Here is a 56,590-nt window from a genome sequence, read left to right as displayed (position 1 = left end):
GCCGCAGAGCCAGGTCTCCACCGCCGTCGCGCGGCTCAGGAAGACCGGATCGGTGGTGACCGCCCCCGACCCGGACGACCGCCGCCGCTCGCTGGTCCGCAAGGCCGACGAGGTCTCCGAACGCGTGGCCGAGGTGCGGGCCACCACCATCGACGCCGCCCTGGCGGCGGCACTGGGAGGAAGGGAGCACATCACGGAGGTGGCGGACGCCCTCGACACCCTGTCCCGCCACCTCGCACCGGGAAACCTCGCGTCCCGCCGCCATCCCTGACCAACCCCGACCGCGGCGTCTGAACCACCCCTGCGTGTTGTCTGTCGGCCGCTCCCAGCGTGGTGTCTGTCGGCCGGCCTTCGCCGTGGTGTCTGCCTTGTTTGGGGGAGTTCGTGAGGGCGCGCCTTATTGTCTGGGGGTGAGTGATTTTGGATACGAGCCGTGGTCGGCGGAGTTCGTGGCGAACCCGTATCCGGTGTTCGCGACGCTGCGGGACGAACGGCCGGCGTTCTTCCATGAGCCGACCGGGCAGTGGGTCGTCAGCCGGTACGAGGACGTCGACGCGCTGCTGCGGGACAGGCGGCTCGGCCGTTCCTACCTGCACGTGGCCGGGCACGAGGAGTTCGGGCAGGAGCCGGAGGCGGAGTTCCTCAAGCCGTTCTGGGACCTGGTCCGCGCGGGGATGCTCGACGTCGAGCCGCCCACGCACACGCGGCTGCGGCGGCTGGTGTCCAAGGCGTTCACGGCGCGGATGGTCGAGGGGCTGCGGCCGACGGTCCGGAGGCTGGCGGAGGAGGCGGCCGGGGCGCTCGCCGCCGAGGGCGGCGGTGACCTGATCGCCGAGGTCGCCGAGCCGCTGCCGGTCACGGTGATCGCGGAGATGCTCGGCGTGCCCGCGGCGGATCGCCCCCTGTTGCGCCCCTGGTCAGCGGACATCTGCGGCATGTACGAGCTGAACCCGCCCGAGGAGGCGCAGCGGACGGCGGTCCGCGCGGCAGTGGAGTTCTCCGACTACCTGCGGGAACTGGCCCGGTCGCGCCGCAAGGAGCCGTGCGACGACCTGATCAGCGCGCTCGCCCAGGTGGTGGACGAGGGGGACCGGCTGACCGAGGACGAGTTGATTGGCACCTGTGTCCTGCTGCTCAACGCGGGGCACGAGGCGACGGTCAACGCGACGGGCAACGGGTGGTGGACGCTGTTCCGCAACCCCGGCGAGCTGGAGCGGCTCAGGCGGGACGGCTCGCTCGTGCCCACGGCGGTCGAGGAACTCATGCGGTACGACACGCCGGCGCCGATGTTCGAGCGGTGGGTGCTGGAGGACATCACCGTCGCGGGCGTGGACATTCCGCGCGGTGCCGAGGTGGCGTTGCAGTTCGCGTCCGCCAACCGGGACCCCGAGGTGTTCGCCGATCCCGACCGGCTCGACCTCGCGCGCGATCCGAACCCGCACATCACGTTCGGCCTCGGCATCCATTACTGCCTCGGCGCCCCGCTCGCCCGGATCGAACTGGCCGAGTCCCTGGCTGCGCTGCTCCGGCTGGCCCCGGACCTGCGGTTGGTCTCCGAGCCGGAGTGGAAGCCCGGCTTCGTCCTGCGCGGCCTGCAGGCCCTCCACGTGGAGTGCTGAAACACCGCCCGAGCCCCCGCCGGGCAGCCCGTCGGGTGTCGGTGGGAACGCGTTAGGAGGTGGCAAACGCGGGCGGGAGGGGGATGCCCACCGCCTGCGCGAGCCACCCGAAACCGCCCAGGCCGGACGGGTCGGTGAGTTCGGCCTCCTCGCCGGCGCGGCACAGGGCGGCGAGGTAGCCGCGGGGGTCGCTGTGGGCCAGGGCCAGGGGCGGGCGGGCGCCGGAGAGGCCCAGCGCGAGGAGGGCGGCGCGCTGGGTCGTGAGGAGCGTGGCCGTGGCGCCGGCCCGCTCGCCCGCGGCGGTGCAGGCGTCGAGGGCGACATGCGCCGTCACGTCGCAGGAGCCGTCCGGGACGGCGGGGACGGTCGCGCCGTCGCGGTACCCGGTCAGCGTGCCGTACGGCGGACGGGTGTCGCGGGCATGCGAGTAGTCCACGGCGACCGCCAGCCCCCGGTCGAGGCGTCCGACGACCGAGGCCCAGGCGGCGCAGCGCGGATGCCCGATCTCGGCGCGGTCGCCCGGCTCGTGGAGCGGCCACCAGCGGTCCAGCCAGTCGCGGTCCTCGGCGGACGGCTCCGCCCCCGGGCGTTCGCTGCCGCTGGACGGGTCGACCAGGACGGTGCGGACGCCGTCCGCGGTGTGCTCGACGACGTCGAGGGGGATGTTGTCGAGCCATTCGTTGGCGACGGCGAGGCCGGTGATGCGGTCGGGAAGGTCGGCGCGCCAGGTGATGGCCGCCGGAATGTCGGAGGGCCGTGGTGCTATCTCCACGGCGGTGGGGACCAGCCGGGAGGTGATGCCGGGGGGAAGGCAGGCGAGGATGTTGCTCAGCAGACGGCCCGAGCCGGCGCCGATGTCGACGAGGTCGAGCCGCGAGGGGCGGCCGAGCGCGGCGTCGACGTCGAGCAGGAGCCGGGCGATCGCGGTGGCGAAGCGCGGTGAGGCGTGCACCGAGGTGCGGAAATGCTCGGCGGGGCGCTCGCCCCGCCGGTAGAAACCGCTCTCCCCGTACAGCGCCCGCTCCATCGCGGTGCGCCATGTCAGCCACTCGGAAACCAACGCCGCCACGTCCGTGACGTTACCGTGGGACGGCCCCCGGACCATCCCTGTGGCGGACACCGGTCCGACTTCCGGCTGATCCCGGCCTGACCAGCGGGTACATACGCTGGCGGCATGGTCGGGAGGTTCTGGGAGTGGCTGCGCGGCAAGAAGGCGCTGGTCGACGCCTTTTTCGCGGTCCCCGTGCTGCTCGTGTCGCTCCCCGCGCTGCTCGGCGGGCACCAGGCGATGGCGGAGCCGGCCTATCTCGCGCTGACGGCCGGGCTCGTCGCGCCGCTGGTCCTGCGGCGGACGTTCCCGCGGACGGTCTTCGCGGTGGTGGCGCTGATCTCGGGCGTCCAGTGCGCCGCCGGTGCCCTGCCGGTGGCGGCGAACGTGGCCGTCCTGATGGGCCTGTACACGGTCGCGGCCGGGTGCGCGTTCCGCTGGGCCCTCGCGGCGGTGGTGGTGGGCGAGCTCGGCGCGGTGATGGCGACGCTGCGGTACCCGTCCGGCCGTGACGATCAGCGGTCGACGCTGCTGATGCTGTCGGCGGTGGTGGCGGGCGTGTGGATCCTCGGCCTGCACATGCGGACGCGCCGCGCCTACCTCAGCTCCGTCGAGGAGCGGGCGGCGCGGCTCGAGCGGGAACGCGACGCCGAGGTGAAGATGGCGATGGCGGCGGAGCGGGCGCGCATCGCCCGCGAGCTGCACGACGTGGTGGCGCACAACGTCAGCGTGATCGTGGTGCAGGCGGACGGCGCGTCCTTCGCGATCGACACGGACGTGGGGCGGGCCCGGCAGGCGCTGGAGACGATCTCGCTGACCGGGCGCACGGCGCTGTCGGAGATGCGGCGGCTGCTCGGGGTGCTGAGGGAGGACGACGACGCGAAGGCCTACGCGCCGCAGCCCGGCGTGGCGCAGCTGGACGACCTGGTCGAGCAGGTGCGCTCGTCGGGGCTGCCGGTGACGTTCGAGGTCGCCGGTTCGCCGCCGGACATGTCGGAGGGACGCCAGCTGACGGTGTTCCGGATCGTGCAGGAGGCGCTGACGAACACGCTCAAGCACGGCGGGCCGCGGGTGGCCGCGACCGTCCAGCTGCGATACGCCTGCGATGCGGTGGAGGTCCTGGTGCACGACGACGGGCGGGGCGCGGCGGCGGCCGACGACGGGCGCGGCCATGGTCTCGTGGGGATGCGGGAGCGCGCCGCGGTGTACGGCGGCGACGTCCGCGCCGCGCCGTGTCCCGGCGGCGGCTTCGAGGTGGTCGCGCGCATCCCGACCACCGAGGCCATGTGACCCCGCCCGCCCGCACGCCCCGGCGTCCGCTCGATCGGCGTTCGGATGCGGCCGCGCGGGGGTCTGTGCGGGGTGTGGGTTCGGGGGTGGGGGTTTGGGTGGGAGCGTAGGGCGTGAGCGTGGGGACGAGGTGGGGTCCGTCCCACTGCGTGCCCGTTATGAGGAGGCGTGATGGAGATGGACGAGCCGGAGCCCGGCCCGATCCGGGTCGTGCTGGTGGACGATCAGGAGCTGGTGCGGGCCGGCTTCACGATGGTGCTGGACGCCCAGCCCGACATCGAGGTGGTGGGCGAGGCCGGGGACGGCCAGCAGGCCCTCGACCTGCTGCGGACGACGGTGGCGGACGTGGTGCTGATGGACGTCCGGATGCCCCGGATGGACGGCATCGAGGCGACGAGGCGGATGGCGTCCGGCGAATGGGGCGGTGCCGGGCGCGGCGGCGGCGAGGACGCGCCCAAGGTGATCATCCTGACCACCTTCGACCTGGACGAGTACGCGTTCGCGGCGATCAAGGCGGGCGCGGGCGGGTTCCTGCTGAAGGACGCGGGCCCGGCGCAGCTGATCGAGGCGATCAAGGCGGTGCACTCGGGGGACGCGGTGGTGGCGCCGAGCACCACCAAGCGGCTGCTCGACCGGTTCGCGCTGCACCTGCCGGACTCGGAGGAGAAGGCGACCGGTGCGCTGGAGAGCCTGACCGAGCGGGAGGGCGAGGTGCTGCGGCTCGTCGCGCGGGGGATGTCGAACGCGGAGATCGCCGGCCGGCTGTTCGTCTCGGAGGCGACGGTGAAGACGCACATGGGCCGGATCCTGATGAAGCTGGGGCTCCGCGACCGGGTGCAGGCGGTCGTCTTCGCCTACGAGACGGGTCTGGTCAAAAGCGGTCAAACCGGTGACGCCGGGTGAGTTCATGATCACCTCATGGTGACGAATTGCCGCCCTGCTGAGCCGCACTAGCCTCTGATCTGAAAGTGACCGGGTAGTTACCGTACGCGACGCCCTCAAGAGGGCGGCTTCGGAAATATTCGCTTCGGGCCGGTCGGCCCGGTACGGGAGGACTCGTGTTCAAGAAGCTCGTCGCCACCGGCATCCTCGGTTTCGCGGTGGTCGGTTCGGCCCTGGGAGCGGCGCCCGCGTACGCGGGCGGCTGGGACCACGGCCATGGCAAGGACCATGGCAAGGAGCATGGCCACGGTGGCCAGTTCAACGGCAACCAGACCAGCGGCAACGGCTCCATCGTCGGCGGAAACCAGATCAACCTTCCGATCTCGGCTCCGATCGACGTGTGCGGCAACGGCATCGCGGTGATCCTCGCCCACGCGACCGGGAGCTGCAAGGGCGGCGCGTCCGTCGACAACGGCTGATCGGCCGCGCCCGGTCCGGCGACGGACCGGCACGAAGCGCCGGAGGACCCCCAGGGGCCTCCGGCGCGTTCGGTGCCCGGCCACGAGACAGGTCCGGCTAACGCGACAAAACGGTTACACTTTGTAACGCCATGATTACTCGTTGGTGACTATTTGCCCTCATGCTGGGCCGCTCTGTTGGCTTACCCGAGAGTAGCTGGGTAACTACCGTACGCGACGCCCTCTAGAGGGCGGCTTCGGAAATATTCGCTTCGGGCCCTCGGCCCGGTACGGGAGGACTCTCGTGTTCAAGAAGCTCGCCGCCACCGGCATCCTCGGTTTCGCGGTCGCCGGTTCGGTTCTGGCCGCGGCCCCCGCGTACGCCGGGGGGCACGGCCACGGCCACGGCCATGGCCAGTTCAACGGCAATCAGACCAGCGGCAACGGCTCCATCCTGGGCGGCAACCAGGTCAACGCGCCGATCTCGATCCCGATCGACGTCTGCGGCAACGCCGTCGCCGTCATCGGCATCGCGGGCGCGGGCTGCAAGGGCGGCGCGTCCGTCCACAACGGCTGATCGGCCGCGCCGGGCGCACGGCGGCCCGGCACTGAGGCGCCGGAGGTCCCACAGGGGGCTTCCGGCGCCTTCACGTCTGCGATCCGGATGCGTACGCCTCAGGTCGTACGCCGCGCGCCGGGGCAGCCGGAAAGCTGACACGGAGCGGAGCCGCTCGGCCGATGGCAGCGGCGCCGCGGGTTCCTAGCGTTGATCACGGTCGTATCCGCCCACGAAGGAGCCGCCGTGACCAGCACGTTCACCCGTCCGCCCGGGGGTCGGCCCCGATGTTGAGGACGACGCTGGCGGGCCTGCGGGCCCACAAGCTGCGCCTGCTGCTGACGGCGGTGGCCATCACCCTCGGCGTGGGCTTCATCTCCGGCACGTTCGTGCTGACCGACACGATGAACCAGGGTGTCGCGCGGACGTTCGCCAGGTCGGCCGACAAGGTCGACGTCGCCGTCCAGCCCGCTCCGGGCAAGGACACCGGCCCCCGGGACGACCCCGGCGTCCCGCTCGACGTGCTGGACCGTGTCAAGGCGGTTCCCGGCGTGACGGACGCGCAAGGCACGGTGCGCGGGGACGCGGCGCTCGTCGGCAAGGACGGCAAGACCGTGGGCGACCTGCCGAACGTCGGCATCTCGGTGCCGTCCGGGAACCTGCTGCGCTTCGACGTCACCAAAGGCCGGGTCCCGTCCGGCGGGTCCGAGGCCGTGCTCGGCAAGGACCTCGCGGACCGCTCCGGGTACGGGGTCGGCGACGCGGTGACGGTCCTGGACCACGCGAACCGCCCGCACCGCTTCACCGTCGTCGGCCTGGTCGACTTCGGCATCGACGAGGAGGCGGGGTCCCGGGGCGGCGTCGGCTTCGACACCGCCACCGCGCTGGCGATGACGGGCGCGAAGAAGTACCAGGAGATCGACGTCCTGGGCGCGGGCAAGGGCGCCGTCGCGGCGGCGGTCGGCGACGGGTACGAGGTCCTCACGGGCGAGCAGCTGGCGAAGAGGCTGGCCGACGCGGCCGGCGCGGACACCGAGATCATCCAGGCCGGCCTGCTGATCTTCGGCCTGGTCGCGATGCTGGTCTCGGCGCTGGTCATCTACAACACGTTCTCGATCCTGATCGCGCAGCGGATGCGGGAGATGGCGCTGCTGCGCTGCGTCGGCGCGACCCGCCGGCAGGTGTTCGGCGGGGTGGTCACCGAGGCGTTCGCGGTCGGGCTCATCGGGTCGGCGCTCGGCATCCTCGTCGGCGCGGGGCTCGGCGCCGGCGCGGTCGCGGTGATGGCCCGGTTCACCGACAAGGTGCGGATGGACGGGCTGGCGCTGTCCGCGCCGACGATCGCGATCGGCCTCGCGGTCGGCGTGGTGGTGACGGTCGTGTCCGCGCTGCTGCCGGCGCGGGCGGCGACGCGGGTCGCGCCGGTCGCGGCGCTGCGCACGGAGCTGGAGCCGGCCGGGGGACGGTTCCGGCTCGGCCGCGTCCGCACAGTGATGGCGGTGCTGCTCGGCGGGGCCGGGCTCGCGCTCGGCGTGCTGGGCTCGGTGAGCATGGCGAAGGGGCAGGCCGCGATGTACACGGTCGCGCTCGCGGGCGCCGTGTTCTTCCTCGCGGTGGTGACGGCGATGCCGGTCCTGGTGCGCCCGCTCGGACGCGTCGCCGGGATCGTCCCGGCGCGGCTCGGCGGGGTGCCGGGACGGCTCGCCGTGGAGAACGCGCGCCGGTCCCCGCGCCGCACCGCGACCACGACGATCGCGCTGACCGTCGGGATCGGGCTGATGAGCCTGTTCGCGGTCGTCGCGGCCAGCGGCAAGGCGACGTCGGCGCAGAAGCTGGCGGAGCAGTATCCGGCCGAGTTCCAGGTGCAGGCGCGGACCGGCGACGGCGGCGGCCGGGCCCCGCACGCGCTGACCGAGGTGCTGAAGAAGCGGCCCGAGTTCTCCAACGTGTTCGAGGTGCTGGCCAAGGACGGCTACGTCGACGGCAAGAAGACCGGCGTCGCGAGCCTGACCGGGACGGCGCTCGGGACCGTCCTGAAGCCGAAGCTCGTCGACGGGTCCGCCTCCGCCCTGACGTCGGCCGGGCTGAAGCCGGGGACCGCGATCGTGGAGAAGCGCATCGCGGAGAAGCACGGCCTGTCCGCCGGGCGGACGGTGCAGGTGCGGACGGCGCACGGCACGGTGCCAGTGAAGATCACCGCGGTGTACAGCACGTCGGCGACCTCGCTCGGCGCCCTGCTGGTGCCGGAGGCGGACTTCACCCGCTACTTCGGCGCTCCCGACGACTCCGCGATCTACATCAAGGACCGGGACGGCGTGCCGCCCGACACGGCGCGCCGCGCCGTCGAGGCGGCCGCGTGGCCCTACCCGGCCGCGAAGGTCTACTCGTCCGCCGAGTTCGAGAAGAGCGTGAGCAACGCCATCGACATGATGCTGATGATCTTCGGCGGGCTGCTCGGCCTGGCGATCGTCATCGCGCTGTTCGGCATCGCCAACACCCTCACGCTGTCGGTGGTGGAGCGGACCCGCGAGTCGGCGCTGCTGCGCGCCCTCGGCCTGACCCGCCGGCAGCTGCGCCGGATGCTGTCGGTCGAGGCGCTGGTCATGGCGGTGATCGGCGCGTTCACCGGGGTCGTGCTCGGGGTGGCGTTCGGCTGGGCGGCGACCAACGCGATGGAGGACGGCGCGGTCTTCTCGCTGCCCTATTTGCAGGTGATCGGGTTCGTGCTGCTGGCGGGTGCCGCCGGCACCCTTGCCGCGGTGCTGCCGGCGCGCCGGGCGGCCGGGGCCTCCATCGTGGAGTCGCTCGCGCACGACTGACCGGGAAGACCCGGGAGGTATACGGAATGTGACGAGCGCCCGGATTCGGAGAGTCACCGAATCCGGGCGCGTCGTCTGTGAGACCGTGCCTCGCCCACCGCGGGGACGGCGTTCGCGGTGCGGCGGGGCGCCGCGGGGAACGCCCTAGGGGCGGCCGGGCAGGGTCCGGTCCCGGGCCGCCGGGCGGTACCGCGCCGGCGTCACGCGGTCACCAGCGCCGGTGCCCGACCCAGGCGCCGGTGCCGCTGTGGTTGTGCCCGTTGTACACGTGGTTGCCGTTGCAGCCCGTCCCGGTCTGGCTGCCGACGGACACGGACCCGCAGGTCACGCCGTATCCTCCGACGATCATGACGTTGGTGGTGTTCCCGACGGCGGTGTTGTGGTTGTAGGTGTCGGCGTTGGCCGGAGTGGCGGCGAAGGCCGTCCCCGCGAGGGTCGCGACGACCGCACCGGTCTTGAGGGCTGTCCTGATCAAAGTCTGCTCCATCTCGTCGGGGGCGGAGCGCCCTGGTCATTGCTGCCATTCTCCTTGCGTGACGACGTCGTCACAGACATGGTTACGCCCCGCTTCCGCGTCCCCGCAAGAGTTCACGATCCGTCACCTGGGAAGTGTGACCGTCCCGCCGACACGGCCGTTACGACAGGTAGCCGGAGCGTCACCGATGTGTGATGGTGTTCGCGGTGCCCGTGCTGCCCCGGGCGCCCCCGACCCACCGGAGGACGCGCCCGTGGCCCGCGGGTACGCTGGGGCGCGCACGTCCGGTACCTACCTGAGGACTGGAACGAACAGATGGACCCATTCACGGCTGACTCCGCCGCGCCCGGAGACGGGCCGGAGGCCGGGGAGCCGCGGCCCGAGGACCGGCCCGCACGGCTGTCGGTCGGCGTCGTCGGCGCCGGCCGCGTCGGCACCGCGCTCGGCGCGGCGCTCGCGCGCGCCGGCCACCGCGTGGTCGCCGCCACCGCGGTCTCCGACGGCTCGCGCGAACGGGTGGCGGAACGGCTGCCCGGCGCCGACGTCGCCACCCCGCAGGAGGTCGTCGCCGCCGCCGACCTGGTGCTGCTGACCGTCCCCGACGACGCGCTGCCCGAACTGGCCGCGGGCCTGGTCTCCGCCGGCGTCCCCGTCACCGGCAAGCTGGTCATGCACACCAGCGGCCGCTACGGGTACGCCGTCCTCGACCCGCTGACCCGCGCCGGGGCGCTGCCGCTGGCGCTGCACCCGGTCATGACCTTCACCGGGCGGCCCGACGACGTGAACCGGCTCACCGGCATCTCGTTCGGCGTCACGGCGCCCGAACCGCTGCGCCCGGTCGCCGAGGCGCTCGCCGTGGAGATGGGCGGCGAACCGGTGTGGATCACCGAGGAGCGCCGCCCGCTGTACCACGCGGCCCTCGCCGGCGGCGCGAACCACCTGGTCACGCTGGTCGTCGAGGCGATGGACCTGCTGCGCACCGCGGGCGTCGGCGAGCCCGGCCGGATGCTCGGGCCGCTGCTCGGCGCCTCCCTCGACAACGCGCTGCGGCTCGGCATCGACGGCCTGACCGGCCCGGTCGCGCGCGGCGACGCCGGGACGGTCGCCGACCACGTCGCCGAGCTCGGCAGGGTCTCGCCGGAGGGCCGCCGCGCCTACGTCGCGCTGGCCCGCCTGACCGCCGACCGCGCGCTCGGCGCCGGGCTGCTCAAACCGGAGGACGCCGAGCGCCTCCTCGAAGCGCTGGCCGACTGACGGCCGCCCGCCACCGCATGCCGAACACCGGACTCACCAGCGCCGGCGACCGCCGGACGACCGACCAGGAGGATCAGTGAGCGAGCCGGAGGACGCGTCGTGACGCCCGTCGTCGCCGCCACGCGCGAGGAACTGGCCGCCGCCCGTGCCGGGACGGAGGGCGCGCTGGCGCTCGTCCCGACCATGGGGGCGCTGCACGAGGGGCACCGGTCCCTGATCCGCGAGGCGCGCAGGCGTGCGGACGCGGTCGCGGTCAGCATCTTCGTCAACCCGCTGCAGTTCGGGCCGAACGAGGACTTCGACCGCTACCCCCGGACGTTCGGCGCCGACCTGGAGGCGTGCGCGGCGGAGGGCGTGGACATCGTGTTCGCGCCGGCCCGCGAGGTCATGTATCCGGGCGAGCCCGAGGTCACGGTCAAATCCGGGCCGATGGGCGAGCGGGTGGAGGGCGCCTCGCGGCCCGGCCACTTCGACGGAATGCTCACGGTCGTCCTGAAGTTGTTGAACCTGGTGCGGCCGGACGTGGCCGTCTTCGGGCAGAAGGACGCGCAGCAGCTCGCGATGATCCGCCGGATGGTCGCCGACCTGAACGTGCCGGTCGAGATCGTCGGCGCGCCGACCGTCCGCGAGCAGGACGGGCTGGCCCTGTCGAGCCGGAACCGGTACCTGTCCGGGGACGAGCGGCGCACGGCGCTCGCCCTGTCCCGGGCGCTGTACGCGGGCGTGGACGCGGCGGACGAGGGCCCGGACGCGGTGATCGGCGCCGCGGCGGCCGTGCTGGACAAGGCGGCCACCGCCGAGCCGCCGCTCGACCTCGACTACCTCGTGCTCGTCGATCCGTCCACGTTCACGAAGGTCATGACCGGATACACCGGTCCCGCCGTGCTCGCCGTCGCCGGCCGCGTCGGCGCCACCCATCTGATCGACAACCTGCCCCTCCAGCTCGTCACCCCGAAGGAGCGCTGATGTTCCGGACGATGTTCAAGTCGAAGATCCACCGCGCCACCGTCACCCAGGCGGACCTGCACTACGTGGGCTCGCTGACCCTGGACCAGGACCTGATGGACGCCGCGGACCTGCTGCCCGGCGAGCAGGTGCACATCGTCGACATCGACAACGGCGCCCGCCTGGAGACCTACCTGATCGCGGGCGAGCGCGGCTCCGGCGTGATCGGCATCAACGGCGCGGCGGCCCGGCTGGTGCAGCCCGGCGACCTGGTGATCATCATCGCGTACGCGCAGATGACCGACGCCGAGGCGCGCGAGTTCGAGCCGCGCGTGGTGCACGTCGACCGGTCCAACGCGATCGTCTCGCTGGGCTCCGACCCGGCCGAGCCGGTCCCCGGCGGCGACGGCGTCCGCGGCGACCTGGTGGCGCGCTGACCCGCGTGCACTGACGGCGGGCCAGGGCGGCCGCGCATCCCCCGGGCGGGGTGCGCGGTCGTCCTGCTATGTGGGGTTTTACCCCGAAAACGGGGGTCGAGCATTCGGAGTCCCCGGGGATAATGTCACAATGACGAGAACCGAACCCCGAGGAGGGCTCATGATCCCTTCCGTTCTCGACGCCCCCGCCCCCGGCTGGACCGCCGACGCCGACGTGGTCGTCATCGGCTCCGGCATCGCCGGCCTGGTCGCGGCGCTGCGCTGCCGCCCGCACGGGCGCGTCCTGCTGGTCACCAAGGCCCTGCTCGACGCCGGATCCACCCGCTGGGCGCAGGGCGGCATCGCCTCCGCGCTGGCCCCCGACGACAGCCCCGATGACCACCTCGCCGACACCCTCACCGCCGGCGTCGGGCTCTGCGACGAGGCCGCCGTCCGCACGCTCGTCACCGAGGGCCCGGACGCCGTCCGCGGGCTGATCGAGCTGGGCGCCGCCTTCGACCGCACCGGCGACGGCGCGATCGCGCTGACCCGCGAGGGCGGCCACCACCGCCGCCGCATCGCGCACGCGGGCGGCGACGCGACCGGCGCGGAGATCAGCCGCGCCCTGCTCGCCGAGCTGAAGGACTCCGGCGTCGAGGTCATCGAGCACGCGCTGGTCCTCGACCTGCTGAAGGACGCCACCGGACGCGCCGCCGGGATCACCCTGCACGTGATGGGCGAGGGGCAGCCGAACGGCGTCGGCGCCGTCCGCGCCCGCGCCGTCGTGCTCGCCACCGGCGGCCTCGGCCAGGTGTTCTCGGCCACCACCAACCCCGAGGTGTCGACCGGCGACGGCGTCGCGCTCGCGCTGCGCGCCGGCGCCGCCGTCACCGACCTGGAGTTCGTCCAGTTCCACCCGACCCCGCTCTGGCTCGGCGAGGACGCGCGCGGGCAGCAGCCGCTGATCTCCGAGGCCGTCCGCGGGGAGGGCGCCCACCTGGTCGACCACTCCGGCGAGCGGTTCATGGTCGGCCGCCACGAGCTGGCCGAGCTCGCCCCGCGCGACGTCGTCGCCAAGGGGATCATGAACCGGATGCGGGAGACCGGCGAGCCCTGCATGCTGCTGGACGGCCGGCACTTCGGCGCCGCGATGTGGGAGAAGCGGTTCCCGACCATCCTGGCCGCCTGCCGGCACCACGGCATCGACCCGGTGACCGAGCCGATCCCGGTCGTCCCCGCCGCCCACTACTCCAGCGGCGGCGTCCGCACCGACCTGTACGGGCGCACGTCCGTCCCCGGCCTGTACGCGTGCGGGGAGGTCGCCTGCACCGGCGTGCACGGAGCGAACCGGCTGGCGTCCAACTCCCTGCTGGAGGGCCTGGTCTTCGCCGGCCGCATCGCCACCGCCCTCACCGGCGACCTCGCGGCGGCGCCCGGCCCGTCCGAGCACACCGCCGCGACGCCGGGGCCGTCAGCCGTCGCGACGCCCGAGCCGGTCGTGGACCGTGCCATGCCGGGCGGTGGGCTGCTCGATCCGGCCGTGCGGGGGGACGTCCAGCGGATCATGACGTCGTTCGCCGGGGTGCTGCGCGGTGCCGAGGGGCTCGACACGGCGGCACGGGAGCTCGCCGCCCTTCCCCGCCGAGGCGGCGCGGAGCCCGGAGTGGAGGCGTGGGAGGCCACGAACCTGCACACCGTCGCGTCCGCGATCGTCGCCGCCGCGCGGCTGCGCCAGGAGACGCGCGGCAGCCACTGGCGGCAGGACTTCCCGGAACGGTCCGACGGGCGGTGGCGCGGCCATCTGGTCACGCGGCTGGCGGGGAACGACCTGACGACGGCATACGAACCTCTCGAAGGGAACGACCAGTGACATCCGAACTCTCGCAGAAGCTCAAGGACGCGGGGCTCGATCCACAGGCTGTGGAAAACCTCGTCCGCACGGCGCTGGAGGAGGACGGCCCGGTCGACGTGACCAGCGAGCCGATCTTCGCACCGGAGGCGGTCTCGGCCGGGGACTTCCGGGCCCGCGAGGCGGGCGTCGTCGCCGGGATCCCGGTGGCCGCGGTCGTGTTCGAGCTGCTGGACGTGGGCTACGAGGCGAAGGCCGCGGACGGCGACCGTGTCGTGCCCGGCCAGGTCCTGATCTCGGTCGAGGGGCCGACGAGGGCGGTGCTCCGCGCCGAGCGGACGGCGCTGAACCTGCTCACCCACCTGTCCGGAATCGCGACCGCCGCACGCCGCTGGACGGACGCGATGGAGGGGACCAAGGCGAGGGTCCGCGACACCCGCAAGACGCTGCCGGGCCTGCGCGCGCTGCAGAAGTACGCCGTGCACTGCGGCGGCGGCGTCAACCACCGGATGGGCCTGCACGACTCCGCGCTCATCAAGGACAACCACGTCGCGGCGGCCGGAAGCGTCACCAAGGCCTACGAGGCGATCCGGGCGGTGTACCCGTCGCTGCACGTCCAGGTGGAGTGCGACACCCTTGACCAGGTGGAAGAGGCGCTCGCGGTGGGCGCGACGAGCATCCTGCTGGACAACATGACCGCCGCGGAGATGGCCGAGGCGGTCCGTGTGGTGGCGGGCCGGGCGGAGCTGGAGGCCAGTGGTGGGCTTACCCTGGAGCGGGCCCGAGACGTCGCCGTGACCGGGGTGGACTACCTTGCCGTCGGTGCGCTGACGCACTCGGCGCGCGTGTTCGACATCGGCCTTGACTTCTCCTGACCAGCGGGGACCGGATGCTGCTCACCATCGACGTCGGTAACACCCACACCGTCCTCGGCCTGTTCGAGGGCGAAGAGGTGATCGAGCACTGGAGGATCAACACCGATCCGCGGCGTACCGCCGACGAGATCGCGGTGGTCCTGCAGGGGCTGGTCCAGCAGAGCCCGCTGCTGGCCGAGACCGACATCAGCGGCATCGCGCTGTGCTCCACGGTCCCGTCCGTCCTGCACGAGATGCGGGAGATGTGCCGCCGCTACTACGGCGACGTGTCGGCGGTGATCGTGGAGCCGGGCGTCAAGACCGGGGTGCCCATCCGGATGGACAACCCCAAGGAGGTCGGGGCCGACCGCATCGTGAACGCGCTGGCCGCCGTGCACACCCACGGCGGCCCGGCGATCGTGGTCGACTTCGGCACCGCGACGACCTTCGACGCCGTCTCCGCCAAGGGCGAGTACGTGGGCGGCGCCATCGCCCCCGGCATCGAGATCTCGATCGACGCGCTGTCGTCGCGCGGCGCGCAGCTGCACAAGATCGAGCTGGTCCGGCCGCGCAGCGTGATCGCCAAGAACACGGTCGAGGCGCTGCAGTCCGGGATCATCTTCGGCTTCGCCGGGCAGGTGGACGGCATCGTCGAGCGGATGACGGAGGAACTGGTCGACGACCTCGACGAGGTGACCGTCATCGCGACCGGCGGCCTCGCGCCGCTGGTGCTGGAGGAGTCCCGCAGCATCGACGTGTTCGAGCCGTGGCTCACCCTGATCGGGCTCCGGCTCATCTACGAGCGGAACACTCCCTGACGTCCGGGACCGTCCCGCCGGTGGCGGGCTCCCGGCGCTCCGGGCGTTCCCGACCGGAGGCGCGCGTCTGGCGGGAGACGTAGGCCAGGCATGCGGCCGCCAGTACGGCCATGGCGGTGAGGACCGCGCCGAGCGGCACCGCCTTGGCCAGGACGGTCAGCAGCAGCGGCGCGAACATCCCCACATAGACCAGGGCATAGGCGACGGCGGTGAGGCCCGCCAGTTCGTCCGGCGCGGCGATCCGCGCGACCTCGCCGAGGCCGTAGGTCAGCACGAACCCGTACCCGGCGCCGAGCACGACCGCCGCCACCGCGTTGAGGACGGGCAGGCCCGTGGCGATGGTCAGCGCCGCGAGCAGCAGCCCGCAGGCGATCGAGCCGAGCCCGGCGCGGGCGACGAGCCGCGGGTGCCGCGCCTCCAGCCGCCGGGCGACGGGCTGAGCCGCCATCCCCGACGCGAGCGTGAGCCCGGTGATCGCGCCCGCGTAGGCGATCGGCAGGTGATGGACCGGGACGAACGCCGGCAGCAGCGCGAACGCGCTGACGGGCGCGGTGAACGTCCAGACGGCGACCGGCGCGATCGTCCGGCGGAACGCGGGGTTCCGCACCCCCGACAGCCCGGACCGCCCGCGTCCGGCCTCACGCGTGACGGGTGCGCGCGGGACGCGGGTCTCCGGGACGCGGAACGCCGGCGGGACGGTCAGCAGCATGATGAGCAGGTGCGGCAGGTAGGCGGTGACCAGCGGATGCGGCGCCCACTGCGCGACGAGCGCCGACACCAGCGGCCCCGCCCCGAAGCCCGCCGAGACGGCGAGCGCGGTCATCCGGGTCCCCGAGACGGGCGTCAGCTCCTTCACCCACGCGGTGCCCGCGGCGAGGACGGCCCCGGTGACGACCCCGGCCAGCAACCGGCCCGCGTACAGCAGCCACGGGGCCGCGACGCCCGCCATCAGCACCACCGTGACCAGCGCGGACAGGCACGCGAACGGCAGCGCGATCCGGCGCCGGCCGTACCGGTCGGACGCCGGGCCGCCGAGCACGAGCCCGGGCACGAGGCCCAGCGCGTACACGCCGAACATGGCCTGCGCGGCGCCGTCACCGAGATGCAGCCGATCGGTGTAGAGGCCGAGCAACGAGGCGAACTGGTTGGCGCCCCAGCCGACCCCGAACATGATCGAGGCGATCGGGAACCAACCGGCGCCGGGGGAGGGGGCGGGTGACGCGGTTGCCATGATCCCTGTCTAGAAGGCCACAGGTCGCCGGGTTCCGCCGCTTCGTGATTCGTGAACCGCCCGGCGATGTGACGCCGGTCGCCCGTGTGACGCCGGTCGCGAACGGGCCTTTCGGCCGCCTCGTCGGAGAGAACCGGGCAGGCCGCCGGTTACCGTGACGAGCATGGAACTGCGTGAGCTCGCCTCCTTCCTCGCGGTCGTCGAGGAGGGGCAGTTCGCGCGGGCGGCGGCCCGGCTGTTCCTGTCGCCGCCAGCGGTCACCGCGCACGTCCAGCGGCTCGAACGCGAGCTGGGCGTCCGCCTGTTGGAACGGTCCCCGCTGCGGCTCACCGAGGCGGGGGAGCGGTTCGTCCCGCACGCCCGCGCGGCGCTCGCGGCCGTGGACGCCGCCGCCGGCGCGGTCGCCGACCTGCGCGGCGAGGACGACCCTCCGCTCCGCGTCGGCGTGATGGGGCACGGCTCCGCCGAACTGACCCCGGCGATCGTCCGGGCGTACCGGCGGTCCCGGCCGGGCACTCGGCTGACGATCATGCCGCTGGACTTCACCGAGCACGTGTCCGCGCTGGTCGAGCGGAAGGTGGACGTCGCGTTCGTGCGGCCGGCGCCCGACGACGACCGCGTCGAGGCCGACGTGCTGACCACCGAGCCGCGGATCGTCGGCGTCCCGGCGGACGGCCCGTTCGCGCAGGCCGGCGCTCTGCGCCTCACCGACGTCCTCGACCTGCCGATCGTCGCCGTCCCCGACGTCACGCCGAGCGTGTTCACCGACTACCTCTACTTCACCCCGGCGGTGAACGGCGAGCGCGGGCGGCGCGGTCCTGACGTGGCGCGCAACCCGCAGGACGTCATGCTCAGCATCGCGGCGGGCCGCGGCGTCGGGTCGGCCCTGCGGTCGTTCGCCCGCTTCTACCCCTGGCCGGGCGTCCGGTACGTCCCGATCCTGGATGCGCCGTGGGACAGCAGCGTCCTGGCGACGCGCCGCGGCGACGGCGACCCCCGCGTCCGCGCGTTCCGGGCCGTCGCCGCCGCCCTGGCCCGCGACCTCGGCCCCCTCGTCGCGGCCGGCCCCGGCGATCACCCCGAACTCGTTCGCGGGGCCCTCGGCGGGCTGGATAGCCTTGAGGCGTGAGTGACGAGACCCTCGATGACCTTCCGGAGCAGATGCGCGTCCGCCGGGAGAAGCTCGACCGCCTGCGCGAGGCCGGCGTCGACCCCTACCCGGTGACCTTCCCCCGCACGGCGACGATCGCCGAGATCCGGGAGAAACACCCGGATCTGGAGCCGGGCACCGAGACCGGGGAGAAGGTCGGCGTCACCGGTCGCGTCATGCTGGTCCGCAACGGCGGCAAGCTGTGCTTCGCCACCATCCGGGACGGCTCCGGCGACCTCCAGATCATGCTGTCGCTCGCGAAGGTCGGGCAGGAGCAGCTCGACTTCTGGAAGCGCGAGGTCGACCTCGGCGACCACGTCGGCGTCGAGGGCGAGGTGATCACCTCCAAGCGCGGCGAGCTGTCGATCATGGCGGACCGGTTCGCGATCACCTCCAAGTGCCTGCGGCCGCTGCCGGACAAGCACGCCGGCCTCACCGACCCCGAGGCCCGGGTGCGGCAGCGCTACGTCGACCTGATCGTCAACGACGAGGCCCGGAAGATGGCGCGGATCCGCAGCGCCACCGTGCGGGCCGTCCGCGACTTCTGGCACGAGGAGGGGTACCTCGAGGTCGAGACCCCGATGCTGCAGCCGATCCATGGCGGGGCGGCGGCGCGTCCGTTCAAGACGCACATCAACGCCTATGACATGGAGCTGTACCTGCGGATCGCGATCGAGCTGTACCTCAAGCGGCTCGTCGTCGGCGGCATCGAGAAGGTCTTCGAGATCAACCGCAACTTCCGCAACGAGGGCGCCGACTCCACCCACAACCCCGAGTTCACGATGCTCGAGGCGTACGGGACGTACCTCGACTACAACGACATGGCCGACCTGACCCAGCGGATGTACCAGAAGGCGGTCGTCGCCGCCCTCGGCACGTCCGTGGTCGTCCACGACGGCGTCGAGATCGACCTCGGCCTGCCCGAATGGCCGCGGATCACGCTGTACGGGTCGGTGTCGGAGGCGCTCGGCGAGGAGATCACCCCGCACACGCCGATCGAGACCGTCCGCAAGCTCGCCGACGCCCGCGGCATCACCTGGGACCCGAAGTGGGGCCAGGGCAAGCTCGTCCAGGAGATCTTCGAGGAGCTGATCGAGCACACCCTCGTCCAGCCGACGTTCGTCATGGACTACCCGGTGGAGACCTCGCCGCTGACCCGCCAGCACCGCGCGGAACCGCTGCTCACCGAGAAGTGGGACCTGATCGGCTTCGGCACCGAGCTCGGTACCGCCTACTCCGAGCTGGTCGACCCCGTCGAGCAGCGCCGCCGGCTCACCGAGCAGTCGCTGCTGGCGGCGGGCGGCGACCCCGAGGCGATGCAGCTGGACGAGGACTTCCTGCGCGCGCTGGAGTACGCGATGCCGCCGACCGGCGGGATGGGCGCTGGCATCGACCGGATGATCATGGCGTTCACCGGCAGGGGCATCCGCGACACGATCCTGTTCCCGCTGGTCAAGCCCGAATAGTCACCGGCAGGTCGCGCAGCCCGCGCAGGACGAGGTTGTCGCGGTACACCAGGTCGCCGTCCCCGGCCGCGAGGGCCACGTCGCGCTCGAAGAGCTTCTTCAGCGCGATCTGGCCCTCCAGCCGGGCCAGTGGCGCGCCGAGGCAGAAGTGGACGCCGTGCCCGAACGACAGGTGGCGCGGCGCGTCCCGTCCCTCGGCGTAGCGGAGCAGGGCGAGCCGGTCGGGGTCGGTGAACACCGACGGGTCCCGGTTGGCGGCGCCCGTCAGCAGCAGGACGAGCCGTCCCCGCTCGATCACGGTGCCGCCCAGCTCGGCGTCCTCCAGCGCGGCCCGCAGCGTCAGCTGGACGGGCGGGTCGTAGCGGAGCAGCTCCTCCACGGCCGCCGCGACGTTTTCCGGGTGCTCCCGGAACACCGCGAGCTGCTCCGGATGCCGCAGCAGCGCCAGCGCGCCGTTCCCGATCAGGTTGACGGTCGTCTCATGGCCCGCGACGAGCAGCAGCACGCACGTCGCGAGCAGTTCCTCTTCCGACAGGACGTCGCCGCCGTCCGAGACGCCGACCAGCGCGCTCAGCAGGTCGTCGCGCGGCTCCGCGCGGCGCTCGGCGGCCAGCTCGCGGAAGTAGGCGGCGAACTCCGCGCGCGCCTCGTCGCGCAGCGCGATCTCCGCCTCCGGCAGCAGGAAGTCGGGGTCCAGGCCGCGGGCGAGGGCGTCCGACCAGCCCTTGAACAGGTCCCGGTCGCGCGGCGGGACGCCCAGCATCTCGCTGATCACGATGACGGGCAGCGGGTACGCCAGCGCCGAGATCAGGTCGACCTCGCCGGACACCCCGTCCAGCAGCTCGTCCACCAGCGCCTCGACGCGCGGCCGCAGCCGCTCGACCAGCCGCGGCGTGAACGCCTTGCTGACCAGCCGGCGCAGCCGCGTGTGGTCCGGAGGGTCCATCGTCAGGAAGGAGCGGTTCCGCTGCGGCGCCTCCCGCCACAGGCCGCCGCCCTCGGGCCGGTGCCCGAACCGCGGGTCGCGCAGCGCCTGCTCGCACAGTTCGTAGGACGTGCTCACCCACAGGCCCACGGCCGTCTGCCGCAGACTGCCGCCCGCCGCGAGGCCCCGGTAGTGCGCGTAGGGGTCGGCATGGAACGCCGGATCGGACGGGTCGAATCCCAGGATCGCCGCCGCGTCCGCGTCCTGCCCCGATGCCCCCGCCACCTGTTCCCGCGTGTCCGTCATAGGGCAAGTCACCCGAAATTAAGACGCGATGTCAATAGTGACGAGGGTCAGGCCGATTCGCGGACGACCAGTTCCGGAGCGAGGACGACCTGGCGATGCTGGTGCGACTTGCCCTCCCGGATCTCGGCCATGGCCAGCTCCGCGGCCTCCCAGCCGAGCGCCCGGCGCGGCTGCTTGACCGTGGTCAGCGGCACCGCGGCGCTGGCAGCCAGCTCGATGTCGTCGTAGCCGACCACCGCGATGTCGGCCGGGACGCGCGCGCCGAGCCGGGTCAGCTCGTTGATCAGCCCGATGGCCAGCAGGTCGTTCGCGCAGAACACCCCGTCCGGGGTCGGTGACATGTCCAGGACGCGCCGCGCCGCGCGCCGGCCCTCGGTCGGGCTCAGCGCGTCCTGGATCAGCACGGGCGGCTTCCCCAGACCGGCCTCGACGAGCGTGCGGGCCGCGCCGTCGCGGCGCTCGACGCAAGGCTGCGGTTCGGGCGCGCCGGTGACGAACGCGATCCGCTCGCGTCCGATGCCGAGCAGATGCGCGGCGGCCAGCTCCCCTCCCGCGACGTGGTCGACATGCACCGCGCACGCGTCGGAGACGTCCCGGTCCATCAGCACGACGCTCAACCCGGCGGCCCGCAGCCGCCGGATCCCGGCCGGACCCAGCCCGACCGGGACGATCAGGGCGCCCGCGGCGTGCTGCTCGTCCAGCAGTTCCAGCGAACGGGCCTCTTTGGCGGCGGAATGGTCGCTGGACAGCCAGAGGGCGTCGTGGCCCGCCGCGTTGAGCGCCTCCTCGGCGCCGCGCACCACGTCCGCCGCGTAGGGATTGGCGAGGTCCTCGACGACGACGCCGAACAGGCGGCGCGGCTCGTCGCCGAACTCGCCCGCGGTGCGATCGGGGCCCGTCCGGAGCCGGCGAGCCGACTCGTTCCGGACGAAACCGAGCTCCTCGATCGCCGCGCGGACACGGTCACGGGTAGCTTCGGCCACGAGATCTGGCCGGTTTAGGACATTCGAAACGGTCCCAACTGAGACCCCGGCACGCCTCGCGACCTCGCGGATACTGGTCTGTGGCAAGTCGCTCCTCGTCCGCCCCGGTGGTGTTTCCCCAGGTAGTTGGGCTTTCCTGTGTCAATCCCCGAAAACCCGGTCACGCATTGCGACCATCCGGGCACAGATAGCACTTAACCAGCGCTTGACGGGCCGGATCCGGCCGCCTAGCGTTCCGAGCCGAAGCGTAGCTTGAAACGATTCACGATCTTCGTCCGCGGCGAGATCCGGTGAGTCCAGGGAGGAAGGACGGGTTCGGAACGGCGAGCCAGACCCGCCCCTGCCAACGTGGCCAACGACTGAATCGTCACCCGGAGTTCCCCCGCAAGCCCCCGCAATCGGCCTAACGGCCACCTCCGGCCAAGCTTCGCGAGACAGCAAAGGAACCGAACCGATGATCTAGTCCGGAAGGCTCCGGACCCGGCAACCCAACGCATGCAGATCGAGGCCCAACCCGTGCCTGTGCAGCGGACGGCTGCATCCCCGCGGTCATCAACCACGGACGAGGGAGGACGGAGTGGAAACAGCCACACTCGATTTCGGGCTGAGCGACGAGGAGATCAGGTTGCTCTCCCAGATCGCCAGCGGTGTCACCGCTGATGTGGCGGCTCGCAAGCTGGAACTGAGCGCGCGGACCCTGCGCCGCCGGCTGCGCAACATCTGCGACCGGCTGGAGGTCAACACCCCTATCGAGGCCGTGGTGTGGGCGGCCCGAAGGCAGCTCATCTAGCGCGACCCGACGACGCCCGTCAGGGGACGGCGGGCGTCACCCGGAAACCAGCCCGACCGGAAGCAAGTCCAGCGATGCGAACTCGTCCGACCCCGCAGCGGCGGCGCCGAACCCCTGACAGGTAGGTCCCTGGCAGAAAGCGCCGCCGCGGGACGAGTTCGATTTCACTGCATTGCCCTTGGCGGTCGGGCGCTGGGGCGCCCTCCCTTCAACGGGCAAAGCGGCGATCGCTGCATCGCTCCGACTCGCCCTGGGGGCTCGCTTCGCGATCGGATTCTCGCTTCGCTCGAATCCGGCTTCGCACGCGATCGCATCGTTGCGGTCCGCTCCGGCTGAGGTTAAGACGCGTTTCCACGGCGGTCCGGCGTGGTTCAGGTTCGGGCGGTTTGTTCTTTGTGGGGGGTCAGGCGACTCGGACTACGCCGGCTATGGGGCGGCCGGACAGGGAGGCGATGCGGACGACGTCGCCGGTGTGGGGGGCGTGGATCATCTTGCCGCCGCCGACGTACATCCCCATGTGGTGCAGGTCGGAGTAGAAGAAGATGAGGTCGCCCGGCCTCATCTGGCTCTCCGAGACGTGGGTCCCGGCGTTCCACTGGCTGCCGGTGTAGTGCGGCAGGTTGATGCCGACCTGCTTGTAGGCCCACATCGTCAGGCCCGAGCAGTCGAACGTGGTCGGGCCGGCCGCGCCCCAGACGTACGGCCTGCCGAGCTTGCTCATCGCGTACCGCAGCGCCTGCGCGGCCTTCCCGTCGCCGATGACGGGCAGCTTCGCCAGCAGGCTCGGGTCCTTCTTGACGGCCTTGCCGCGGACCTTCTCGTAGGCGGAGGTGACCTTCTTCTTCTGCTCGGTGAGCTGCGTCTTCAGCTGCGTCACCTGCTGGGTGCGCTCCTCCGCGGACTTGCGCGCGCGCTGGGCGGACTGCATCGCCTGCATGAGGCCGAGGACCTGGGTGCTGTCCTGGGTGGCGAAGTAGTTGAGCGTCGCGGCCTGGTCCAGGACGGCCTGCGGGTCCTGGGCGGAGATGAACGAGACCGTGGGGTCGGTGCCGCCCTGCATGTAGCTGGTGGCGGCCAGCTCGCCGACCTTCTCGCGCAGGCCCTCCAGGGACTTCTGCTGGCGCGTGGCGTTGGTAGCGGCGACCTTGGCCGCCCGCTGCGACTGCTGCAGCTTCACCTTCAGGCCGTTGTACTGCTCGGTGAGCTGCTCCAGCTGGTCCGCGAGCTTGAACGCCTGGTCCTTCAGCTCCTTGGCCGACGGGTCGGGGTCGGCGTGCGCCGCGGGGAACGAATGGGGGGCCACCACGTGGGGTGTGATGGAAAGGGCGGTGAGCGCGCCGGCGATCGTGAGCGCCCGGACGCGGAAACGAGCCGTCCGCACCAAATCTCCTCTCCTTGTCCGCCTACCGAGTTAGCTGACGGGTTCGGGCCGGAGCAGCCCGTCCGCTGAGCGCGCGCGGATTTCGGTCCACGCGGCTGCGGATTCACCCCAGACGGAATCGGTTCGGGGCGGTCCCCGAACGCTCCGAAAGTGGGTCCCCGGCTCCTCGGGGCGCCGGCTGCGGCCCGTGGACTCGGCGGTTCGGCCTCCGTTTCGCGGAAGGCCGACGTCAGAGCGGGACACTAACGGAACCGCCAGGGGATGCCAACCAGAACATGCGAATTCGCAGGTCGTGGCGGACGGTGCGTGGGGTTAACGCCGGATTTGACGGCCCTTGGCGGGCCGGCGAGGGCCTTGGGGCCGGTGCGGTGCGCTCAGCGCGGCCGCCGGTGGCCGGGACCGGGCGGGGCGTTCGGTAACCTCGCCTGTTTGTGGAAGTCGTGATCAGGCGTGCCCGTACCGCCGACGTTCAGGGGATCCGCAGGCTGGTCGATCTGTACGCCGGGTCGGGGCGACGCCTGCTCAAGAAGTCCGCGGTGAAGCTGTACGAGGACGTCCAGGAGTACTGGGTCGCCGAGGACGTCGAGGGAACGGGCCCGGGGGAGGCCGGCCCCATCGTGGCGTGCGGGGCGCTCCACGTGATGTGGGAGGACCTGGCGGAGGTCCGCTCGGTCGCCGTCGACAAGGGGTACGGCGGACGCGGGATCGGGCACCGCATCGTCGCGCGGCTCCTGGAGACCGCGCGGGAACTCGGCGTTCGGCGGGTGTTCTGTCTTACCTTCGAAGTGGAGTTCTTCGCGCGCCATGGTTTCCAGCAGATCCTCGGTACTCCGGTGGCGCCGGAGGTGTACGAGGAACTCCTCCGCTCCTACGACGAAGGCGTTGCAGAGTTCTTGGACCTCGACAGGGTCAAGCCCAATACGTTGGGAAACACCCGGATGTTGCTTCGCCTGGAGGACTGACCCAGATGAGTGATTCCCCCAACCGCGGGCGGCCTTACCAACCGCCGCAGGGGCAGGGTTCGTACGGACCGCCGCCCCCGTACCAGGGTTCCCAGCAATGGCAGCAGCCCGAGCGGCAGGGGCAGGCTCAGCCGCCCGCGCAGCAGTGGCAGCAACAGCAGCAGCCTCCGTCCCACCAGCAGTGGCAGAACCCGCAGCAGGACCAGTGGCAGCAGCCGTCGTACGAGTCCTATGAGCAGCCGGCCTACGACCAGTACGGCGGGTCCTCCGGCGGGGACATGCCGCTGGCGCCCATCATGCGGCGCGCGGGCGCCCGGCTCATCGACAACGCGCTCGTGGCGGTCTTCGGGTTCGCGCTCGTCCTTCCCATCACGATCGGCGCGTTCGGGTTGGGCAAACCCGGTAGCAAGACCGAGGACGAGGGCGGCGTCTGGAACTGGCCCATCATCTTCACGCTGTTCGCGGTCCTGTCGGTACTGCCGTTCATTTACGAGGCGGTACAGCTGTCCATGTGGGGCCGAACGCTCGGCAAGCGCTTCTTGGGTATCGGTGTCGTCCAGGCCCGTCCCGCCGGGAATCCGCTGACGACGACGCAGGCCGTATGGCGGGCCGCCATCACCCACGTCGCCTACCAGATCGGCGTTTTCTTCTTCCTCGTGCTGGCCGTGATGGTGTGGCAGTACTTCGCCTACGGGATGGTGCTGGTCTGGGCGGGCGCCCTGATGGCCTACCTCTGGGCGATCTGGGACCAGCCGCTGCACCAGGCGCTGCACGACCGCTTCGCCGACACCCTCGTCATCGACGAGCGCGTCGGGTACGGCGAATACACCGAGTACGCGGAGTAGGGCCGCGATGGCGGCATCGCAAACGCCGGCACAGGGGTCGGAGGAGCCGTCAGGGGCGGAGAACGGCCTCCACGATGACGAGCCCGTGGCGCAGGAGGACGGGGACGGCCCGGCGCTCGCCGAGCCGGGGCAGCGCCTCCTGGCGCGCATCGTCGACACCCTGATCGTCGGCCTGCCCGTCATTATCGTGGTGAAGGAGTTCGTCTCCGGCCACGACTTCGACGTGGTCGCCCCGCCCGCCGTGGCCGGGTGCATGCTGCTGTACGAGGCCGTCCAACTCGCCGTCTGGGGGCGGACGCTCGGCAAGCGATTCGCCGGAATCCAGGTCGTCTCCGCTCCTCCCGCCTTGTCCGGCCGTGAGGACGCCGCCACGGGCGTGGGGGAGGCCGAGGCCGGCCCGTCCGCTTCGGGCCTGCCACAAGCGCCCTATGGCCGTCCGAGCGCGCCGCGAGCCGTCCTGAGGGCCGCGGTGTACGCGGTGCCGATCGCGCTCCGGCCCGTTCACATTCTCGGTCTTCTGGCGGGCCTGTTCTGGGTGGCGAACGCCGGGTTCATATACGAGGGGACGCGCCGCCAGGCCCTCCATGACAGGCTCGCCGGCACCCTGGTCGTAAAACGCCGCACGCCTTGATTCACCGGCGTTCCGCGGCTCTCTCCGACATACCGGCGCTGTGCCCCGGATACGCGCGGTGACGGTCCCGACCTGATCGCCCCGGCCGCTTGTACGCCGGGCGGGCGGGAGTTTGGCGGGGATCCCCGTGTCGTTTCGGACACCGGGCTTGCGCGGGCCAATGCCAGCTCGTTCCGGACACGTTCAGGTTACGGGCGGGATTCCCGGACGATGTGTCTCGTCCCGGAAGGCGCCTCCGGTTTGGGATCTGCTTCCGGCGGGCCGGGGACTCGACCTTCAATGCAACCCGGCCACTTACTCCGGAGGGGACGCCGTCTCGCGCGGACCGGGGCAGGTGGTCGCTTTGTACCGCTTATCCACAGATTTCGGGATCGACTAGTGCCGATGGCGTTACGCTCCGGCGTCCGGCCTGGAGTTCCGGCGCGCCTGACGGCAACAGATTTCGTCTCGGCCCCGCCGTTCGTAATCCCTCCACATCCCCCGGTGACGGCCCCTGCGCGCCTGGTGGCACGGCCCCTGCGCCGGTCCGCGCGCCGGTCCGCCCGCACATTCCGGGCGCCTGCACCGGTTAGTGCCGTTACGCCAGGGTTAATCGTCGGCAAGGGGTACCGGTGTGCCGGCCCTGTTATGGTCCGGGTGGGCACTTTTCCGGCTGCGGTCCTCCCGACGGAAAGCCCGGCCGCCCCCATACCTGGTCCAATGCGCGTTCGACGCCCCAGGTCAGCGCCGTGCGCCGTGACGCCGGTCACGCCGAAATCCACAGGCCGGACCGTCCGCCGGAATTGAACGCGGTGCATCCGGGCATGCCCGCCACCGCCCGCCGCGCACCGGTCGTCTCGCCGATAGCCGCCGCCAACGGATGTTCATCCCGGACTTGAATTGTCATCGGCAGACTTCCCGGTATATCTTTGTCAACCGAATGCAGTTTGCTCCAGCCGAAAGGTCTGTCCCCATGGCACAGAAGGTTCAGGTGCTTCTCGTCGACGACCTCGACGGTGGCGAGGCGGACGAGACCGTAGCGTTCTCGATCGACGGCGCCTCCTACGAGATCGACCTCAGTGGCGCCAACGCTAAGAAGCTGCGGGATTCCCTCCTGCCGTTCGTGGAGAAGTCGCGCAAGGCGGGCACGGTCAACAAGCGGCGCCGCCAGCGTGGCGCGTCCAGCCGCGAGCGCAGTGCCGAGATCCGTGCCTGGGCCAAGAACAATGGCATCAAGGTCAATGAGCGCGGCCGGATCCCCGCGACGGTGATCGAGCAGTACGAGGCGGCGAACTGACCGCCCCACCCCGCCCCGGCGGCCCGTCTCCCTCCATGAGACGGGCCGTTCGCTTGTGGCGTAGCGTCCGGGTGGTTTGGCCTCCGCCGCCGCGCGGTAGACCGGGACATCGCCCCCATTCGACGATCCTCGGACGCGACCCCGGACGACCTGCGGAAAGCCCCCGTTCGCTTGGGGCGTAGCGGGAACATGACGCACCGATGCGGTAGTTGGATGAGACTGAACAGCGCTTAGCTGGGGAACGTCTTCTGGTGGGAGTGCACCGGGCGGCCTCCTCGGGGCGGGCTAGCATGCGGAAGGACAGTTCCGGACGTTCCGGACTCTGCCCAACCGCTCTGTGAGGAGCGACGAGATGTTCGAGAGGTTCACCGACCGCGCGCGGCGGGTTGTCGTCCTGGCTCAGGAAGAGGCCAGGATGCTCAACCACAACTACATCGGCACCGAGCACATCCTCCTGGGTCTGATCCACGAGGGTGAGGGCGTCGCTGCCAAGGCCCTGGAGAGCCTGGGGATCAGCCTTGAGGCGGTCCGCCAGCAGGTCGAGGAGATCATCGGCCAGGGCCAGCAGGCGCCGTCGGGCCACATCCCGTTCACTCCGCGCGCCAAGAAGGTGCTCGAGCTGTCACTGCGCGAGGCGCTGCAGCTCGGCCACAACTACATCGGCACGGAGCACATCCTGCTCGGCCTGATCCGCGAGGGCGAGGGCGTGGCCGCCCAGGTGCTGGTCAAGCTCGGCGCCGACCTCAACCGGGTCCGCCAGCAGGTCATCCAGTTGCTGCACGGCTACCAGGGCAAGGAGCCGGCCGCCTCCGGCGGCCCCTCGGAGTCCGCGCCGTCCACCTCCCTCGTGCTCGACCAGTTCGGCCGCAACCTGACGCAGGCCGCGCGGGAGGGCAAGCTGGACCCGGTCATCGGCCGGGACAAGGAGATCGAGCGGGTCATGCAGGTGCTGTCCCGCCGCACCAAGAACAACCCCGTCCTCGTGGGCGAGCCCGGCGTCGGTAAAACGGCCGTCGTCGAGGGGCTGGCGCAGAAGATCGTCAAGGGCGAGGTCCCGGAGACGCTGAAGGACAAGCAGCTCTACACCCTCGACCTGGGCGCGCTGGTCGCCGGCTCCCGGTACCGCGGCGACTTCGAAGAGCGCCTGAAGAAGGTGCTCAAGGAGATCCGCACCCGCGGCGACATCATCCTGTTCATCGACGAGCTGCACACGCTCGTCGGCGCGGGCGCCGCCGAGGGCGCGATCGACGCCGCCAGCATCCTCAAGCCGATGCTGGCCCGCGGCGAGCTGCAGACCATCGGCGCCACCACGCTGGACGAGTACCGCAAGCACCTGGAGAAGGACGCCGCGCTCGAGCGCCGCTTCCAGCCGATCCAGGTCGCCGAGCCGTCCCTGTCGCACACGATCGAGATCCTCAAGGGCCTGCGGGACCGCTACGAGGCGCACCACCGCGTGTCGATCACCGACAGCGCGCTGGTCGCGGCCGCGCAGCTCGCCGACCGCTACATCAGCGACCGGTTCCTGCCCGACAAGGCGATCGACCTCATCGACGAGGCCGGCTCGCGGATGCGCATCCGCCGGATGACCGCTCCGCCGGACCTGCGCGAGTACGACGAGAAGATCGCCGACGTCCGGCGCGACAAGGAGTCCGCGATCGACGCGCAGGACTTCGAGAAGGCCGCGGCGCTGCGCGACTCCGAGAAGCAGCTGCTCGGCCAGAAGGCGCAGCGGGAGAAGGAGTGGAAGGCCGGCGACATGGACGTCGTCGCCGAGGTCACCGACGAGCTGATCGCCGAGGTCCTCGCCACCGCCACCGGCATCCCGGTCTTCAAGCTGACCGAGGAGGAGACCACCCGGCTGCTGCGGATGGAGGACGAGCTCCACAAGCGCGTCATCGGCCAGGAGGACGCCATCAAGGCGCTCTCGCAGTCGATCCGCCGCACCCGCGCCGGCCTGAAGGACCCGAAGCGTCCCGGCGGCTCGTTCATCTTCGCCGGCCCGTCCGGCGTCGGTAAGACCGAGCTGTCGAAGACCCTCGCGGAGTTCCTGTTCGGCGACGAGGACGCGCTGATCCAGCTCGACATGTCCGAGTTCATGGAGAAGCACACCGTCTCGCGGCTGTTCGGCTCCCCGCCCGGTTACGTCGGGTACGAGGAGGGCGGCCAGCTGACCGAGAAGGTGCGCCGCAAGCCGTTCTCGGTCGTGCTGTTCGACGAGATCGAGAAGGCCCACCAGGACATCTTCAACTCGCTGCTGCAGATCCTGGAGGACGGCCGGCTCACCGACGCGCAGGGCCGCGTCGTGGACTTCAAGAACACCGTCATCATCATGACGACGAACCTGGGGTCCAAGGACATCTCCAAGGGCGTCTCGATGGGCTTCGCCCAGCAGAACGACGAGCAGGGCTCCTACGACCGGATGAAGGCCAAGGTCTCGGAGGAGCTCAAGCAGCACTTCCGTCCCGAGTTCCTCAACCGCGTCGACGACACGGTGGTCTTCCACCAGCTCACCCCGAAGGAGATCATCCAGATCGTCGATCTGATGATCGCCCGCGTGGACGAGCGGCTGAAGGACCGCGACATGGGCATCGAGCTGCGGCAGGACGCCAAGGACCTGCTGGCGATCCGGGGCTACGACCCGGTGCTGGGCGCGCGGCCGCTGCGTCGCACGATCCAGCGGGAGATCGAGGACAACCTGTCCGAGAAGATCCTCTACAACGAGCTCAAGCCCGGCCAGATCGTGATCGTCGGGACCGAGAACTTCACACCCGGGGACGCGGACCGGCGCGACGCCGCCGACGTCCTGGACGCCAAGTTCACCTTCCGGGGTGTGCCGAAGCCGTCCGCCACGGTCCCCGACGCCCCGCCCATCGAGGGCGCGGTCAACTTCAACAAGGACTGATCACCTCAGCCCTCGGCAGGGCCCGCACCGACCCGTTCGGTGCGGGCCCTTCCGCATGCCCGGGCCCGCCTGTCCGGGGCCCGCATGCCCGGCGGCTGCGCGGGGATCATCCCGCCGTACGCGAACCCCCTACCGGCTGGGAGCAGATGTGACCCGTCCGCCGCGCATGGCCCTGTCCGCGCCCGTCCTGGACGCACCGGACCCGCAGGAGCTGGCCGCCTTCTACCGACGCCTCCTGGGCTGGACGGTGGTGCAGAACGCGCCCGGCTGGGTGAAACTGCGCCCGTCCGGCGGCGGGACGGGGCTCTCCTTCCAGGCGGAGCCGCTTCACGTCACGCCCACATGGCCCGCGGCGGAAGGCACGCAGCAGATCCAGGCCCATCTGGACATCGAGGTGGACGACCTGGACGCGGCGTCCCGGCACGCCGAGGACTGCGGCGCCGTCCTCGCCGCCTTCCAGCCGGCCGACGACGTGCGGGTGTTCCTCGACCCGGTCGGCCATCCGTTCTGCCTGTTCATCCGTGAGCCGGAGGCCCCGACCGAACTCTGAGCCGGGGGTTTTCCACAGAACGCCGTTCCACTTCCGGCTGCGGAGACGCCCCTCGACGATGAGAAGCATCGGCGAAAGGGGCGCACATGGGAATCGTCTTTCGGTGTGCCTGCGGCCTTCTCGCGGCGCTTCTCGGCGCCCGGGGATGTCGGAGGCGGCTTCTAGGATTCGAACATGCGATCGAATGGAGTGGGTTCGGCGGCGCAGTTCGGGCGGCCGCATGGCCGCTCGCTGGACGCGGCGTTCCAGCGCGACGCCCGCGCCCCGGCACCGCCGCGACTGCCGATCTTCAGGTCCCGGCTCCAGGGGGAGCTGCTCGCGCGGCTGCTGCTCGGGCCGCGGCGCGAGGCGTCGATGCTCGACCTCGCGGTGATGCTCCGCACCGACCTCGGCTCGGTGATGCGCGAGGTGGAGCGGCTGTCGCGGGCGGGCGTCCTCGTGCTGCGCCGCACGCTCGCCGGCCGCCTCGTCTCCCGCGACGAGGCGAGCCCGCTGTACGAGCCGCTCGCCCGCCTGGTCATGCTGACGTTCGGTCCGGCCGCCGTGGTCGCCGAGGAGTTCGGGCGGCTCCCGCTCGTCCGCGAGACGCACCTGTTCGGCCCCTGGGCCGCCCGCTACGCCGGTGTGCCGGGCGACCCGCCGTGCGATGTCGAGGTGCTGGTGATCGGCGAGATCGGCCGCGACGTCGCGTTCGACGCCGCCCAGGAGGCCGCCGCCCGGCTCGGCCTTCCCGTCCACCCAGTTGTCCGGACCCCCGCGGAGTGGGCGGACGACACCGACCCCTTCCTCCGCGAGATCCGCGCCGGCCACCTGTTCACCGCGACTGACCCGCGGCTCGGAAGGAGGCATCGCCGGCGCATGTCAGCCCAGGAGGCGGTCGGCGAGCAGCCAGGCGCCGATGCCGATCATCGCGGCGCCGGAGACGCGGCTGATCAGGCGGGCGGCCGGGGCACGGCCCTGCAGGGCGGTCCGCGCGACCGTGCCGAGGCAGAGGTAGAAGACCGCGCAGGTGGCCATGAACGTCAGGCCGAGGGCGCCGATCTGCCCGGCGATGGGCCAGGAGCCGCCGGGGTCGGTGAACTGGGGCAGCAGCGCCACGAAGATGAGCAGGCCCTTGGGGTTCAGGCCGCTGACGCCCATGCCGCGCAGGAAGGTGCGCCAGTCGGTGCCCTCCGGCTCGGGGCCCTGCGGGTCCGGTGCCGACGGGTGCGCGAACGTCGTCGCGCCGTGCCAAATCAGATAAAGCCCGCCTACCACGGAGAGGCCGGTGAGGAAGGCGTCCGACTCGGCGGCGAGCGCTCCGACCCCGGCCGCGACGATGGCGGTGACCACGGCGTATCCGGCGACCAGCCCGCCCACCGCCGGCAGCACGGAACGGCCGCGCAGACCGGCGCTGATCGTGAAGGCCCAGTCCGCTCCCGGCAGCAGGATCATCAGCAGCGCGACCGTCCAGAAGGTGAGCAGGGAGGCGGTGGCCATGGGCGAGATCCCCTCACGCGGCGGCATTAGGGGGACGATACGTCCGTCCAGCCCAAAGGTGCTTTCAAGTTCTCCTTCGTCAACCGCGATGCGTGGAAGAATCTTCTACATGGACGCGATCGACCGGCAGATCATTGCTGTGCTGCAGGAGGACGGCCGGATGACGGTCACCGATCTGGCGGCGCGGGTGGGGCTGAGCATCTCGCCATGCCATCGCCGGCTGCGGGAACTGGAGCGCAGCGGGACCATCCGCGGATACCGGGCCGTCGTGGACGCCGCCGCCCTGGGGCTGACGTTCCAGGCCCTGGTGTTCGTCACCATGCGGCAGGAGGACCGCGAGACGCTGCTGGGCTTCGAGGCGGCGGTCGAGCGGGTGCCGGAGGTGGTGCAGGCGCAGCGCCTGTTCGGCGACCCCGACTACCTGCTGCGCATCGTCACCGCCGACCTGACGGCCTACCAGGAACTGGAGGACGACGTGCTGTCGGCGCTACCCGGCGTCCAGCGCCTCAACTCCACGCTCGTGATGAAGCACATCGTCAACGACCGCCCCCTCCCCACCTGAACCCGACGAAGGCACGCGGCGCCGAGGCAGGCGACCTGGAAGCCGAGCACGCACATCCATTCGGCTACGCCGCCCGGCAGCGGCGCGCCGTGCGGTGGACGGCGGCGAAGTCGGCGCGCTGGAGGCTGGGGACGCGCCTCTGGTCGGCTGTGTCGCCTGGCAGTGGCGCGCGTTGGCCGTGGGGCGGTCGGTGGCGAGGTCGGTGGGTGGGGCCGGGAGGTGCGTCGGTCGGCTGGCTGCGTTGACCGGCAGCGGTGCGCCGTTGGCGTGGCGTGGTCGGTCGGCGAGACCGGGAGATGTGTAGAAAGGTCGGCGCGCTGGAGGCTGGGGCCGCGTGTCCGGTCGGCTGTGTCGGTCGGCGGTGGCGCGTCGTTGGCCGTGGGGTGGTCGGTTGGCTGTGGGGTGGTCGGTTGGCTGTGGGGGGTGGGCGCGGGGTTGGTGGGTGGGGCCGGGAGGTGCGTCGGTCGGCTGGGGTGGTGGGGGTTGGGGGCGGGGCATGGGCGGGGTGGTCGGCGTGTGGGGTGAGGAGGTGTGGTTGATCGCCTTGTTACGGGGTGGGGGCGAGCCAGGTGTCGATCTCTTGGTTGAGGCGGGCCTTGGTGGTGGTCGTCGCGAACGAGGCGTCGACGCCGGCGCGGGCTAGGGCGGCCAGGGTGGGGTCGTCGTAGCCGAAGGTGTCGCGGACGCGGGCGTACTCGGCGGCGAGCGGTGTGCCGATCAGGGCGGGGATGTCGGTGTTGATCGTGACGATCAGGCCCGCGTCGCGGAGCCGCGGAAGGGGGTGATCGGCCAGGGACGGCGCGAAGCCCAGCGCGACATTGGACGACGGGCAGACCTCCAGTGGGATCTTCCGTTCGCGGACCTCGGCGACCAGGTCGGGGTCGTCCAGGACGCGGATGCCGTGGCCGAGGCGCTCGGTGCGGCCGGGCCCGAGCGCCTGCCGGATGCTCGCCGGGCCCTCGCCCTCGCCGGCGTGGTGGACGACGCGGAGCCCGGCGTCGCGGGCCGCCGCGAAGACCTCGGTGAACGGGTCGCCCGGGTAGGACTCGTCCCCGGCGAGGCCCATGGCGACGACGCCGTCGTGGCGGCGGGCGAGGTCCAGCGTGCGCCAGGCCCGGTCGACGGAGCGGCGGCGGGAGTGGTCAAGGAGCAGGCCGACCTCAATGCCGAACGCCTCGCCTCCCGCGGCCAGGCCCTCGCGGACGGCCGTCAGCGGCATGTCGAGGTCGCCGAGCCGTTCGCCGTGGCCGGCGGCGGTGAACGAGACCTCGGCGTAGCGGGTGCCCTGCGCCGCCTCGTCCTCGCAGAACTCGTAGGCGATCCGCCGGAAGTCACGGGGCCGCCGCAGGCACGTGCGCACGAGGTCGTTCTGGGCGAAGAAGGCGGCGAACCCGCCGAACGTGCCGCCGTCCTCGGGGACCGGTACACCGTTGGCCGTTCCGATCTCCCGCAGCGTACCCCACCGCACGGTGCTCTCCAGATGAACGTGCAAGTGGGCCTTGGGCAGGGTCAGCAGATCACGCACGACCGCACGTTACGGCCCGGCGCCCGTCTCCGACCAACCAATATTCACGTCGATCCCACCCGCCCGACGACGCGAGCCCCTAACGGCGGACCAGGGCCTTGACGTCCATGTCGATGGGGAAGGGCGCGTTCACCTTCAGACGGTCACGGTAGATCCCGGTCGCCACGTAGACGCCCGTCGCCTTGTCGAGTTCGAGAACGTGGATCACCGGCTGTAGGTTCTCGTTCTCGATCAACCAGTAATGCTGGAGTCCGGCCCTGGCGTACTTGATGCGCTTGGTGTCGCGGTCGCGCTCCTCCGATTCCGGCGAAACGATCTCAACGACCAGCACGACCTCCTCGGGGAGGTAGTACGTCCGCAGCAGGTCCGGGGGCTCATGCTGCGGACGGGTCACGAGCACGTCGGGCTCGGGGCGCTGGCGGCGACCGAGCTTGACGGTCATGTCCGTGTGCACGTCGGCGTGCTGTGGGGCCTGATCCTCCAGAGCGTTCGCGAGTCGCCGCATCACTCGGTCGTGAAAGGCCGATCGCGGCGGCATCATGATGAGCGCTCCGTCGATCATTTCGAAACGGGGGCCGTCAGAAGGAAGCGAGTCGAGATATTCGGCGGTCCAGCCTTCCGGCGGGGGACGGAGCCAATCGGGGACCGATTCGCCGGTCACGGCAACCTCCTACGTCGTCACCCCCAAGCTTGTGTTGGCACAGAAGCTCAGGTGGGGAGGGTGTAGCGGCCGTCTTCCAGGGGGTCTACCAGGCCGTCGGCTATGAGGGCGTCCAGGGCGCGTTCGCGTTGGAGGAGGTCGGACCAGACGACGTCGAGGGCGGGTTTCTCGACGGGGCCGGAGGCGTCGCGGAGGACGGCGAGGAGGCGGCCGCGGCACTGGCGGTCGGTGCCCGCGTAGGTCTGGCCCTTGCGGGGCGGGCCGTCGTAGGCGGGACGGCCGTTCAGGTGCCAGGTGCACTGGGACAGGACGGGGCAGTCGACGCAGCGGGGCGTGCGGGCCGTGCAGACCAGGGCGCCGAGTTCCATGACGGCGACGGCCCAGCGGGCGGCGGTCGGCGGGTCGGAGGGCAGCAGGCCCTCGGCGAGCGTCACCTCGGCCCTGGTCTGGGCCTTCGGCGGGTACTCCACGCCGGACACGAGGCGCGACAGGACGCGGCGGACGTTGGTGTCGAGGACGGCGTGGCGCTGCCGGAAGGCGAAGCTGGCGACGGCGGCGGCGGTGTAGGCGCCGATACCGGGCAGTGCGAGAAGGTCCGCGTGGGACGAGGGGACCTCGCCGCCGTGCCGGTCGGTGATCGCGCGGGCGCTCTCGTGCAGCCGCAGCGCGCGGCGCGGATAGCCGAGCCGGCCCCAGGCGCGGACGGCCTCACCGGACGGTTCGGCGGCGAGGGCGGCGGGCGTGGGCCAGCGGTCCATCCAGGCCTGCCAGACCGGCAGGACGCGGACGACGGGGGTCTGCTGCAGCATGATCTCGCTGACGAGGACGCCCCAGGGGGTGGCGTCGGGGGCGCGCCAGGGAAGGTCCCGGGCGTTTGCCTCGTACCAGTCGAGGATCGGGTCGGTATAGGTGGAGTTCATGGCGGATCGCCATTGTGGCACGCGGCGGGCGCGGCGGTCAGACGTAGCGTTCGAGGATCGACGACTCGGCGAGCCGGGACAGCCCCTCGCGGACGCTGCGGGCCCGCGACTCGCCGACGCCGCCGACGGCCTGGAGGTCGTCGATGCTGGCGGCGAGGAGCTTCTGCAGCCCGCCGAAGTGCTCGACGAGCCGTTCGACGACCATGCTGGGCAGCCGCGGCACCTTCGCGAGCAGCCGGAACCCCTTCGGGCTGACCGGGAGGTCGAGGGCGTCGGGCCCGGCGAACCCCATCACCTCGGCGACCGTGGACAGGTCGAGCAGCTCGTTGGCCGACAGGGTGTCCAGCGCGGACAGGATCGCGGTGACGCCGCGGGCGCGGGTGTGGTCGGACGGGTAGTCGCGGACGATCAGCTCCCGGTCGACGTCGACGCCGGAGACCAGCTCGTCCAGCTGCAGGGAGAGCAGCCGGCCGTCGGTGCCGAGCTCGACGACGTAGCCCTCGATCTCGTCGGCGATGCGGCGCACCATTTCCAGCCGCTGCACGACGGCGCTGACGTCCCGGACGGTGACAAGGTCCTCGATCTCCAGCGCGGACAGCGTGCCGGACACCTCGTCCAGCCGCAGCTTGTAGCGCTCGAGGGTGGCGAGGGCCTGGTTGGCCTTGGACAGGATCGCCGCCGAGTCCTCCAGGACGTAGCGGATGCCGTCGAGGTAGAGCGCGATGATCCGCATCGACTGGCTCACCGAGATGACCGGGTGGGGCGTCTGGCGGGCGACGCGCTCGGCGGTGCGGTGCCGGGTGCCCGACTCCTCGGTGGGGATGGTGGAGTCCGGCACGAGGTGGACGGCGGCCCGCACGATGTGGGAGTGGTCGTTGTCCAGCACGATCGCGCCGTCCATCTTGGCCAGCTCGCGCAGCCGCGTGGCGGAGAACTCGACGTCGAGTTCGAAGCCGCCCGAGCACAGGTCCTCGACGGCCTGGTCGTAGCCGAGCACGATCAGCCCGCCGGTGTGCCCCCGCAGGATGCGCTCCAGGCCGTCGCGTATCTGCGTGCCGGGGGCCACCGCGGCGAGCGTGGCGCGGCGTCGTTCGTCATGAGCCTTGTCGTGTTCTGGCACCTGGCCCCCGGAGGTCGCTGGACGGCGTCAGTTTACCGAGGAGGGCGGCGGCCCGGTTCCTCCCCTGGTCGCAAACGCCTGACGCGTGCCGTAATACTCTGGCGTTACCCGCGTCAGGGCGCGGTAAAGGCGACCTGGAGTGCCTGTTGCAGGCTGTCGACCTCCATCACCTTCATGCCCTCGTAGCTGCTGAGCTGCGGGTCGGCGCGCTTGAGCGGCGATCCGTCGGCGAGTTCGAGGGAGCCGCGCGGGACGACGGCGTGCTTGAAGCCGAGCCGCGCCGCCTCGGCGAGCCGCCGCTGCACGCCCGGGACGACGCGGACCTCCCCGGCCAGGCCGACCTCGCCGAGCGCGATGAGGCTGCTGGACAGCGCCTGTTCGACGGTGGACCCGGCGACGGCGAGGCCGAGCGCGAGGTCGACGGAGGTCTCGGCGAGCCGGACGCCGCCGACGGTGGAGACGTACACGTCCTGCTCGTGCATGGAGATCTTGCAGCGCTGCGCGAGCACGGCCAGCACCATCGCGACGCGGGAGGTGTCGAGGCCGGACGTGGCGCGCCGCGGCGCGGGCAGGTGGGACTTGGCGACCAGGGCCTGCACCTCGGCGACGAGCGGCCGGCGACCCTCCAGCGTGACGGTGACGCAGGTGCCGGGCACGGGCTCGTCGCGGCGGGTGAGGAACAGCCCGCTCGGGTCGGGCAGCCCGACGATCCCGACCTCCGACAGGTCGAAGCAGCCGAGCTCGTCGGTCGGGCCGTAGCGGTTCTTCACGGCGCGGATCATCCGGAGCCGGGAGTGCCGGTCGCCCTCGAAGTACAGGACGACGTCGACGAGGTGCTCCAGCAGCCGCGGCCCTGCGATCGCGCCCTCCTTGGTGACGTGGCCGACCAGCACGACGGTGATGCCGCGCTCCTTGGCGATCCGGATCAGGTTCGCGGCGACCTCGCGGATCTGGGTGACGCCGCCGGGCGCGCCGTCGACCTCGGACGTCCCGATGGTCTGGATGGAGTCGACGACCAGGAGGGTCGGTTCGACGGTGTCGACGTGCCCGAGGACGGCGGACAGCTCCGTCTCGGCGGCCAGGTACAGGTCGTCGGTGATGGCGCCGACGCGGTCGGCGCGCAGCCGGACCTGCTCCGCCGACTCCTCCCCGGTGATGTAGAGGACGCGCTTGGCGGTGGCGGGCGCCTGCCGCGGGATGTCCGTCTTCGGTGGCGTGGACGCCAGCGCCGCGACCTCCAGCAGCAGCGTCGACTTGCCGATGCCGGGCTCGCCCGCCAGCAGCAGCACGGCCCCGGGCACGATGCCGCCGCCGAGGACGCGGTCCAGCTCGTCCAGCCCGGTGGGCCTGGTCTGGGCGTTCTGGACGTCGACCTGCCCGATCGGCTTGGCCGGCGTGCTGACGGGCCCGGCGGTCACGACCCGCGCGGGGGTGGCCGAGGTCGCCTCGGTGACCGTGCCCCACGTCTGGCACTCGCCGCAGCGCCCCACCCACTTCGAGGTCTGCCAGCCGCATTCGGAGCAGCGGTAGGCAGCCTTCGCCGTCTTCGCCTTCGCCATGAGGCGAAACTCTAGGGCCCGCCACCGACACTCCACGGCCAGAGCCCCGGCCCCGGCAGGTTGAAGCCCGGCCCCGGCAGCTTGAAGCCCAGCCACCTCACGGGCAGGCACGTGGAGCGAGCGCCAGCGAGCGGAGCGGGCGTGCCCGCCGGTCGGCAGGCTGTTTCACGCGGAGCGCCAGCGGAGCGGGAAACGGTCTGCCGACCGTGACGGGGGTTCCAGGGGGTCGCCCCCCTGGGCTAATACTGCTTGCGGGCGCGTTCGATGAGGTCGCCGAGGTGGTCGGAGACGATGCTGGGACGTTCGAGCATGGCCATGTGGCCGGCGGTGGGGACGACCTCCAGCCGGGCGGACGGAATGCAGCCGGCGATCTTCAGGCTGTGCTCGACCGGGGTGAGCATGTCGTTCTCCGCGCCGATGACCAGGGTGTCGGCAGCGCCGAGGGACGCGCAGTCGCTGATCAGCTCGGTGGTGACCATCGAGTGGAAGAAGTCGATGAGCGCGTCCATCCGGGTCTCGGTCATCATCTGCTCGGCGAACGCGACGGCGGCGGGGCTGGCGTCGGGGCCGTAGGCGATCAGGTCGAGGATCAGCGTGGAGCCGTCCCGGCCGAGGTGGCGGACCTTCTCGATGCCGGCGGAGCCGGCGCCGAGGGCGCGCAGCGCGCGGGGCAGGACGCGCTGGGTGGCGCGGGCGAGCAGCGCGGGCATCCCGAGGGTGACCTCGCCGAGGCCGCCGGACGAGGTGCACAGCAGCCCGGTCGCGGCGATCTTGTTGCCGACCAGGCCGGCGTTGGCGTCGGCGTAGCGCATCGTGGTCATGCCGCCCATCGAGTGGCCGACCAGGACGACGGGGGTGCCGGCGGGGACGGTGGCCTCGATGACGGCGCCGAGGTCGCTCGCGAGGCGGTCGAGGCTGTAGCCGTCGCGGTCGCCGCCGTCGGAGCGGCCGTGGCCGCGCTGGTCCCAGAAGACGAGCCGGCCGAGGCCGCGCAGCGCCTTGCGCTGGAAGTGCCAGGAGTCCTGGGTGAGGGTCCAGCCGTGCGAGAACACGACGGCGAGGTCGGTGCGGTCCTCGCCGTCGATCTCGGCGTACAGCCGGGTGCCGTCGTCGGCGCGGACGGGCACGGGGCGGCCGCGCAGCGAGCCGAACGGCTCGCCCGCGTAGGGGTCGGGCCGCAGCTGGAGCCGGCGCAGGGCGCGGCGCTGCAGGGCCATCCCCGCGCCGGCGCCGGCTCCGGCGAGCGCGGCGGCGGCGATGACGCCGCCCAGCGCCTTCGCCCGGTGGGCCTGGGGGGTCGTCCCCCCAGGGGCGGCACTGCTCGTCCTGGCGGCACGGCCCATGGCCGGTTCCTCCGTTCCTTCGGGCGGACGCCGGCCGGGGGTCGGGGGCGGCGCCGCGGGCGCCTGCGGCGCCGGTGGTGGTCCGGCGCCAATTGTTGTACGCGGGGTCCAAGAGTGGCCACAGCGGGACGGCGACTGTGACGGACTCGTCAGTAACCTCAGACGCAACGCCACCACAGATTGACCGCGTAGTCCACTTCGAGACCGGGGTGCTCGCGCAGGAACTCCGCCGCGAGCCCGGCGGGGAACTCGATCCGCAGCACCGCCGCGAGGTCGTTCCGGCTCCCGAAAGACCACTTGATCATCAGCGGCTCGCGGGTGAAGCCGCGCCGCGTCCAGAACCGCTCGACCGCCTCCGGGTCGTAGGACGGCAGCCCGCGCCGGAACCAGCGGCCGAACGTGGAGCGCGTCGCGTCGTTGTCGATGATGAAGACCGCGCCGCCGCGCCGGACGACCCGGTCCAGCTCCGCGAGCCCCGGCTCGCAGCCCGGCCCGAAGAAGTACGCCCACCGCACGTGCACGACGTCCACCGACGCGTCCGGCAGCGGCAGCACCTGCGCCGCGCCGACACGGACGGTCACGTTGGGCAGATCGCGGACGCGGCGCGCCGCGGTCCCGGCGAGGCCCGCGTGCGGCTCGACCCCGATCACCCGGCCGGCCTCCGCGGCGAAACGCGGCAGGTGGTAGCCGGTGCCGCAGCCGAGGTCCAGGACGGTCGCGCCGGCCCACGGGCGGATCGCGCGCATCGCCGCGTCCAGCACGCCGTCCGGGTCCACCGCGCGGTTCTCCAGCTCGTAGACCTGCGGGGAGTTCCAGATGTTCGGGCTCGGCACGGCGCCCGGCGCGATCTCGGCCACGGGGACAGAGCGTAGCCGCGCCCGCGCCGGGGCCCGCGCGGCGCCCGCGGCACGGGCGCGCAAAGCAGCGCGGATCACTCGGGGCGAGGGTTTCATCACCGGCGCGGGCGCATAGGCTTTCCTTTACGAACACTGCTCTCATGGACCCAGCCGAGCGATCATTCCTGGCGAGGAAGCCTTGACCCCGCAGCACAACGGCTCCTACTCACCGGCCCTGCGCGTGCCGGACGCACCGATCACGCTGTCCACCGCGTCGGTCTATCCGGAGAAGGTGCCGAGCGCCTTCGAGATCGCCGCGCTGCTGGGCTACGACGGCATCGAGGTCATGGTGTCCACCGACGCCTCCTCGCAGGACCTGAACGTGCTGCGCCGGCTGTCGGACTACCACCAGGTCCCGATCAAGTCGATCCACGCGCCCTGCCTGCTGCTCACCCAGCGGGTCTGGGGGCGCGAGCCGTGGGGCAAGCTCGTCCGCTCCAAGGAGGTCGCCGAGGAGCTCGGCGCCGACGTCGTGGTCGTCCACCCGCCGTTCCGGTGGCAGCGCGACTACGCCAAGGAGTTCGTCGAGGGCCTGGCCCGCATGCAGGACGAGACCGACGTGCTGTTCGCGGTCGAGAACATGTTCCCGCTCAAGGCGCGCGGGGCCGAGGCGGGCATGTACCTGCCCGACTGGAACCCCGTCGACCAGGACTACCCGCACGTGACGCTGGACCTGTCGCACACCGCCGTCTCGGGCTCGGACGCTCTCGGCATGGCCGCGAGCCTGGGCGACCGGCTCCGCCACATCCACCTCGCCGACGGCGTCGGCATCACCAACAAGGACGAGCACCTCGTCCCCGGCCGGGGCGGCCAGCCGTGCGGGCCGATGCTGGAGACGCTCGCCGAGTCCGGGTTCCGCGGGCACGTCGTCCTGGAGGTCAACACGCGCCGCGCGTCCAGCCGCGCCGAGCGCATGGAGGACCTGGCCGAGGCGCTGGCGTTCGCCCGGCTGCACCTGGCCGCCGCCGACCACACCTGGCAGGTCACCTCGGGCGGGGAGGTCACCCGCCGGGGAGTCCGGTGACGGACGGGACGCGTTCCGGCCGGACCACGTCCGCGCGGGGGCGCCGCCCCGGGCCGACCGAGACGCGGGAGGCGATCCTCGCCGCGGCCCGCGAGATGTTCGCCGACAAGGGCTACGACGGGACGTCGCTGCGCGCGATCGCCCGCGCCGCGGGTGTCGACCCGGCCCTGGTGCACCACTTCTTCGGGACGAAGGAGGGCGTGTTCGTCGAGGCCATGCGCTTCCCGGTGGACCCGTCGGTGCTGCTGCCGCAGCTGCTGGCGCTGCCCCGCGAAAGGCTCGGCGAGACGATCGTCCGGACGTTCCTGCGGATCTGGGGTGACGCCGACCGCCGCGCGCCGCTCCTGGCGATGCTGCGCTCGGCGATGACCAACGAGCGGGCGGCGGCGATGATGCGCGAGTTCGTGTCGTCCGCGCTGCTCGGACGGGCCGGAGCGGCCACCGGCGTGCCGCACCTGAACATCCAGGCGGCCGTCGGGCAGATGATCGGCGTGATGATCCTGCGGTACGTGCTGCGGGTCGAGCCGATGGCGTCCGCGAGCGAGGACGAGCTGGTCGAGCTGGTCGCCCCGACGCTCCAGCGCTACCTGGGCTGAGCCCTCTCCAACCCCGTGCGCCGGCACCCCTTGACCCGGCTCTCGCACGGACTTAAATTCACCACATGATGAGTTCCAGTCCCGCCGTCAGCGTGCGGGATCTGCGGGTGGTGCGCGGCGGCCGCGAGGTCCTGCACGGGCTGAGCTTCGACGTCCCGCGCGGCTGCGTCCTCGGGCTGCTCGGGCCGAGCGGCTGCGGCAAGACCACCGTGATGCGGGCGCTCGTCGGCGTCCAGATCGTGCGCGGCGGCCGGGTCACCGTCCTCGGCCAGGACGCCGGGTCGGCCGGGCTGCGCGACCGCGTCGGCTACGCGACGCAGACCCCGGCCGTGTACGGGGACCTGACCGTCGCCGAGAACCTGCGCTACTTCGCGTCCGTCCTGCGCGCGCCGCGCGGCGACGTGGACCGCGTCATCGAGGAGGTCGGCCTGGCCGGCGCCCGCGACCAGCCGGTGGCGACGCTGTCCGGCGGGCAGCACAGCCGCGCCAACCTCGCCGTCGCCCTGCTCGGCTCGCCCGAGCTGCTCGTCCTGGACGAGCCGACCGTCGGCCTCGACCCCGTGCTGCGCCAGGAGCTGTGGACGCTGTTCCGGACGCTCGCCGGCCGGGGCGTCACGCTGGTCGTGTCCAGCCACGTCATGGACGAGGCGGGCCGCACCGACCGGCTGCTGCTGATGCGCGAGGGCGCGATCCTCGCCGACGGCGCCCCGGATGCGCTGCGCGAGCGCACCGGCGCCGCCGACCTCGAGGGGGCGTTCCTGCACCTGATCAACGAGACGGCCGGGAGCCCCGCATGAACCCCGCGATCACCCTCGCCACCACGCGGCGCATCCTCGCCCAGCTCCGGCACGACCGCCGCACCGTCGCGCTGCTGGTCGCCGTGCCGAGCCTGCTGATGGTCCTGCTGCGGTACGTGTTCCAGGCCCCGCAGACGTTCGACCGGCTCGGCCCGATGCTGCTCGGCCTGTTCCCGTTCATCGTCATGTTCGTGGTGACCAGCGTCGCCACGCTGCGCGAGCGCACCGGCGGCACCCTCGAGCGGCTGATGAGCATGCCGCTCGGCCGGCTCGACCTGCTGCTCGGCTACGCGCTGGCGTTCGGCCTGGCCGCGCTGGTGCAGGTCGGCGTCGTCCTGCTGATCTCGCTGACCTGGCTCGGCCTGGACCTGACCGGCTCGCTCGGCTCCCTGGTGCTCGTCGCGGTCCTGGACGCGCTGCTCGGCATGGCGCTCGGCCTGTTCGCCAGCGCGTTCGCCCGGACCGAGTTCCAGGCCGTCCAGTTCATGCCCGCGCTCGTCCTGCCGCAGGCGCTGCTGTGCGGGCTGATCGTCCCGCGCGACCAGATGGCGGGCTGGCTGGAGGCGGTCTCCCGGGTGCTGCCGCTGACCTACGCGGTGCAGGGCATGCAGGAGATCAGCGAGCATCCCGGCTTCACCGGCACCCTCGCGACCGACGTCGCCGTCATCGCCGCCTTCACCCTGGTGGCCCTCCTGCTCGGTGCCGCCACCCTGCGGAGACGAACGGCATAGGCGGAAGGTTCACCCGGAGGCCGGGACAGGACTCGACCGGGCGGACGGGCGGAACGCGCCTTAACCGCACTGATCGGGCTGGTAGCTTCTGCGCCATGACCCCCCGAGACCTCCCCGGCCCCTCGGCGCCGCAGCGGCCCGACGGGGCGCCGCAGCCGCACGCGGGACGCCACGCGTCCGGCGCCCCCGAAGCCCCGGGCATGCCGGCGGGCCCGGGCATGCCGCCCGGCCCCCGCGCGACCGGCGGACCCGGTGGACCCGCCATGCCGGGAGGACCGGGCGGACCGGAGGGCCCCGGGAACGGCGGACCCGGCGGAACGGGCGGGACCGGCGACGAAGGCTTCGAGAGCGCGGCGTTCTGGGGCGAGGGCGGCGGCGACGGTGAGGGCGGCGAGCGCAGGCGCAAGAAGCGCTGGCCCCGCGTGCTGATCGCGATCGGCGTGTTCTTCGTGCTGGTCGTGGCGGGGATCGGCGGGCTGATCTGGCAGCGCCAGGCGTCCTACAACGGCAACATCCACCGGATCCAGGGCGTCATGCCGGACGGCGGCAAGCGGCCCGGCCCGAACGTCGCCGGCACCGAGAACTGGCTGCTGGTCGGCTCGGACTCGCGCGCCGACGTCGGCACCACCGGGGACGGCAGCGGCAACCTCTGGAAGCCGGGCCAGCAGCGCACCGACACGATCATGCTGCTGCACCTGCCGGCGGACCGGAAGAAGGCCTACATCATCTCGATCCCGCGGGACTCCTACGTCGACATCCCCGGGTACGGCAAGCAGAAGGTCAACGCGGCGTTCTCGTTCGGCGGGCCGAAGCTGCTGATCGAGACGCTGGAGCAGCTCACCGGGGTGCGGATCGACCACTACGGCGCGATCGACTTCGAGGGGTTCAAGTCGATGACGGACGCGCTCGGCGGCGTCACCGTCACCATCAAGCAGAGCGTGTACGACCCGGCCCGCAAGAAGCAGTGGGCCGCCGGCCGGCAGAAGCTGAACGGCGAGGAGGCGCTGCTGTTCGTCCGGCAGCGCTACAACCTGCCGAACGGCGACTTCGACCGGATCAAGCGGCAGCAGGCGTTCCTCGGCGCGCTCGCCAAGCAGGCCGCGGACGGCGGCACGCTCAGCAACCCGCTGAAGCTCGACCGGTTCCTGTCGGCGTTCACCAAGTCGATCAGCGTCGACTCGAGCGAGTCGGCGGGCGACTTGCGCTCGCTGGCGCTGAGCCTGCGGCACCTGCGCGTCGGGGACGTGACGTTCCTGACGGCGCCCTACAAGGGGACCGGGATGCGCAACAAGCAGAGCGTGGTCTTCCTGGACCCGGCCAAGGCGAAGGCGCTGTTCAACGCGGTGAAGACGGCGGGGATGCCCGAGTACGTGCAGAAGTACGGCGGCGGGCACGGCGTCGGCACGGTGTCGTGACCCGGGTGCCGTGATCCGGTGCCGTGACCTGGTCGTCGTGAAAGGGGCGTCGTGATCGGCGCGCCGGTCCGGGCATACCCTGGAAACCAGGGGCGGCGGCTGTGAAGGAGCGGGCCGTCCCGCCGGACAAGGGGTTGCCACCAGTGCTTCGTCAGGCGTTGCTGTTCGCGTCGCGCAGTCACGGCGCACGCCGGATCATGGAGACCGCGCCGTTCACCGGCGACGTCGTCCGGCGCTTCGTCGCCGGGGAGACGATCGAGGACGCGGCGCGCGTCACCGGGGACCTGACCGCCGAGGGCCTGCTCGTCACGCTGGACGTCCTCGGCGAGGGCACCGAGGACGGCGGCCGGGCCGGCGCGAACGCCGACCACTATGTGGGGCTGCTCGAACGGCTCGGGACGGCCGGCCTCGGCGCGCGCGCCGAGGTGTCGGTGAAGCCGTCGGCGATCGGCCTGACCATCAGCGAGGACCTCGCCCTGGAGAACGCGCGCCGCATCTGCGGGGCGGCCCGTTCGGCCAGTACGACCGTCACGCTCGACATGGAGGAGCACACCGCGGTCGACGCGACGCTACGGATCCTCCACGAACTGCGCCGCGACTACCCGGACGTGGGGGCGGTCATCCAGGCGTACCTGCGGCGCGCGGAGGAGCACTGCGCCGAGCTGGCGTACGAGGGGTCCCGCGTACGGCTGTGCAAGGGCGCCTATGCCGCGCCCGAGGCGGTGGCCTTCTCCGACAAGGAAGAGATCGACAAGTCGTACGTGCGCTGTATGAAGGTCCTGATGGCGGGCAAGGGCTACCCGATGCTCGCCACCCACGACCCGCGCCTCATCGACATCGGCGGTGCGCTGGCGGTGCTGAACGAGCGCGACGCCGACACGTTCGAGTACCAGATGCTCTACGGCATCCGTGCGCAGGAACAGCGCCGCCTGGCCGGGAAGGGCGCGCAGGTCCGCGTGTACGTCGCCTACGGCCGGGAGTGGTACGAGTACTTCATGCGGCGGCTCGCCGAGAGGCCGGCGAACCTCAAGCTGTTCGCCCGTTCCCTCGTCGGGAAGGCGTGAACCGGCCCCGATAGGGTGGTGCGGTCACTGGATCCCCACGTCAAGGTATGCCGATGATCGCGATTCTGGGTGCCGGGAAGATGGGCGAGGCGCTGCTGTCCGGAGTGCTCCGGGCCGGCCGCCCCCCGTCCGAGCTGGTGGCGACCGCGCGCCGCGAGGAGCGCGCGGCGCTGCTGCGCGAGCGCTACGGCATCGAGACGGTGTCCAACGCCGACGCCGCCGCCAAGGCCGGCACCCTGATCCTCGCGGTGAAGCCGCAGGACATGGGCGCGCTGCTGGACGAGGTCCGCCCGCACGTCGGCGGCGACCGGCTGGTCATCTCGATGGCGGCCGGCATCCCGACCGCGTTCATCGAGGAGCGGCTCCCCGCCGGCGTCCCGGTCGTCCGGGTCATGTCGAACACGCCCGTCCACGTGGACGAGGCGATGAGCGTGATCTCGGCGGGGTCGCACGCGGGCGAGGAGCACCTGAGGCTCGCCGAGGAGCTGCTGTCGCCGGTCGGGAAGGTGCTGCGCATCCCCGAGTCGCTGCAGGACGGCGCCACGGCGCTGTCGGGCAGCGGGCCCGCGTACTTCTACTACCTGGTCGAGGCGATGGTGGACGCCGGGATCCTGCTCGGCATGCCGCGCGCCGCCGCGCTGGAGATGGTGATCCAGTCCGCGGTCGGCGCCGCGGTGATGCTGCGGGACTCCGGGGAGCACCCGGTGCTGCTGCGCGAGGCCGTCACGTCGCCGGGCGGGACGACGATCTCCGCGATCCGCGAGCTGGAGCGGCACGGCGTCCGGGCGGCCGTCCTGGAGGCGATCGAGGCGGCCCGCAACCGGGGCCGCGAACTCGCCGGCGGCTGACCCGCCGCCCTCCCCGGGCAGAAAAGTTCAATTCCGAATGATCCGGTTGATCCGGACAGGGGTGCGGGGACGTGTTAGGGAGTATGGGACTCATACTCCGACTGCTGGTCGCCGCGGGACTCGCCGCGGACGCCGTCGTGCACTGGAGGTTCGCCCCGCAGATGGCGTTCGTGGAAGGCGGCTCCATCCACGGCGACCTGCTCTTCCGCATCCAGGCCGGGGTCGCCGCCGTGGTGGCGGTGATCGTCCTCACCTACGCGGCCCGCTGGTCGTACGCGCTGGCGTTCCTGGTGGCCGGGAGCGCGGTCGGCGCGCTGCTGCTCTACTACTACGTCGACGTGGGCGCCCTCGGTCCGCTGCCGAACATGCACGAGCCCGTCTGGTACACCGAGAAGACGGTGAGCCTCGTCGGCGAGGGCGTGGCGGCGGTGGCGGCGGCGATCGGCTTCCTCACCGTCCGGCGCGGGCCCCGCGGCGAGGCGGCCCACGAGCGCGAGCACGCCCACCTGTTCTGACCGGCGGCCCGGCCGCCGGTGGAGCGGACGCTGCCGCACCGGGCCCTGATCAGGCTGCGCGTGCCCCGCTTCATGGCCGACCACGCGGCGGCGCTGCTGGCTGCCCACCTGCGCCGGCGCCCCAAGCGCGGCGACCGCTGACCTACGCCGCGACCTCCGGCTCCTCGGACGTCCGGGCCGCCGGCACGGTGACGGACTGGACGGTGACGGACCGGACGAAGCGCGCGGCGTCCCGCATGGCCGCGCGGGCCTCCGGGAGCACCCGGTTCAGCATCTGGAAGACGTGCATCTGGCCCTTCCAGACCTGGAGCTCGCAGTCGGCGCCCGCGGCGGTCAGCGCGTCCGCGAGGGCCTCGGCCTCGGGACGCAGCACCTCGTCGCCGCCGACCTGGATCAGCACCGGCGGTGTATCGGTCCAAGCGCAGGTGAGCAGGGCCAGCCGCGGGTCGTCGAATCCGGCCGGCCCCACTACGAGGCGGGCGACCCGCCGCGCCGCGTAGGCGCTGATGTACGGGTCGCGTGCGCGGCGCTGCGCACGGGTGGAGAGTTCGCAGGTCAGATCGACCCAGGGGGAGAACAGGACGATCCCGGCCGGGGACGGCAGCCCGGTCCGGCAGATCTCGCCCGCCAGCGTCGCGGCCAGGTGCCCGCCCGCCGAGTCGCCCGCCACGACGATGCCGGACGCGGGGACGCCCCGGTCGAGCAGCCAGCGGTAGGCGGCGACGGCGTCCTCCAGCGGGGCGGGGAACGGGTGCTCGGGCGCGAGCCGGTAGCGGGGGACGAGCACCGGCAGCCCGGTGTCGAGGGCCAGCCGGGACGTGATGGGGCGGTGCGTGCGCGGCGAGCAGACGACGTAGCCGCCGCCGTGCAGGTACAGGATCGCGCCGGGAGCGGAGGCGCCGGCGGGAGCGGAGGCGCCGGCGGGCGCGTCGCCGGTGCCGCGGGGGACGACCCACTCGCCCTTCACCGGGTGGCCGCCGCCGCTCTCGATCCGCGGATCGTGCAGCGGGACGACACGGACCCGCGAGCCGGTGCGCATCAGCAGCGACGCGGCGTCCACGGCGGAGCGGGCGGTGCGGATGCTCCCGGCATGGCCGGGCACGCGGTGCATGAAGGGGTGGACGCCCAGGCGGAGCGCGCCGGAGATCGCGCGGCTGCGGACGCTCTGGTCCATCGGCACCTCACTCGCTGTTTCCGTTGTGTTATGTAGATGCCCATTTATGTCGTGTAATCAACATCACCGATTGGTTGCGACGTATGCCGCGTGCGGCGGGGTCTGTGATCCTGGCCACCGGCCCGTCGCGATACCGTGAGGTCATGAGCGTCGCGCCGCCGTCCCAGCCGCCCTCCTCCGGCGGCTGCGGGCTGGAGGTCTTCTGGGACGACCGGCTCGTCTCCTACGACTTCGGGCCCGGTCACCCCATGAACCCGGTCCGCGTCGAGCTGACGATGGCGCTGGCACGCGACCTCGGCGTGCTCGACCGCGCCGGTGTGCGGGTGTCGCGGTTCGAGCCGGCCGGCGACAAGCTCCTCCGGCTCGTCCACGAGGAGGCCTACATCGCGGCCGTGAAGCACGCCGGCGCGACCGGTCTGCCCGAGCCCCGGTACGGCCTCGGCACCGACGACAACCCGGTCTTCCTCGGCATGCACGAGGCGTCCGCGCTGGTCGCCGGCGCCTCGGTCGCGGCGGCGGAGGCGGTCTGGACGGGCCGCGCCGAGCACGCCGCGAACATCTCCGGCGGCCTGCACCACGCGATGAGCGGCGCCGCGAGCGGCTTCTGCGTCTACAACGACCCCGCCATCGCGATCGCGTGGCTGCTGCAGAACGGCGCCGAGCGCGTCGCCTACGTCGACATCGACGTGCACCACGGCGACGGCGTCCAGGCCGCCTTCTACGACGACCCGCGCGTCCTGACCATCAGCCTGCACGAGTCGCCGCGCACCCTGTTCCCCGGCACCGGCCTGCCGACCGAGACCGGCGCCGACGGCACGGCGGTCAACGTCGCGCTGCCGCCGGGCACGAACGACGCGGCCTGGCTGCGCGCGTTCGACGCGATCGTCCCGCAGCTGCTGCACCGGTTCCGCCCGCAGGTGCTCGTCACCCAGCAGGGCGCCGACGGCCACGCGCTCGACCCGCTGGCGCACCTGATCCTCACCGTCGACGGGCAGCGGACCGCCTACGCGGCGCTGCACCGGCTCGCGCACGAGACGGCCGGCGGCCGCTGGATGCTGACCGGGGGCGGCGGCTACGAGCTGGTCCAGGTCGTCCCGCGCGCGTGGACGCACCTGCTGGCGGAGGCGTCCGGCGACCCGATCCCGCCGGGGACCGAGACGCCGCGGGACTGGCGCGAGTTCGTCCGGCAACGGACCGAGGAGATCGCCCCGCTCCGGATGACGGACGGGACGGACGTGGTGGAGGTGCATCGGTGGGGGAACGGCTACGACCCGGCGAGCCCGGTCGACCAGGCGATCCTGGCGACCCGGCGGGAGGTCTTCCCCGAACACGGCCTCGACCCGATGACGGACGAGTGATGGCGGACACCGGCAGGCCCCCCGCGCGGGACGAACTGCGCGCGCACCTCGTCCGCACGATGATCGCGGGCGACGTGGCGACGCCGCGGCAGAACAACCTGCTGCACTACCGGCGGATGGCGGCCGGCAACCCGTACTACCAGTTCGGGCTGGAGCTCAAGCCGTCGTGGACCGAGCGCTCCGTGCTGGAGATGATGGTCGAGCGCTGCGGCGTGAACGCCGACCCGAGGCACGTGTACGGGGACGACACGATCGACCCCGAGATCACCCTCGACACGCTGGAGGCGATGGGCGACCGCATCGGCCTCGCGGCGCGCCGCAAGGAGACCGTGGTGATCGCGACGGGGCACCCGGCGACGCTGACCCCGGTCTACCAGGCCGTCGCGCGCGCCCTGGAGGGCGCCGGCTGCCGGATCCTGACGCCGGCGGCGGGCTGGACGTACGAGATCGACATCGACTACGGCGGTTCGGACCTGCGCCGGATCGTCTACGCCGAGCCCGGCGTGGCGATGCTGGAGGGCGAGGACTTCCGCACCCACCACACGCACGACCCGCATCCGATGGAGGCGATGCTCCGCGAGCTCGCCTCCGGTGGTACCGCCGCAGCGTCCGCCGATAGCGGAAACAGCCGGACCACGAGCGGTGAACCGGACGTTTGGCCGGATCTGGCCATCGCCGATCACGGCTGGGCGGGTGCCGCCGGGCAGGCCGGCATCGACACCGTCGGATTCGCGGACTGTAACGACCCGGCGCTGTTCGCCGGCGCCGCCGAAGGCAAGGTCGACGTGGTCGTACCGCTGGACGACGGCGTATCGCCGCACCATTACGCCCCTTTGACGGCCTACCTCCTCGCCCGTGCGGGCCTGTACTCCGGGGTTTGACCTTGCTTACCTTCCGGGGCGGGCGCCGAGCCCGCCACCGGGTGTGACACGGCTGCCGTAACGGTGTTCGTGGGCTTGCGAGACCCCACCGCGAACCTCTGAGTCGCAGGTCATCGCCTGTTTTCGATTGACAACCGCTTGGCCTGCCACCGTCCGTGCCGTCAGCTTCGCGCTCCGTGCGGGAGCAGTGCCGTGGCCGCCGCGCCAGGGTCGGATACGGAAATGTGCGGAACTCCCCTCTTGCGACTGCCGATACGCGATTTACGCTGGAGGAAGTACACGTGCGTGATCAAAGTCACCCGAAGGGCCGGTGCGCGGCACGTGTGGAAGAGGGCGTCCGATGAGCTCAGGCGAGCGACCTCTCAGCGAGGTCAGGTTCCTGACCGTGGCCGAAGTGGCCTCGGTGATGCGGGTGTCCAAGATGACCGTCTACCGCCTCGTCCACTCGGGCGAGCTACCCGCCATCCGGGTGGGCCGCTCGTTCCGGGTCCCCGAACAGGCCGTCCACGACTACCTGCGCGACGCGTACATCGAAGCCGGATAACGGGTGAGGGCGGGGCCGGACGGCACCGCCGAACCTGCCACCCGGCAGTGCAGGGGGCGCCGGGACGGCCCGCCAGGACCGTTCCGGAGCTGGGGAAACAGGACGAGGACCGGCCGGTGGCCGGCAGGCCGCCGCAGCCGGCGACCGGGCGGGCGGGGCATTCCCGATGCCCCGCGCGACCCCGGTCCGGGACCGGTCCGGACACCGCGGGACGGGCGGATCACACCTCCGCCGTCCGACCCGCGCGGCAAGGTGCCCGGCATCACGCGGCGCGCCGGAAAGCGGGCGCGCGGCGGGGTGCCGGACTCCGTGCGCCATGCCGCGGCGAGATCTCCACCTGGGCAGCGGTACCCTTGGGCAGCGGACCGTGCGCGCGTTTCGAGTGATGCTCGCCTGCGGCACGTTCGTCTCCTGCACAACACCCGATACGCCGAGCGAGGTCTCGTGGGCTCTGTCATCAAAAAGCGTCGCAAGCGGATGGCCAAGAAGAAGCACCGCAAGCTGCTGAAGAAGACGCGCATCCAGCGCCGCAACAAGAAGTGAGCACGCCGGCCGCACAGCCGTAAGGGGTGGGGCGCACAGTGCCTGCCAAGCCCGCCGCGGCCCGTGTCGTCCTCGTCACGGGCGTCTCCCGCTTCCTCGGGGCGCGGTTCGCGCACGCCCTGCAGGCCGACCCGGGCATCGAGCGGGTCATCGGGGTGGACACGGTGCCGCCCACGATGCCGCTCGGGCGCACCGAGTTCGTGCGGGTCGACATCCGCACCCCCGGCATCGCCAAGATCATCTCATCCGCGCGGGTCGACACCGTGGTGCACCTCAACCTGGTCACCTCGGCGTCGGTGCCGCGGGCGAAGGTGAAAGAGCTCAACGTCATCGGGACGATGCAGCTGCTCGGCGCGTGCCAGCGCTCGCCCGACGCGCGCAAGCTCGTCGTGCGGTCCTCGGCCGCCGTCTACGGCTCCTCGCCGATGGACCCGGCCGTGTTCACCGAGCGGGACGAGCCCGTCGAGGCGCCGACGTCCGGGTACGCCAAGGACGCCGTCGAGGTCGAGGGGTACGTCCGCGGGCTGACGCGGCGCCGCTCCGACCTGACGGTGTCGGTGCTGCGGTTCGCGAACTTCCTCGGGCCCGGCGTCGACTCGCCGCTGACGCGGTACCTGCGCATGCCCGTCGTCCCGACGGTGCTGGGCTTCGACCCGCGGCTGCAGTTCGTCCACGAGGACGACGGCGTCGAGGTGCTGCGGCGGATGACCGTCGAGGACCATCCCGGCTGCTACAACGTGGCCGGCGACGGCGTGCTGCTGCTGTCGCAGGCGCTGCGCCGCGCGGGCCGTCCGTACGTGCCCGTCCCGGCGCCGTCCATCTCGCTGTTCGGCGACATGGGGCGGCGCTTCGCCGGCATGTCCGGGTTCTCGCCCGAGCTGCTGCGCTGGCTCACCTACGGCCGGGTCATCGACACGACGGCCCTGGAGGACGAGCTGGCGTGGCGCCCGAAGTACGGGTCGGAGGCGGCGTTCGCCGACTTCGCCGCCACCCGGGGCCTCGGACGCCACGGGCCGGCCGCCCGGCTGGCGGCCGCGCTGCTGCGCGGCTGACACGACGCCGGCGCGGCCCGCGGCCGCGCGGCGGAAAGGAGGCAGGATGATGCACGCCCGCCACGAGGACGACGAGGGCGCGCAGGTCATCCGGCTCGACTCGGCCCGCCAGGACGGCGGCGAGGCGGGCGGGCCGGACGGCGCGGGCTCCGGCTCCGGTGCGGGCCCCGGGCCGCTCGAACGCGGCATCGCCTCCGGCCTGGCGTTCCTGCGCCGCCGCATCGCGGGCGATTACGAGGTCGACGAGTTCGGGTACGACCCCGACTTCAACGAGTCCGTGCTGCTGCCCGCCGCCCGCGCCCTCTACGAGCGCTGGTTCCGCGTCGAGCTCGCGGGCCTCGAGAACGTCCCGGCGGACGGCGGCGCGCTGATCGTCGCCAACCACTCCGGCACGCTCCCGCTCGACGCGCTGATGCTGTCGGTCGCGCTGCACGACCACGCCCGCCGGTGCGTCCGGCTCCTCGGCGCCGACCTCGTCTACCAGGTGCCCGTCCTCGCGCACATGGCCCGCAAGGCCGGCCACACCCTGGCCTGCCAGGCCGACGCCGCGCGGCTGCTCGGCAAGGGCGAGCTCGTCGGGGTGTTCCCCGAGGGCTTCAAGGGCGTCGGCAAGCCGTTCGCCGAGCGCTACAAGCTGCAGCGCTTCGGCCGCGGCGGCTTCGTCGGCACCGCGCTGCGCGCCGGCGTCCCGATCGTCCCGGCCGCCATCGTCGGCGCCGAGGAGATCTACCCCAAGATCGCCGACCTGCGGCCGCTGGCCCGGCTGCTCGGCCTGCCCTACTTCCCGGTCACCCCGACGTTCCCGCTGCTCGGCCCCGCCGGGCTCATCCCGCTGCCGTCCAAGTGGATGATCCAGTTCGGCGAGCCGATGACGCTGGATGACTACGCCGCCGAGGACGCCGACGACCCGATGACCGTCTTCAACCTCACCGACCACGTCCGCGAGAACGTCCAGCAGATGCTCTACGACACGCTGCTGCGCCGGGGGCCCGCGTTCTTCTGACGCTCCGTTTCGGGGCGCGCCCTAGAGTGATCGCATGCCATCGCTGCGCACCCGGATGGTCGCCCGTGACCTGGCCGAACCCCACCGCGCCTCCAGCCCGCTGGAGCTGCTGTTCGACCTGACCTTCGTCGCCGCCGTGTCGCAGGCCGCCGGACGCCTCGCCCACGCGACGGAGGAGGCGCACGCCGCCGGCGCAGCCGGGGCGTTCCTCGCGGTCTTCTTCGCCATCTGGTGGGCGTGGATGAACTTCACCTGGTTCGCCTCCGCCTACGACACCGACGACGTCCCGTACCGCGTCATGACGTTCGTGCAGATGGCCGGCGTGCTGGTGCTCGCCGCCGGAGTGCCGTCCGCGTTCGACGGCGACTTCACCACCGTCACCATCGGCTACCTCGTCATGCGCGTCGGCCTGGTGAGCCTGTGGACGCGCGCCGCGATCGCCCACCCGGAGGGGCGCGCCACGGCCACCCGCTACGCGGTCGGCGTCTCGCTCGTCCAGGTGCTCTGGGTCTCCCGGCTCGCCCTGCCCGGCGACGGCCCGGCCTGGGCGTTCATCGTCTGCGCCCTGGCGGACCTGTCGGTCCCGCTGTTCGCCGAACGGCCCCGGATGACCACCTGGCACCCGCACCACATCGCCGAACGGTACGGGCTGTTCACGATCATCCTGCTGGGCGAGAGCGTCCTCGCCGCGACGAACGCCGTCCAGGGCGCGGTCGCGCACGGCCTCAGCGCCGGCCTCGTCGTCATCGCCCTCGCCGGCCTGGCCATCCTGTTCACGGTCTGGTGGATCTACTTCTCCGAGGAGCCCGGCGAGGGACTCGCGGACCGCCGCGACCGCTCGTTCGTCTGGGGCTACGGCCACTACCTGATGTTCGCGGCCCTCGCCGCCCTCGGCGCCGGCCTCGAGGTCGCCGTCGCGTCCGCGGGCGAGGGCGAGCACGGCATCGAGGCGGACGCGACGACCGTGGTCGCGGCCACGGCCGTCCCCGTCGCGATCGCGCTGGCCATGCTGTGGGCCCTGCACGCCCCGCTCGGCAACGTCACCGTCCCGCCCCACTTCATCGCCGTCGCGGCCGTCCTCGTCCTGCTCACCGTGCTCGGCGCGCCGACCATCGGCGTCGCCGCCTCGCTCACGGCGATCGCCGTCGTGCTGGTGCTGCTCATAGCCGCCGTCCTCGCCCGCCAGACCCGCGCCACCTGACGCGGTCGGCAACATTTCCCCGGATCCGCCGTCTCTGGCTTAAGATCGTCCAGTTCGCGCCGTCGGGGCGCGAACGAAGGACGGGGGTCCCATGGCAGGCGAGATCGTCGCGCACGAGGTGCAGATCGACGTCGGCGGCTCCACGCCGATGAACGCGTTCCTGGCCCGCCCGGCGGACGGCGCCCACCCGGTGGTCCTCGTCTGCGCGGAACTGTGGGGCCTGACCGACCAGGTCCGCGACATCGCCCGGCAGATCGCCGAGCTCGGCTATGTCGCCGTCGCGCCCAACCTCTACCACCGCTCGGGCCCCGAGACCGCGGCCGGTTTCGCCGAAAGCGACGCCAACCGCACGCACGCCTTCGACCTCCTCGGCCGCCTCACCCGCGACGACGTGGAGACCGACCTGCGCGCCTGCGTCGCCCACGCCCGCGAGCACGCGAACGCCACCGGAAAGACCGGCGTCCTCGGCTTCAGCCTCGGCGGCCACATCGCCTTCTTCGCCGCGACCCGCCTCGACCTCGCCGCCGCCGCGATCTACTACCCCGGCTGGCTCCCCGTAGCGGGCACCGCCCTCAGCCGCCCGACCCCGCTCCTGGACGACGCCCCCGCCATCGCCGCCCGGGACGTCCGGACGCTGATGTTCTTCGCCGAACTCGACCACGTCATCGACGCCGGCCAGCGCGATCAGATCAGCGCGGCTCTTGACTCGGCGGGCGTCCGCCACGAGGAGATCGTCTACCCGGGCGCCCAGCACGCCTTCTTCTTCCCCGGCCGTCCTCCCTACGACAAGGCCGCCGCCGACGACTCCTGGACCCGGGTCCAGGACCTTTTCGACAGAGAACTCACGCAGTAGCGCGCTTGGTGGGGGCGGCGCCTGTTGTGGTGGTGTCTTTGGGGCGGTGCTCTGGGGGCGTGCTTTTAGGGGCGGTGCTCTTAGGGATGGTGCTCTTTCGGGCGGTGCTTTAGGGGCGGTGTCTGTGCGGGGTCTTCGTGTCCTGAGCGGTAAGGGTGTTCGGGCGGTGGGGCGGCGCTGCGTACGGGGCCGCCCCTCCAAAGTCAAGGGCGCCTTCGGCGTCGCTTCGCGATGGACTTCGTCCA

Annotated in this window: 56 protein-coding genes and 1 riboswitch (1 of these 57 cut by a window edge); of the genes, 40 read left to right on the top strand and 16 right to left on the bottom strand. The window is 72.1% G+C overall.

What is annotated here, in order from left to right; genetic code table 11:
• A protein-coding gene (locus ABD296_RS14005) for a MarR family transcriptional regulator (RefSeq protein WP_344266148.1) crosses the window boundary here: on the top strand, window positions 1–271 show its 3' portion. Its footprint begins 176 nt before the window's first position; the window shows 271 of its 447 coding nt (coding positions 177–447); its start codon lies off the left edge, out of view; it ends in the stop codon at window positions 269–271.
• A gap of 139 nt (window positions 272–410) precedes the next feature.
• Window positions 411–1,619, top strand: coding sequence for a cytochrome P450 (locus ABD296_RS14000; protein WP_344266145.1), 1,209 nt, complete (start codon window positions 411–413; stop codon window positions 1,617–1,619).
• Window positions 1,620–1,671: 52 nt separating this feature from the next.
• Here the strand turns inward: ABD296_RS14000 and ABD296_RS13995 are convergent, their stop codons facing one another.
• The gene (locus ABD296_RS13995) at window positions 1,672–2,688 is read right to left on the bottom strand and encodes an SAM-dependent methyltransferase (RefSeq protein ID WP_344266142.1); all 1,017 of its coding nucleotides are present in this window, start codon (window positions 2,686–2,688) and stop codon (window positions 1,672–1,674) included.
• Between the two features lie 105 nt (window positions 2,689–2,793).
• On the opposite strand from ABD296_RS13995, the gene ABD296_RS13990 reads away from it, so the two are divergent.
• From ABD296_RS13990 to ABD296_RS13970, 5 genes are all read left to right on the top strand, one after another.
• Entirely contained in the window at window positions 2,794–3,957 is a 1,164-nt protein-coding gene (locus ABD296_RS13990; RefSeq protein WP_344266139.1) for a sensor histidine kinase, read from the top strand.
• Between the two features lie 177 nt (window positions 3,958–4,134).
• The gene (locus ABD296_RS13985) at window positions 4,135–4,860 is read left to right on the top strand and encodes a response regulator transcription factor (protein ID WP_344266288.1); all 726 of its coding nucleotides are present in this window, start codon (window positions 4,135–4,137) and stop codon (window positions 4,858–4,860) included.
• 155 nt (window positions 4,861–5,015) lie between these two features.
• Entirely contained in the window at window positions 5,016–5,318 is a 303-nt protein-coding gene (locus ABD296_RS13980) for a chaplin family protein (RefSeq protein ID WP_344266137.1), read from the top strand.
• A 283-nt stretch (window positions 5,319–5,601) separates the two neighbouring features.
• On the top strand, window positions 5,602–5,874 hold the full coding sequence (locus tag ABD296_RS13975) for a chaplin family protein (RefSeq protein ID WP_344266134.1): 273 nt from the start codon (window positions 5,602–5,604) through the stop codon (window positions 5,872–5,874).
• Window positions 5,875–6,140: 266 nt separating this feature from the next.
• The gene (locus ABD296_RS13970; RefSeq protein ID WP_344266131.1) at window positions 6,141–8,672 is read left to right on the top strand and encodes an ABC transporter permease; all 2,532 of its coding nucleotides are present in this window, start codon (window positions 6,141–6,143) and stop codon (window positions 8,670–8,672) included.
• Window positions 8,673–8,880: 208 nt separating this feature from the next.
• Here ABD296_RS13970 and ABD296_RS13965 read toward each other — a convergent pair whose 3' ends face one another.
• Window positions 8,881–9,147, bottom strand: a complete 267-nt coding sequence (locus ABD296_RS13965; protein WP_344266128.1) for a hypothetical protein — start codon at window positions 9,145–9,147, stop codon at window positions 8,881–8,883.
• A gap of 315 nt (window positions 9,148–9,462) precedes the next feature.
• Between ABD296_RS13965 and ABD296_RS13960 the strand changes: the two genes are divergently transcribed.
• The 6 genes from ABD296_RS13960 to ABD296_RS13940 all read left to right on the top strand — a co-directional run bounded on the left by ABD296_RS13960 (window position 9,463) and on the right by ABD296_RS13940 (window position 15,283).
• A complete protein-coding gene (locus tag ABD296_RS13960; RefSeq protein ID WP_344266125.1) occupies window positions 9,463–10,401 on the top strand; it encodes a Rossmann-like and DUF2520 domain-containing protein in 939 nt (312 codons plus the stop codon).
• Between the two features lie 99 nt (window positions 10,402–10,500).
• Complete coding sequence (panC, locus tag ABD296_RS13955) at window positions 10,501–11,367, top strand: pantoate--beta-alanine ligase (RefSeq protein ID WP_344266122.1); 867 nt, start codon at window positions 10,501–10,503, stop codon at window positions 11,365–11,367.
• Complete coding sequence (gene panD / locus ABD296_RS13950; protein ID WP_151547219.1) at window positions 11,367–11,783, top strand: aspartate 1-decarboxylase; 417 nt, start codon at window positions 11,367–11,369, stop codon at window positions 11,781–11,783. Before panC ends, panD begins: the two co-directional genes overlap by 1 nt.
• A gap of 160 nt (window positions 11,784–11,943) precedes the next feature.
• On the top strand, window positions 11,944–13,632 hold the full coding sequence (locus tag ABD296_RS13945) for an L-aspartate oxidase (protein ID WP_407061473.1): 1,689 nt from the start codon (window positions 11,944–11,946) through the stop codon (window positions 13,630–13,632).
• Window positions 13,629–14,486, top strand: a complete 858-nt coding sequence (gene nadC / locus ABD296_RS50580; protein WP_407061472.1) for a carboxylating nicotinate-nucleotide diphosphorylase — start codon at window positions 13,629–13,631, stop codon at window positions 14,484–14,486. The genes ABD296_RS13945 and nadC overlap by 4 nt, the downstream gene beginning before the upstream one ends.
• A 14-nt stretch (window positions 14,487–14,500) precedes the next feature.
• Complete coding sequence (locus ABD296_RS13940; protein WP_344266114.1) at window positions 14,501–15,283, top strand: type III pantothenate kinase; 783 nt, start codon at window positions 14,501–14,503, stop codon at window positions 15,281–15,283.
• On the opposite strand, the gene ABD296_RS13935 is transcribed toward ABD296_RS13940, so the two are convergent.
• Complete coding sequence (locus tag ABD296_RS13935) at window positions 15,258–16,514, bottom strand: MFS transporter (RefSeq protein ID WP_344266111.1); 1,257 nt, start codon at window positions 16,512–16,514, stop codon at window positions 15,258–15,260. The genes ABD296_RS13940 and ABD296_RS13935 overlap by 26 nt on opposite strands.
• A gap of 163 nt (window positions 16,515–16,677) precedes the next feature.
• Between ABD296_RS13935 and ABD296_RS13930 the strand changes: the two genes are divergently transcribed.
• Both ABD296_RS13930 and lysX read left to right on the top strand, forming a co-directional pair.
• Window positions 16,678–17,643: a LysR family transcriptional regulator gene (locus ABD296_RS13930; RefSeq protein WP_344266108.1), complete on the top strand. Its 966-nt coding sequence runs from the start codon at window positions 16,678–16,680 to the stop codon at window positions 17,641–17,643.
• Between the two features lie 32 nt (window positions 17,644–17,675).
• The gene (gene lysX, locus ABD296_RS13925; RefSeq protein WP_344266286.1) at window positions 17,676–19,130 is read left to right on the top strand and encodes a bifunctional lysylphosphatidylglycerol synthetase/lysine--tRNA ligase LysX; all 1,455 of its coding nucleotides are present in this window, start codon (window positions 17,676–17,678) and stop codon (window positions 19,128–19,130) included.
• Here the strand turns inward: lysX and ABD296_RS13920 are convergent.
• Both ABD296_RS13920 and ABD296_RS13915 read right to left on the bottom strand, forming a co-directional pair.
• A complete protein-coding gene (locus ABD296_RS13920) occupies window positions 19,117–20,361 on the bottom strand; it encodes a cytochrome P450 (RefSeq protein WP_344266105.1) in 1,245 nt (414 codons plus the stop codon). The two genes, lysX and ABD296_RS13920, sit on opposite strands and share 14 nt — an antisense overlap.
• Before the next feature lie 47 nt (window positions 20,362–20,408).
• Window positions 20,409–21,431, bottom strand: a complete 1,023-nt coding sequence (locus tag ABD296_RS13915; protein WP_344266102.1) for a LacI family DNA-binding transcriptional regulator — start codon at window positions 21,429–21,431, stop codon at window positions 20,409–20,411.
• A gap of 433 nt (window positions 21,432–21,864) precedes the next feature.
• Here ABD296_RS13915 and ABD296_RS13910 point away from each other — a divergent pair, with 433 nt between their 5' ends.
• The gene (locus ABD296_RS13910) at window positions 21,865–22,134 is read left to right on the top strand and encodes a LuxR C-terminal-related transcriptional regulator (RefSeq protein ID WP_375042080.1); all 270 of its coding nucleotides are present in this window, start codon (window positions 21,865–21,867) and stop codon (window positions 22,132–22,134) included.
• A gap of 403 nt (window positions 22,135–22,537) precedes the next feature.
• On the opposite strand, the gene ABD296_RS13905 is transcribed toward ABD296_RS13910, so the two are convergent.
• Complete coding sequence (locus ABD296_RS13905) at window positions 22,538–23,515, bottom strand: NlpC/P60 family protein (RefSeq protein ID WP_344266097.1); 978 nt, start codon at window positions 23,513–23,515, stop codon at window positions 22,538–22,540.
• Between the two features lie 3 nt (window positions 23,516–23,518).
• A riboswitch (cyclic di-AMP (ydaO/yuaA leader) is annotated at window positions 23,519–23,724 on the bottom strand.
• Window positions 23,725–23,946: 222 nt separating this feature from the next.
• Here ABD296_RS13905 and ABD296_RS13900 point away from each other — a divergent pair.
• The 6 genes from ABD296_RS13900 (at window position 23,947) to ABD296_RS13875 (ending at window position 30,681) form a co-directional block, all read left to right on the top strand.
• Window positions 23,947–24,477, top strand: a complete 531-nt coding sequence (locus ABD296_RS13900; RefSeq protein ID WP_344266095.1) for an amino-acid N-acetyltransferase — start codon at window positions 23,947–23,949, stop codon at window positions 24,475–24,477.
• Window positions 24,478–24,482: 5 nt separating this feature from the next.
• On the top strand, window positions 24,483–25,322 hold the full coding sequence (locus ABD296_RS13895) for an RDD family protein (RefSeq protein WP_344266092.1): 840 nt from the start codon (window positions 24,483–24,485) through the stop codon (window positions 25,320–25,322).
• 7 nt (window positions 25,323–25,329) lie between these two features.
• The gene (locus tag ABD296_RS13890) at window positions 25,330–25,953 is read left to right on the top strand and encodes an RDD family protein (protein ID WP_344266089.1); all 624 of its coding nucleotides are present in this window, start codon (window positions 25,330–25,332) and stop codon (window positions 25,951–25,953) included.
• Window positions 25,954–26,905: 952 nt separating this feature from the next.
• A complete protein-coding gene (locus tag ABD296_RS13885) occupies window positions 26,906–27,229 on the top strand; it encodes a histone-like nucleoid-structuring protein Lsr2 (RefSeq protein WP_285910321.1) in 324 nt (107 codons plus the stop codon).
• Between the two features lie 352 nt (window positions 27,230–27,581).
• On the top strand, window positions 27,582–30,131 hold the full coding sequence (locus ABD296_RS13880; RefSeq protein ID WP_344266082.1) for an ATP-dependent Clp protease ATP-binding subunit: 2,550 nt from the start codon (window positions 27,582–27,584) through the stop codon (window positions 30,129–30,131).
• 148 nt (window positions 30,132–30,279) lie between these two features.
• Window positions 30,280–30,681, top strand: a complete 402-nt coding sequence (locus ABD296_RS13875; protein WP_344266078.1) for a VOC family protein — start codon at window positions 30,280–30,282, stop codon at window positions 30,679–30,681.
• Window positions 30,682–30,842: 161 nt separating this feature from the next.
• Here the strand turns inward: ABD296_RS13875 and ABD296_RS13870 are convergent, their stop codons facing one another.
• Together ABD296_RS13870 and ABD296_RS13865 are read right to left on the bottom strand one after the other, a co-directional pair.
• Entirely contained in the window at window positions 30,843–31,202 is a 360-nt protein-coding gene (locus tag ABD296_RS13870) for a hypothetical protein (RefSeq protein WP_344266075.1), read from the bottom strand.
• A 340-nt stretch (window positions 31,203–31,542) separates the two neighbouring features.
• The gene (locus tag ABD296_RS13865; protein ID WP_344266072.1) at window positions 31,543–32,187 is read right to left on the bottom strand and encodes a LysE family translocator; all 645 of its coding nucleotides are present in this window, start codon (window positions 32,185–32,187) and stop codon (window positions 31,543–31,545) included.
• A gap of 82 nt (window positions 32,188–32,269) precedes the next feature.
• Here ABD296_RS13865 and ABD296_RS13860 point away from each other — a divergent pair, with 82 nt between their 5' ends.
• Window positions 32,270–32,722: an Lrp/AsnC family transcriptional regulator gene (locus ABD296_RS13860; RefSeq protein WP_344266069.1), complete on the top strand. Its 453-nt coding sequence runs from the start codon at window positions 32,270–32,272 to the stop codon at window positions 32,720–32,722.
• A gap of 547 nt (window positions 32,723–33,269) precedes the next feature.
• Here the strand turns inward: ABD296_RS13860 and add are convergent.
• From add to ABD296_RS13825, 7 genes are all read right to left on the bottom strand, one after another.
• Entirely contained in the window at window positions 33,270–34,247 is a 978-nt protein-coding gene (gene add, locus ABD296_RS13855) for an adenosine deaminase (RefSeq protein ID WP_344266065.1), read from the bottom strand.
• 79 nt (window positions 34,248–34,326) lie between these two features.
• A complete protein-coding gene (locus ABD296_RS13850; protein ID WP_344266062.1) occupies window positions 34,327–34,908 on the bottom strand; it encodes a Uma2 family endonuclease in 582 nt (193 codons plus the stop codon).
• 47 nt (window positions 34,909–34,955) lie between these two features.
• On the bottom strand, window positions 34,956–35,828 hold the full coding sequence (locus tag ABD296_RS13845) for an A/G-specific adenine glycosylase (RefSeq protein ID WP_344266060.1): 873 nt from the start codon (window positions 35,826–35,828) through the stop codon (window positions 34,956–34,958).
• 37 nt (window positions 35,829–35,865) lie between these two features.
• The gene (gene disA, locus ABD296_RS13840; protein WP_344266058.1) at window positions 35,866–36,948 is read right to left on the bottom strand and encodes a DNA integrity scanning diadenylate cyclase DisA; all 1,083 of its coding nucleotides are present in this window, start codon (window positions 36,946–36,948) and stop codon (window positions 35,866–35,868) included.
• Between the two features lie 113 nt (window positions 36,949–37,061).
• A complete protein-coding gene (radA, locus tag ABD296_RS13835; RefSeq protein WP_344266055.1) occupies window positions 37,062–38,507 on the bottom strand; it encodes a DNA repair protein RadA in 1,446 nt (481 codons plus the stop codon).
• A gap of 239 nt (window positions 38,508–38,746) precedes the next feature.
• Window positions 38,747–39,850: an alpha/beta fold hydrolase gene (locus tag ABD296_RS13830; protein ID WP_344266052.1), complete on the bottom strand. Its 1,104-nt coding sequence runs from the start codon at window positions 39,848–39,850 to the stop codon at window positions 38,747–38,749.
• A gap of 158 nt (window positions 39,851–40,008) precedes the next feature.
• Entirely contained in the window at window positions 40,009–40,707 is a 699-nt protein-coding gene (locus ABD296_RS13825) for a class I SAM-dependent methyltransferase (protein ID WP_344266049.1), read from the bottom strand.
• Between the two features lie 178 nt (window positions 40,708–40,885).
• Between ABD296_RS13825 and ABD296_RS13820 the strand changes: the two genes are divergently transcribed.
• The 9 genes from ABD296_RS13820 (at window position 40,886) to ABD296_RS13780 (ending at window position 47,877) form a co-directional block, all read left to right on the top strand.
• Entirely contained in the window at window positions 40,886–41,770 is an 885-nt protein-coding gene (locus ABD296_RS13820; RefSeq protein WP_344266046.1) for a sugar phosphate isomerase/epimerase family protein, read from the top strand.
• Complete coding sequence (locus ABD296_RS13815) at window positions 41,767–42,366, top strand: TetR/AcrR family transcriptional regulator (RefSeq protein WP_344266043.1); 600 nt, start codon at window positions 41,767–41,769, stop codon at window positions 42,364–42,366. The genes ABD296_RS13820 and ABD296_RS13815 overlap by 4 nt, the downstream gene beginning before the upstream one ends.
• A 65-nt stretch (window positions 42,367–42,431) precedes the next feature.
• Entirely contained in the window at window positions 42,432–43,163 is a 732-nt protein-coding gene (locus ABD296_RS13810) for an ABC transporter ATP-binding protein (protein WP_344266040.1), read from the top strand.
• Window positions 43,160–43,894: an ABC transporter permease gene (locus ABD296_RS13805; protein ID WP_344266037.1), complete on the top strand. Its 735-nt coding sequence runs from the start codon at window positions 43,160–43,162 to the stop codon at window positions 43,892–43,894. The genes ABD296_RS13810 and ABD296_RS13805 overlap by 4 nt, the downstream gene beginning before the upstream one ends.
• A 95-nt stretch (window positions 43,895–43,989) precedes the next feature.
• Window positions 43,990–45,309 (top strand): LCP family protein, encoded by a 1,320-nt coding sequence (locus ABD296_RS13800; RefSeq protein ID WP_344266034.1) that lies wholly within the window; start codon window positions 43,990–43,992, stop codon window positions 45,307–45,309.
• A gap of 143 nt (window positions 45,310–45,452) precedes the next feature.
• Window positions 45,453–46,373 (top strand): proline dehydrogenase family protein, encoded by a 921-nt coding sequence (locus tag ABD296_RS13795; RefSeq protein ID WP_344266031.1) that lies wholly within the window; start codon window positions 45,453–45,455, stop codon window positions 46,371–46,373.
• 53 nt (window positions 46,374–46,426) lie between these two features.
• Complete coding sequence (gene proC, locus ABD296_RS13790; RefSeq protein ID WP_344266029.1) at window positions 46,427–47,221, top strand: pyrroline-5-carboxylate reductase; 795 nt, start codon at window positions 46,427–46,429, stop codon at window positions 47,219–47,221.
• An 83-nt stretch (window positions 47,222–47,304) separates the two neighbouring features.
• Window positions 47,305–47,736: a hypothetical protein gene (locus ABD296_RS13785; RefSeq protein WP_344266026.1), complete on the top strand. Its 432-nt coding sequence runs from the start codon at window positions 47,305–47,307 to the stop codon at window positions 47,734–47,736.
• A gap of 18 nt (window positions 47,737–47,754) precedes the next feature.
• Window positions 47,755–47,877, top strand: a complete 123-nt coding sequence (locus ABD296_RS13780; RefSeq protein ID WP_344266023.1) for a hypothetical protein — start codon at window positions 47,755–47,757, stop codon at window positions 47,875–47,877.
• 1 nt (window position 47,878) lies between these two features.
• Here ABD296_RS13780 and ABD296_RS13775 read toward each other — a convergent pair whose 3' ends face one another.
• Window positions 47,879–48,910: an alpha/beta hydrolase gene (locus tag ABD296_RS13775; RefSeq protein WP_344266020.1), complete on the bottom strand. Its 1,032-nt coding sequence runs from the start codon at window positions 48,908–48,910 to the stop codon at window positions 47,879–47,881.
• A 143-nt stretch (window positions 48,911–49,053) separates the two neighbouring features.
• Here ABD296_RS13775 and ABD296_RS13770 point away from each other — a divergent pair, with 143 nt between their 5' ends.
• The 8 genes from ABD296_RS13770 (at window position 49,054) to ABD296_RS13735 (ending at window position 56,345) form a co-directional block, all read left to right on the top strand.
• Window positions 49,054–50,268, top strand: coding sequence for an acetoin utilization protein AcuC (locus ABD296_RS13770; RefSeq protein WP_344266017.1), 1,215 nt, complete (start codon window positions 49,054–49,056; stop codon window positions 50,266–50,268).
• Window positions 50,268–51,149 carry a phosphatase gene (locus ABD296_RS13765; RefSeq protein WP_344266014.1) on the top strand — a complete coding sequence of 294 codons (882 nt, stop codon included), beginning with the start codon at window positions 50,268–50,270 and terminating at the stop codon, window positions 51,147–51,149. Before ABD296_RS13770 ends, ABD296_RS13765 begins: the two co-directional genes overlap by 1 nt.
• 340 nt (window positions 51,150–51,489) lie before the next feature.
• Entirely contained in the window at window positions 51,490–51,693 is a 204-nt protein-coding gene (locus tag ABD296_RS13760) for a helix-turn-helix domain-containing protein (protein WP_067466901.1), read from the top strand.
• A gap of 444 nt (window positions 51,694–52,137) precedes the next feature.
• Window positions 52,138–52,236 (top strand): 30S ribosomal protein bS22, encoded by a 99-nt coding sequence (locus ABD296_RS13755; RefSeq protein WP_018654693.1) that lies wholly within the window; start codon window positions 52,138–52,140, stop codon window positions 52,234–52,236.
• Window positions 52,237–52,274: 38 nt separating this feature from the next.
• Window positions 52,275–53,288: an NAD-dependent epimerase/dehydratase family protein gene (locus tag ABD296_RS13750; protein WP_344266003.1), complete on the top strand. Its 1,014-nt coding sequence runs from the start codon at window positions 52,275–52,277 to the stop codon at window positions 53,286–53,288.
• 46 nt (window positions 53,289–53,334) lie between these two features.
• Entirely contained in the window at window positions 53,335–54,291 is a 957-nt protein-coding gene (locus ABD296_RS13745; RefSeq protein WP_344266000.1) for a lysophospholipid acyltransferase family protein, read from the top strand.
• Window positions 54,292–54,325: 34 nt separating this feature from the next.
• Window positions 54,326–55,492 carry a low temperature requirement protein A gene (locus ABD296_RS13740; RefSeq protein ID WP_344265997.1) on the top strand — a complete coding sequence of 389 codons (1,167 nt, stop codon included), beginning with the start codon at window positions 54,326–54,328 and terminating at the stop codon, window positions 55,490–55,492.
• 91 nt (window positions 55,493–55,583) lie between these two features.
• The gene (locus tag ABD296_RS13735) at window positions 55,584–56,345 is read left to right on the top strand and encodes a dienelactone hydrolase family protein (protein WP_344265995.1); all 762 of its coding nucleotides are present in this window, start codon (window positions 55,584–55,586) and stop codon (window positions 56,343–56,345) included.
• Window positions 56,346–56,590 lie beyond the last annotated feature (245 nt).

The sequence above is a fragment of the Actinomadura napierensis genome, assembly GCF_039529375.1.
GTDB lineage: Bacteria > Actinomycetota > Actinomycetes > Streptosporangiales > Streptosporangiaceae > Spirillospora > Spirillospora napierensis.
The sequence above is the reverse complement of the archived record's forward strand: the minus strand, read 5'-3'. Positions and strand labels throughout refer to the sequence as shown.

Coding starts and splice junctions, on each gene's coding strand:
- ABD296_RS13860 (WP_344266069.1), top strand. CDS start 32,270: ATGGACGCGATCGACCGGCAGATCATTGCTGTGCTGCAGGAGGACGGC.
- ABD296_RS13765 (WP_344266014.1), top strand. CDS start 50,268: ATGGCGGACACCGGCAGGCCCCCCGCGCGGGACGAACTGCGCGCGCAC.
- ABD296_RS13830 (WP_344266052.1), bottom strand. CDS start 39,850: ATGGGCCGTGCCGCCAGGACGAGCAGTGCCGCCCCTGGGGGGACGACC.
- ABD296_RS13870 (WP_344266075.1), bottom strand. CDS start 31,202: ATGACCAGGCGGGCGAGCGGCTCGTACAGCGGGCTCGCCTCGTCGCGG.
- ABD296_RS13890 (WP_344266089.1), top strand. CDS start 25,330: ATGGCGGCATCGCAAACGCCGGCACAGGGGTCGGAGGAGCCGTCAGGG.
- ABD296_RS13785 (WP_344266026.1), top strand. CDS start 47,305: ATGGGACTCATACTCCGACTGCTGGTCGCCGCGGGACTCGCCGCGGAC.
- ABD296_RS13940 (WP_344266114.1), top strand. CDS start 14,501: ATGCTGCTCACCATCGACGTCGGTAACACCCACACCGTCCTCGGCCTG.
- ABD296_RS13735 (WP_344265995.1), top strand. CDS start 55,584: ATGGCAGGCGAGATCGTCGCGCACGAGGTGCAGATCGACGTCGGCGGC.
- ABD296_RS13845 (WP_344266060.1), bottom strand. CDS start 35,828: ATGAACTCCACCTATACCGACCCGATCCTCGACTGGTACGAGGCAAAC.
- ABD296_RS13880 (WP_344266082.1), top strand. CDS start 27,582: ATGTTCGAGAGGTTCACCGACCGCGCGCGGCGGGTTGTCGTCCTGGCT.
- ABD296_RS13740 (WP_344265997.1), top strand. CDS start 54,326: ATGCCATCGCTGCGCACCCGGATGGTCGCCCGTGACCTGGCCGAACCC.
- ABD296_RS13865 (WP_344266072.1), bottom strand. CDS start 32,187: ATGCCGCCGCGTGAGGGGATCTCGCCCATGGCCACCGCCTCCCTGCTC.
- radA (WP_344266055.1), bottom strand. CDS start 38,507: ATGGCGAAGGCGAAGACGGCGAAGGCTGCCTACCGCTGCTCCGAATGC.
- ABD296_RS13930 (WP_344266108.1), top strand. CDS start 16,678: ATGGAACTGCGTGAGCTCGCCTCCTTCCTCGCGGTCGTCGAGGAGGGG.
- ABD296_RS13770 (WP_344266017.1), top strand. CDS start 49,054: ATGAGCGTCGCGCCGCCGTCCCAGCCGCCCTCCTCCGGCGGCTGCGGG.
- ABD296_RS13945 (WP_407061473.1), top strand. CDS start 11,944: ATGATCCCTTCCGTTCTCGACGCCCCCGCCCCCGGCTGGACCGCCGAC.
- ABD296_RS13895 (WP_344266092.1), top strand. CDS start 24,483: ATGAGTGATTCCCCCAACCGCGGGCGGCCTTACCAACCGCCGCAGGGG.
- ABD296_RS13800 (WP_344266034.1), top strand. CDS start 43,990: ATGACCCCCCGAGACCTCCCCGGCCCCTCGGCGCCGCAGCGGCCCGAC.
- ABD296_RS13985 (WP_344266288.1), top strand. CDS start 4,135: ATGGACGAGCCGGAGCCCGGCCCGATCCGGGTCGTGCTGGTGGACGAT.
- panD (WP_151547219.1), top strand. CDS start 11,367: ATGTTCCGGACGATGTTCAAGTCGAAGATCCACCGCGCCACCGTCACC.
- ABD296_RS13920 (WP_344266105.1), bottom strand. CDS start 20,361: ATGACGGACACGCGGGAACAGGTGGCGGGGGCATCGGGGCAGGACGCG.
- ABD296_RS13760 (WP_067466901.1), top strand. CDS start 51,490: ATGAGCTCAGGCGAGCGACCTCTCAGCGAGGTCAGGTTCCTGACCGTG.
- ABD296_RS13935 (WP_344266111.1), bottom strand. CDS start 16,514: ATGGCAACCGCGTCACCCGCCCCCTCCCCCGGCGCCGGTTGGTTCCCG.
- lysX (WP_344266286.1), top strand. CDS start 17,676: ATGCGCGTCCGCCGGGAGAAGCTCGACCGCCTGCGCGAGGCCGGCGTC.
- ABD296_RS13810 (WP_344266040.1), top strand. CDS start 42,432: ATGATGAGTTCCAGTCCCGCCGTCAGCGTGCGGGATCTGCGGGTGGTG.
- proC (WP_344266029.1), top strand. CDS start 46,427: ATGATCGCGATTCTGGGTGCCGGGAAGATGGGCGAGGCGCTGCTGTCC.
- ABD296_RS13885 (WP_285910321.1), top strand. CDS start 26,906: ATGGCACAGAAGGTTCAGGTGCTTCTCGTCGACGACCTCGACGGTGGC.
- ABD296_RS13990 (WP_344266139.1), top strand. CDS start 2,794: ATGGTCGGGAGGTTCTGGGAGTGGCTGCGCGGCAAGAAGGCGCTGGTC.
- ABD296_RS13805 (WP_344266037.1), top strand. CDS start 43,160: ATGAACCCCGCGATCACCCTCGCCACCACGCGGCGCATCCTCGCCCAG.
- ABD296_RS13745 (WP_344266000.1), top strand. CDS start 53,335: ATGATGCACGCCCGCCACGAGGACGACGAGGGCGCGCAGGTCATCCGG.
- ABD296_RS13970 (WP_344266131.1), top strand. CDS start 6,141: ATGTTGAGGACGACGCTGGCGGGCCTGCGGGCCCACAAGCTGCGCCTG.
- ABD296_RS13960 (WP_344266125.1), top strand. CDS start 9,463: ATGGACCCATTCACGGCTGACTCCGCCGCGCCCGGAGACGGGCCGGAG.
- ABD296_RS13775 (WP_344266020.1), bottom strand. CDS start 48,910: ATGGACCAGAGCGTCCGCAGCCGCGCGATCTCCGGCGCGCTCCGCCTG.